Origin of the sequence: Chitinimonas sp. BJB300 (assembly GCF_002735695.1) — a bacterium.
In the GTDB taxonomy this organism is placed as follows: Bacteria; Pseudomonadota; Gammaproteobacteria; order Burkholderiales; family Chitinimonadaceae; genus Chitinimonas.
On sequence record NZ_PDZH01000023.1, the window covers coordinates 1 to 45,409 of the forward strand.

Genomic DNA, 45,409 nt, shown 5'->3' on the forward strand with positions numbered 1-45,409 from the left:
ACGACCTATAAAAAACGGTGGGCCGTGGAGGTCTTTCACAAGTCACTCAAGTCCAATGCCAGTCTGGCCAAGTCGCCTACGCGTACAGTTCGGACCCAAAGCAACCATGTGTTCATGACGATTTGCGCAGCCTTCAAACTTGAATGCCTGAGCATCAAGACGCAGAAGAACCCATTCGCACTTTGCCGCAAGTTACTGATCAACGCCTCCCGCGCGGCTTATGATCAGTTACAGCTGCTTCTCGCAGCTACTGCGTAACATCAGTTAATTTGTGAGATTTACACGATTGCAAGAGACGCGGCAGGTGGCGCGCGGATAGAATTAAGTCATCCATTCTAGCCTGTGCCTTCGCTACGGCTGGGTTGGAACGCATTTAGTTGCATAACGCATCGTCCTTGCCTGGCATTTCCGAATACGCAGTGGCACTTGCCTAGCGCTGCTTGGTCCGCAAGATAGACAAGTCCAACCTTTGCTGCCCAATGCCTACCCCTCACCCTCATTTTCTACGTGCCCGCTTCGTGTTGCTTCGTCGGCTTGTGTTACGCCTGTTGCATCTGCATTTCCGTGGCTTGATCTGGCTGTTTGGCGGCTTACTTTTGTTGTGGCTTGGCGCTGCAGCATGGCTGCAATGGTGGTTTTTCCCGCATCTTGAAAGCTATCGGCCGGCGCTGGTGGAGGAGTTCAGTCGGCGTGTCGGGCGGCCTGTCGGCGTGGACGCCATACAAGGCGGTTGGCACAAGGGCAAGCCGTATCTCGATATGCAAGGCCTGAGTCTGCGTAGCGCCGAGGGTGTGGTGGCGCTGAGCCTGCCGCGTGTCGAGGCGACGCTATCCTGGTGGCCGCTGCTGCTGGGCCAGTTGCGTTTTGAGCGCTTGGCAATCATGGAGCCGGATTTGACGCTGAGCCGTGATGAGGGCGGTACGATCCGTCTTGCGGGGCTGGCATTGAATACGGGTGATGATGACAGCCTGACCAACTGGGTGTTGCGTCAACATGAAATCGCTATCGTGAATGGCCGGTTGCGTTGGCAGGACGCAGTACGTGGTGCGCCTGAGTTGCAATTGAAGCAGCTGAACATTACGTTGGAAAACTTATTGTTTGGCCGTCATCGCGTGCAATTCCTGGCGGCACCACCTGACTATTTGGCAGCCCCCATCAGCCTTGATGTGCAATGGCGTGGTGACGATCTGGCCAATTGGGCCAACTGGCACGGTAGCGCCCAGGCGAGGTTGGATCGTATCAATTTGTCGGATTGGTCGCGTTGGCTGCCTTACCCGGCGGAGGTAGCCAGCGGCAGCGGCGAGTTGCGCGCCAACCTGGACTTTGCCGGCAGCACGCTGAACATGCTGGATGGCCGTTTCCGCCTGCAGGGGGCCCGCACCCGGTTGGCGCCTGATCTGGCTGTATTGGACATCAGGCAGCTTGAAGGGCGTGCAACCTGGCGTAGCACTGCCAAGGCCCGTACCTTGCATTTGCAAGGTTTGAAGTTGGAGTTGGGCCAGAAGCACCAACTCAACGGGGCTGAAGCCACCTTAAGCTTCTTTACCCGCGGCGGCGGCCAGCTTGATATTACCGGTCTGACGCTAACCGGCCTGGGCGCGTTGGCGGAGAGCCTGCCCTTATCGCCAGTATGGCGCACGCGGCTCGCTGGGGTAGAGCCCAGTGGGCGTATTGATCGGCTGAGCGCCAGTTGGCAAGGTGCTTGGCCGATGCCCACGACTTATGCAGGCCAAATGGCATTTACGGGCTTGGGTCTGAACGCCCCGGCACCCTGGCCCAGCGCCAGTGCGCTGGATGGCGACCTGACTTTCAACCAGCAGGGTGGGCATCTGGCATTACGCGGCAATTATGCCCAGCTGAATGCGGGTGAATTGTTTACTGCGCCGCTGCAATTCGACAATCTACGTCTCGCTGTCGATTGGGCTCGTATGGACAGGGGGGTGAGCGTCTACCTGCGTGATTTCGTGGCTAAGAATGCGGATCTGGATGCCAATGCCACGGCTGAGTGGACCTGGCCCGGCGAAGGGTTGGGCGTTTTACGCCTCGATGCCAAGGTGGCGCATGTGCGTGCCAATGCGGTGGCGGATTACCTCCCGACCGTCTTGGGGGAAGATACGCTGGCTTGGCTGAAAAGCAGTCTGGTGGCGGGGGAGGCGCGCAACGCCCAATTTACCCTGCATGGGCCACTGGCGCAGTTTCCGTTTGCTGATGGTCATTCGGGTATTTGGAAAATGGAAACCGAAGCGGATGGGGTAAAGCTGGCCTATGCGTCGGGTTGGCCCAGTGTCGATAATCTGGATGGCAAGGTCAGCATTGTGGGCAACCGGTTGGAGGTTGCGGCCAAAGGAAAGATTCTGGGGACCGAGGCCCGGAGTGTGAAAGCGCTGATTCCCGATCTGGCACAGAGCACGGCTGTTGTAATTGATGGTGCAGTGAACGGGCCGACGGCTGAATTCTTTCGTTTCATTGCCCAAAGCCCGTTGGATCAAATACTGGGCGGGGTGGGCAGCAGCGCGCAAGCTGCTGGGGTAGGGAAGCTTGATTTGAAATTGACGATTCCTTTTCAGGACGCAGCCAATACCCAGGTGACTGGCACTTATCAGTTTGATAATAATGAATTGCGCATAGGCGCCAGTATGCCGCCGCTGCGTGCGCTAAATGGCAAGTTGCAATTCAATGCTGCAGGTATCCAGGCAGAAGGGTTGTTAGCGAATACCTTGGGGGGCGCACTACGCGCGGATATCAGCAATGCTGCCGACGGTACGATGCAAATCACTGCCAACGGCCGCGCCGATCTGCGCGAGGTGGCGGCAATGTATGGCCTGCCTCAGCCCGAACGATTGAGTGGCAGCAGCGCTTATCATGCGGTAGTACGCCTGCCCAAAGACGGTTTGCAGTTGCAAGTAGATGCACCGTTGACCGAGGCAAAACTGGATTTGCCCGCACCGTTGGGAAAACCATCAGGCGAGACGAGAGCACTCAAGTTACAGCTGAATAGCAGCAAGCAGGAAGAACGCTGGCGACTGAACCTGGGAACGTTGGTCAATGCGGAATTATTGCGTACTGGTGTTCTCAATAATTTGCAGCTGACCCGCGGCGATATACGGATCGGAGGCGGTGCACCTACGATGGCCAATCCTGGGCTTTGGTTGACGCTGAATCTACCGGAGTTCGATATTGATCCATGGTTGCAAATGCAGGCGCAAGCTGGTTTGGGCAAGTCCGAGAACAATACTTGGCCCGCTTTGGCTGGTGTTGAGGTACAGCTGGGCAAGTTGCAGATATCCGGCAAGCAGCTTGAGGATTTGACGCTGCGCGCCGTACCGCAAGTCGATACCAGCTGGCAGGTGACTGCGGCTAGCCGACAGGTGGAAGGCAGGCTGAGTTGGTCGTCCCAGGAGCGTGGCCGGGTGTTTGCGCGGCTGAGCCGCCTGCAGATGCCATTGCCCGATGGGCCCAATGTAACGGTCAAGGCAGCAGACAGCAAAGCAAGCGCTACCAAGCTGCCCGCGATAGATTTGATTGCAGAGGATTTTCTGTTCCACAAGAACTCGTTGGGGCGACTGGTGCTGCAAGCGCAGCAACAGCGGGAGAATTGGCAGATCGATAGTCTGAGCCTGATCAACCCCGATGGACGGTTGAATGCCAGCGGCGTGTGGCGGTACCAAGGCGCGGACAGCAATACGCGCGTCAAGTTGGTGATTGAGTCAGACAATCTGGGCAAGCTGCTTGGCCGGTTTGGTTATCCGGAAACCATTCAGCGTGGGCGTGGCAAGTTAAGCGGCGAGGTAAGCTGGAATGGCGCGCCCACATCGCTTGACTACCCAAGCCTGGGGGGGATGTTGAAGTTGCAGGCCAATAGTGGCCAGTTCGCCAAAATCGAACCCGGTGTGGGGCGATTATTGGGAATTTTAAGCTTGCAATCCTTGCCCCGCCGACTGTCCTTGGATTTCCGCGACGTGTTCAGCGAGGGTTTTTCCTTCGATCGGATCGAGGGCGATAGTAAGATTGTGCGCGGCGTGATGACGACGGACAATCTGGTCATTGTCGGTCCGGCGGCGCAGGTGCTATTTCGTGGAGAGGCCGATGTGGCCCATGAGACGCAGAAATTGCGGGTGCGTATTGTGCCTGTCCTGGGTGACAGTATTGCAGTGAGCGTGGGGTTGGTTAATCCCCTCGCCGCTGTGGGGGCCTTCCTTTTGCAGCGTGTGCTGAAAGACCCGCTGGGTAGGCTGATCGCGTACGAATACGACATCACCGGTACGTGGAGCGATCCGCAGATCAAGCGTACGGCATTGCCGCTTAAGAACCTGCCCACAATGGGCAAGGAGCGATCAGGTACCGGGAAATAGTACGGTATCGATTGGCACAATTATTACTGCGGGCGGCCGTTGAGCCTGTGATCCCTATCTGGGTAAATAGAAGCCAAGCAAGGGCGTCTTTACCACGCTAATCTTTCAATAGGACACAGGCGGAATCGTCGGTGTCGGTAGCCATTCCCCCTTGTAAGGGGAACATTATCAGGAGCCCGTCATGTCTACCCGCGCCCGTAGTTTGCAAGCTGCCGCTACCCAGGCTGCCAGCTTTGGAAAGCTACGTATTTCCGCTATTCAGATGGCGTCCGGTCCTTCTGTCGCGGCTAACCTCTCTGAAGCTGAAGTGCTGATTCGTCTGGCCGCAAAGCAAGGCGCCAAGCTGGTTACCCTGCCGGAATACTTTGCCATTCTGGGCGTGAAGGATACGGATAAGGTGGCGGTGCGTGAAAAGCCAGGGCATGGCCCGATTCAGGATTTTTTGGCGCGGATGGCCAAGAAGCACCGTATCTGGATTGTCGGTGGTACGGTGCCGCTGTGGACCGAAGATCCAGCCAAGGTAAGGAACAGCACCCTGGTCTACAACGACCGCGGTGAAACCGTAGCCCGCTATGACAAGATTCACTTGTTTGGTTTTGAGATGGGAAACGAAAAGTACCGTGAAGAAACGACCATCGAAGCCGGCAATGAAGTGGTGGTGTTCGATTCGCCATTTGGCCGGATTGGCCTGGCCATTTGTTATGATCTGCGCTTTCCCGAGCTTTTCCGCCGGATGCAACCGGTTGACCTGATTATCGTGCCGGCTGCGTTTACCGAGACGACGGGACGCGCGCATTGGGAGACCCTGGTACGTGCGCGCGCCATTGAAAACCTCTGTTACGTAGTCGCCAGCGCCCAGGGTGGGTTTCATCGGAATGGTCGCGAAACGCACGGCGACAGCATGATTGTGGACCCATGGGGTATTGTGCTCGATCGTCTGCCGCGTGGCTCTGGCGTGGTCGTGGCGGATATTGACCAGGACTATAAAGCGCGCTTGCGCCAAGGCTTACCGGCGCTGTCGCATCGGGTATTGGTATGATGCTTCGTGTCTGCCTGGCGGCGCTGGCGGCAATCACAGCAGCGGCCTCGCCGGTGGACTATGGCTGTACCGAGCCGCTGAAGGTGGCTTACTTCCGGTTTGGTTATCTTTACAGCAAGGATAAAGCAGGGCGCAATGTTGGGATTGATGTTGATTTGATTCGTGAGCTGTCCCGCCTTATAGGATGCCGGTTTGAGGAGCGGGAGCTGTCTCGGGTGCTGATCTGGCAGGCGTTGGAAAAGGGTCAGCTTGATGTGGCGACCGCTGGCCTGGCGACGCCGGCACGGTTGGTTTATGCAGCATTCGTGCCTTACTTTGTGTCGCACAATGATTTTTTGCTACGTAGCGAATCCGTAAATATTCAGACGCCAGAGGATTTTTTGGCCGCGCCGGACAAGGTACTGGGCGTTGTCAAGAGTTTCCAGCATGGCAAGCCTTACGATGGGTTGGTTGAACAGTTGCGCAAGCAGGATCGCGTTGCGGAGGCCGCCGATTTGGAAATACTGGCCAACTGGATGCGTATTGGCAGGGTGCAGGCGATGATGTCGCACCCGATAATTTATCGTCAGCTTTTTAGCGATCAGGAGATGAAAGGCATCTCGATACGCCATTGGGCTGACAGTTCTGAACTGTTATTGGGCAGTTTGGTCTTGTCGCGCAAGCATTTCAGTGCAGATGCCTTGCAGCGCTGGGACAAGCTATTCCAGGAACTTCGTCGCAACGGCACAATCGAGGGTTTATATGCCCGTTATCTTGGCCCGGATATTGCCAAGACCCTTGTGCCCTCACCCTGATGGGATACCCAATGAATACTGCTACCGCGTCGGCTATCGCGACTGCCGACCAATATCTTCTGTCGCCTTACAACTTGAATGAAGTTGCATTGGAGCAGGTTTTTAACGAGATCATGCGTAATGACGTGGATTACGCTGACCTTTATTTCCAATACAGCCGCGCTGAAGGGTGGAGCCTCGAAGAAGGCATCGTCAAGGCTGGTAGTTTCAGCATTGATCAAGGTGTTGGGGTGCGCGTTGTCAGCGGCGAGAAGACGGCATTTGCCTATTCTGACGATATCAGTCCGCTGGCGCTTCAGTCTGCAGCGCATGCTACACGCGCTATTGGTCGTCAGGGTGGCAGCGGCGTGGCGGGTAGCACCACGCACGTCCGCACTCATGCGCTGTATGCCAATCTCGACCCATTGTCCAGCTTGGACGAGGCTGCCAAGGTGTCGTTGCTGGAAGGTGTGGAGCGTTACGCACGGACCCTTGACCCACGCGTTACACAGGTAATGGCGAGCTTGGCCGGCGAGTATGAAGTGGTTTACATCGCCCGGCATGATGGCCATCGGGCAGCGGATGTGCGTCCTTTGGTACGGGTAAGCCTGCAAGTGATCGTTGAGCAAAATGGCCGGCGTGAGTCAGCCAATGTGGGCGGCGGCGGGCGGTTTGACTATAGCTATTTCGACGAAGCCAAGCTGCAGGGGTATGCCCGTGAGGCGGTGCGCCAAGCGCTGGTCAATTTGGAAGCCCGTCCCGCGCCGGCAGGGGAGATGACAGTGGTGCTGGGTTGTGGCTGGCCCGGCATTCTGCTGCATGAAGCCATTGGTCATGGTCTTGAAGGGGATTTCAATCGCAAGGGGAGCTCTGCATTTGCGGGCAAGATAGGCCAGCGCGTAGCGGCCAAGGGTGTCACCGTGGTGGATGACGGCACGATTCCCGATCGCCGTGGTTCCTTGAACGTGGATGATGAGGGCAATACAACCCAGCGTACTGTATTGATCGAAGATGGTGTGCTTCAAGGTTATCTGCAGGACACCTTGAATGCCCGTCTGATGGGGGTGGCGTCCACAGGTAATGGCCGACGCGAGAGCTATGCCCATATCACCATGCCACGTATGACCAATACGGTCATGATGAATGGTGATACTTCCGCCGACGAAATCATCGGTTCGATCAAGCGTGGCCTTTACGCGGTGAATTTCGCCGGTGGGCAGGTTGATATCACCAGTGGCAAATTTGTTTTCTCAGCCAGCGAGGCTTATTGGGTCGAAGACGGCAAGATCCAATACCCGGTGAAGGGCGCAACCCTGATTGGCAACGGCCCGGATGTACTGACCCGTGTGGGCATGATTGGTAATGATATGAAGCTGGACCCAGGCGTAGGCACCTGCGGCAAGGAGGGCCAGAGCGTCCCTGTTGGCGTAGGGCAACCCACGATTCGTGTCGATGGTGGCTTAACCGTAGGAGGTACTGCTTAGATGGTGCAGTTGCAAGCAATGGATGAAGCAGGTTTTACTGCCTTTATGTCATGGAGTACGGCGGACTATGCCAGGGCCAGCATTTCGTCCCGGCGGTGGTGCGAGGCAGAGGCGATGACGAAAGCGCAGGACCAAGTGAATGCACTGTTGCCGCAAGGATTGGCTACGACCAACCAGTATTTCTTTGACGTATTGGATGAGACGCGGGATAAAGTCGGCGCGCTTTGGTTGGGGCTGAATCCTGGCGCTACAAGTGCGCAGATGTGGATCTACCAGGTTGTGATCGAAGAAGCTTACCGCGGCAAGGGATTGGGCAGAGCCACGATGCAAGCTGCTGAAGTAGAAGCACGCCGACTAGGTGCGACTGGCTTGGGTTTGAACGCATTTGCCGATAATCACATCGCCCAAACTCTGTATCGGAGTCTTGGCTTTCAGCCTACAGCCATTCAGATGATCAAATCTCTCTGATCTTACGTTCGTCGATTTTTAACTCGTGCCCCCATTGTGGGGCACTTTGTTTTCATGCCTCGGGTCGTAGGGGCATAGGCAAATGACGGGTTGGCAGTAGGTTATGAATTGCAATCGGCGTTTCGATTGTTTATACACAGTATTGTGCAGCGCACAAATCATAAGACCTTCACGGAGACAACAAGGTATTTGTCAATCTCAAGGAGTTAGTCATGTCTTGTGCCGACCTGTTGCTCAAACAGCTGTCGCTATCGAATCTGCCTGAGATCCATGACCATCTAATGCGTCTTGATGACGCGAGCAGGTCGCAGCGCTTTGCCCAACGTGCCAGCAATGAGGTCGTGGCAGGTTATACCTATAAGCTCGATTTTGTGCGCGATATGCATTATGGGGTATGGGAGGATGCTTCTGAAGCGCAGCAGTTGCGAGCCTATGCCCATTTGGCGATGAATGTCGGGAGTCGCATTGGCGAGATAGGAATCAGCGTTGAAGAGCCTTATCGACGCCACGGCGTGGCCCGTCAACTGATGGCACGCGCCGTCATGCACGCGCGTAACCGCGGGTTGCTGGAGATAATGATGTATTTCCAGGCCTATAACAGCGATCTTTTGGCGCTGGCTCGATGTTTGAAGATGCAGGTTTCAGTGAGCAACGGAGAAGGAATGGCCCGGCTTCGGCTCAATCCACCCAGTCCTGGCAGCTATGCCGATGAGGTAATCGCGGGTTGGGCCGAGGTCGGCCCTGCTAGCTGGGTCACCCAGACATCGGAGACTGGCGGCGTCACGCGTCTTGTCTGGGATGTTGCGCTGCAACGTTACTTTACGGCCTAGCCTAATGCCCTCACCCTGGATTGGAGAGGGGTGCTAATGGGGCAACCAAGCAATGTGCGAAGATCTTACGCACTGTCATGATTAGGGTCATGTGCTGCTTAAAGAGCCACCGCAAGGGGGGCGCCGAATAGCTACGATGCTTCGCATCCAGCGGTTCGCAGCCCAGGTTCAAGCATGCATGCCGGTTTTAGTGCTGCGCTTTAACCTGTTGGCGGCTGCTCGCGGCAGATACTGAATAGTTTCTAAGCATTGCTCTCGTCATTTACCTGCTTAACAAACGTGTTGTATTCGCTGATTGCCGCGTTACCTGCATCGTTAGCCGCCTTCATCGCAGCGCTTTGGTCATCGATATATTTCTTCATACACTCGCCGTATTCCTTGAAGCGCTTGGTGAAGGATTTCTTCTTCATTTCGCTTGCCAGCTTGCCCGGCAATTCTGGCTGCGCACAGCTGTGCTTGGCCGCTGCTGGTTGAGCCGTTGCGGGTTCGTCAGCCATGGCGGCTGTGCTGATTAGGGCGGCGGCAATCAGGAGGGATTTCATAGCGAAGTTTCCGTGCAAGGGTTGAAGTGCGCGAGTGTGGCGTTAAATTGACGCAGACGTCAATCATCCCCAGCAAGGTTGAACTTGGCGTTATAGTTTGCCCACAGAAAACCGACAGGGGAGCGCCATGACTGATCAATTACAACTGGAATGCATCGGCCACACAGCCGTGATCACTATCCAGAATCCGCCGGCCAATACCTGGACTGAGGAAAGCTTGCCGGCCCTGCGTCAATACATTGCAAAACTCAATGCCGACAGCGAAATCTATGCACTGGTGATGACAGGTGCGGGGCAGAAGTTTTTTAGTGCTGGTGCCGACCTGAAGGTGTTTGGCGACGGTGACAAGGCGCGTGCCCGCGCCATGATCACTTACTTCGGTAAGGCGTTCGAAGCGTTGGCGCAATTTCGTGGCGTCAGCATTGCGGCAATCAATGGTTATGCAATGGGTGGTGGGCTGGAAGCGGCGTTGGCCTGTGATATCCGTATCGCCGAGGAACAAGCCGTGATGGCATTGCCAGAAGCCAGTGTGGGCTTGTTGCCCGGCGGGATGGGCACGCAACATCTGCCCTGGCTGGTCGGTGAGGGGTGGGCCAAGCGGATGATTCTGTGTGGCGAACGTGTAGACGCCCAGACAGCCTTGCGTATTGGTTTGGTGGAGGAGGTTGTGCCAACCGGTGAGGCGCGTCAGACGGCCCTGGCTTTGGCGGAGAAGGTCGCCAAGCAAAGCCCCAGCTCGGTAACTGCCTGCAAGCAGCTTATTCAGGCGGCACGCAAGCAGACCATGTGGTCAGCCCTGCATCTGGAGCGTGAGATGTTCGTCGACTTGTTCGATACGGAAGACCAACAGGAAGGGGTGCGTGCTTTTCTGGAAAAACGTACGCCGGTTTGGAAAAACCGTTAAGAACCTGTTCAACGTTTCCCGAGTTACGGCGAAACGATGGAGAAAGCTCGAACAGATTCTGAGCGCTCATGCTCTGGACGCTGCAGTCAATGCCGCGCTATATCCTGGTAAAACACGATGACCGATGCCGTCTATTTCACGCTGATTCCCACCGATAATGGCCACCACATCGGCCAGATCACCTTGAATGCCGAGAAGTCGCTGAATGCGCTTTCCCTGGTCATGATCCGCCAGATTGCCCCCAAGCTTGAAGAATGGAAAACCAACCCTGGTGTGGTTTGCATTGTGCTGCGAGGGGTAGGGGAAAAAGCATTCTGTGCCGGCGGCGATGTGGTCTCCCTGCATGATGCGATCAAGGCTCGGGATTTTGCCACCACAGATGCCTTCTTCAAGGAGGAGTACGCCCTTGATTACGCCATCCATAACTATCCCAAGCCTATCTTGGTATGGGGCCACGGTATTGTGATGGGTGGGGGCGTAGGTTTGATGGCAGGGGCCAGTCACAGGGTGGTGACCGAACGCTCCCGTATCGCTATGCCCGAGATAACCATCGGCCTGTACCCTGATGTAGGGGCGTCGTGGTTTCTCAATCGTTTACCTGGCCGGCTGGGCTTGTACCTTGGCTTGACTGGCGCCAGCTTCAATGCTGCCGATGCCTTGTTTGTTGATTTGGCCGATTTCGCCCTACCCAGTACGCAACGGGATGCAGTACTCGGCGGACTTATGCGGCTTGATTGGCAGGCTGAAGCTGCCTCCAACCACTATGTGCTTGGCAAGTACCTGCGCGAACACAGCCGCCATGGCATACCTGAGTTGGCACCTTCGCCTATCCGTGAACACCTGGATGTTATCCGCGCCCTCACGAGCTATGAGTATATTGAAGAAATGGTTGATGCTATTTGTCGCTACGACGGGCAGGATGATTGGTTGCGCAAAGGCGCACAGAGGCTCAGTACGGGTTCGCCCACGTCCGTACGTCTGGTGCTCGCCGCCCAGCAACGCGCTCGCCATATGTCTCTGGTTGAAGTGTTCGCAATGGAATTGAACATCTCACGTCAATGTTGTCGCCACCCTGACTTTGCTGAAGGGGTGCGCGCATTGTTGGTTGAGAAAGACAATACACCTCGTTGGTCACCTGCAACATTGGCCGAAGTCAGCCAGCCTTTTATCGATGCGTTTTTTATTGCTCCATGAGTTGCTACTCGGCTTACCCTAGCTAGGGTAACAAGGTTACGCTGATACGAGATGCACGCTGCGGCCGCAGCCACTAGCAGAGCGAAGTTCAGGCCCCATTGCCTGCGACACGCAATGGCGTGCTGCTAAATGAGAACCGCGCGGAAAGTGTGCCTTTGGGTGACTACCGGGTTGATCGCATGTTTATCGGTGCTACAGCAAAAAGATAGCAACCGAAAAATAAAGACATCAGTCATTTTCAGGCGTGCAAGTTGAGCACCTTTCCTGACGGCACTTGCAGAAAGAAGCGCGGGGTGTAATTGCGTGTCCCTGTTTCCCAATGCGCTTGCAAACCTTTCCAAATCAGCAGTAATCCATTAAATTCTAATAAATAATAATCGGGACAACAGACCCATTCTTTAGATAATCAATCTATTCCATAATACGCATGGGTTTTGTTCCACCCATGCTTAAAATATTTAGCTCACCTAAAGGAAAGTAAAGATGAATGAGAAAACCATAACTGTTGAAGAAACCAACTTGATTGAAGAACTGCAAGAAACCGAATTGCTGGAAGTCAATGGTGGTAACCGTAAGTTGCCACAGGAAATCATTCGTTTCATCGACGATGCGACTTGTGGTAGTTACAATCTATAACTCTGTTTTAAACAGGTTTATTTGGTGATTCATCGTAATTTTCGGTAAATCTGGGTCGATAGCACGTGCATTTATTTTCGAATACGTGCTATCGGCCAATATATATGATCCTCAGGTATCAGTTATGAAATCCTATATTATCGGTGCAGGCTGGTGCCCTGCATTTGCCCATTTTCGGTCTGGATTGGCAATGCCCGATAGCGTTCAATTCATGGAGCTTGGTTTTCGCGAGCTTTTTCTTTGGTGTGATGCCCCGTACCAACGTCACGGCCTTGATCTATCACTGCATTTGGCCAGAAGCCCCATTACTGAAGACAAAACAAATCAGCAGCATTTCATCCGGCATGTACGCCGCAAACTTGAGGCAGTGGGCGATAAATCGCGAGCGGTAGCTGCATCAATGCGCTCAATTGGTGTGCACCTGACAGGTAGCCGGAGTGAGGGCATCGGCCCATTTGGATTCTCTTCGCATTATCAGTTTGACAACTTCGCTGAACGGCGTGCTACGTACTTCCTGGAAAACATCTCCAGCGAAACAGGCTTACCTGTTTGGATAGAGAATGCCAATTTCTACAGTCATTCAGCCAAAGAAATCATCCAGACTTGGCAAAGTGTGACTCGGCTTTGCGATCATACCGGGGCTGGCCTAATCGTGGACCTGAGCCACATTTATATCGAAGCATCGAATGCCGGCATCTCGCCCGTATTGGTCCTTGGCATGGTCCCTTGGCACCATGCGCGCGAGATACATATTTCCGGTGTGATTCTTGGTGCAAACGGTGTGCGCCATGATGGCCACTCCCAGCCAGTAAGCCCCGATGTCTGGGCACTGCTGGATATTTGTTTGGAAAGCGACCTGTTGCAAGGGCAGGTGATCATAAACATCGAGCATACCGACCCCGCCTGGATGAATCAGGTAGCTGAGTATTATGCGGATTTTAATCAGCTGCAGCTAAAAGTTGCTGCATCGGCTACGCAGTCCAGAGTATCGCCAGACTTGGACCCAGGTGCTTATGCCAAGGGTTTTCTCAGGAAAATCCTGATGCGCCAAATGACCTATCGACTTAAGCCTGGCCATACGCTTGAACAGGTAGCTTTACATTTTGAACCCTGGCTTGAAGACGCCATGTTAAAGCGGGGATTACGCCTGACATTTACGCAAGAGGAAAGCTTTCCGGAAGAACAAGACAAGATTTGCCTTGCCCTGGAAGATTTTAATCAATATATCGAACAGGTTATTTAGTATATGAAGGTTGGCACAAACTGGACCTCTGCCAGTTCCATGGAAATTGGTCGGACTTTATTTGATCAGGGTCATACTCATTTTTGTGAAATATTGATCGATAATATCGTAAGTATGGAGATAGAGAGTATTGTCGATGCAATCGGTGAGATGCCAGTAGCTTTCCATATTATGCAATCCCGCATTATTGAACGCAGCCCCGCCGAATTGGAAGCACTTGCGGAAATTATTCGGCATTTAGATGCGGCGCTCAATCCGATTTATATATCCGATCATTTGGCTTGTTTTACCCATGCGGGGCGCAATTTGCCATTGCTCGCAGAACTGGATTACGACAGTCAGCATGTGCTAATTCATGAGCGGGTGAAGATGTGGCAAGACTTGCTGGGCAGTAAGGTTTATTTCGAGAATTATCCCTCCAGCCTGCCGCGCTCTGGTATCAGCCAACCTGCTTTCTTTTCTGATCTGATGCATGGCACGGGCTGCGGTATTTTGTTCGACATTTCCAATGCCGTGGTGGCAAATGTGAATGCCTCAGACCCACTGGCCGATTGGCATACTGTATTACAAGCCTCCGCTACGGCGCATTTTCATATTGCAGGTTATCGATATTCCAATACCGAACCCGCGTTGGCCATCGACTCGCATGATGTCGATCTGTCGCAGGAATCACTGGCATTTGCCCAAGAGATTCTGACGTATGCACCACCGGACAGCACGATGGTGCTGGAACGCGATGCCAATATCTCGGATACCACCTGGACTGCCGAGATCAAGCGCCTGACTGCGCTTATACATTAGGCGTCGTCATGGAATATTATCTGTCCGCAACGTATGCAAAGCAGCTCCCTCAGCCCAGTGCCCAACGTTCGCTTGCCATCCTGTCGCTCCGTGGATTGTGGCACACCATCTTTGATCTGACCCCCTTGCTGCAAGAAAAGGTAGGCGAAGATTCAGGCCGCATATTGGATCCTTTCCTTGATTATGCAGAAGCGCAAAGTCTGTCGATGAACTGGGCGCTGCACCTGCATTTTTTGGAATGGCTACTGCAAAACCCGGAAGAAGGGCACTTGGCAGATCAGGATGTGGTTCAGGAAATGTTGACCGCGGCAGGCCGGCGCTGGGCCAAGGAGTGGTCTGCCGATCTTGGAGGTAAAGGTATTGCCATTTATTGTAGCGCCATGCCCACCTTAGCCATTGGGACGTACAGAAAGCACACGCCTGCAGAGACCCACTTTCGTAGCGTGGCCTTAAGCCGTCCTGGGCTGTCCAATTTCGGTTTTGCCACTTATGCCATAACGACGCAAGGCCAGGGATGGCGAAAGCTGTCGTGGCGCCCCATTCCCAACTAGCGCTCACTGACCCGTTCATTGTCTCTGGCTATCATCAAATAGGCCCGCGTCTGAAAACCCTCTAGGCATCCATCATGGAAAATAATGTCATCATCCGGTCTGTCGAGCCCACCGATGCACAGAATCTGCTGGCGTTGTTTCAGCGACTCGATAGTGAAACCAACTTTATGCTGCTGGAGCCCGAGGAGCGCAATCTCAACTTGGAGAGTCAGACACGGTTACTGGAACAGTTTCTCCGTGCTGAGAGAAATATCTATCTGGTCGCCGAATCCGATCAGGTGATCGTCGGTTTCATGGTGGGCACGTGTGGTGGCGTTCAGCGTAACCGGCACGCCATGTCCCTCGTTGTGGGGGTGATGCGTGAGCGATGGGGGCAAGGCATAGGTCGCCGGCTGATGGCGGAATGTGAACGCATTGCCCTGGCGAGGGATATCCACCGGTTCGAACTGACGGTGATGCACGAAAACCTGGCCGCACTTCAGCTGTATCTGAAAGCCGGCTTTATGGTTGAAGGGCTGAAACGGCGGTCCATCAAGGTTGGTGACGCATGGCGAGATGAATACCTGATGTCGAAACTACTAAGCTGACACCGGGCGCTGTTCGAGAGGATACGGCTGTAAACCGCGAACTTGTGCCCTCTCGCAATAGTGTGGACACACCCTACAATCCCGCCATCTGCAGCCCTATGATTAGGGACGATTTGTCTGAACATTGCGCCTGCCATTCGTCCAGGTTACTCCCGGTGACCACAATAGGATGGCCCGTCTCGGTAGCTTGTGGCTGCATGTCTTTGACGGCAATTTGTGGCGTTACGGTAAAGGTGCCTGCCACGAGTTGCTTACTGTTATTTGCCCGGGTCAGCTTGATACGGCCTGTCGTGGCATCTGCCGGTACGATGACACGTAGGCGGGTGGCACTGATCTTTTCCGGGCTGACTGCTGATGAAGTGCTGCCCGTGCTAAACACCACCTCCTTGATCTCATCGAGGTTGGTACCTTCGATTTCAACCGAACTGCCTGTCAGGCCTTCTACCGGCCGGATGCCGGTTACGGTAGAGAGGACGTCCACCGTCAAAGGCACCGTTACGGTTAATACGGCGCCCGTACCGTAGTGCAGGGTTAACATGCCTGACCGGTCGGTGTCGGCCACGTGGAAAACGATTTGTTTCTCGTTGCTTTCGCTGCGTAGCACAGCCACAGGCTTTCCATTGAGCCGTACTTCTTTGACCCGGTCGAGGCTATCCCCATGGATGGTTATCGGTACGCCCGCTTTGGCAGTGCTGGGTTCTAGTCGGGTGAAGGTCGGCACCCCGGTCACCAAGACCTGCTGCAATGACTGGACGATTGTCCCGCTGGCTTGTAGTTGTACTGCACCGGACTGGACATTTTCCGGTACCTCAATGGTGAGTTGGGTATTGGAAACCACAGAAAACTTTACTTCTACCCCGCCAAGCAAAGCGCGACTGACAGCCTGCAAGCCACTACCTTCGATGGTGATGCGATCACCTACTGCAGCCTGTAGTGGTGCAATCGTACTGATAGTTAATGGGGACGAAGGGGGGGGCTAACCGGTTGTGTTGGTTTTGGCGGGGCGACGGGCGGGGGTGGTGCGGTACTGCCCGCCTCACTATCGCTGCCTCCTCCACCGCAGGCGACTAAGCCTAGCCACAGGCATAGCAACAAGGTATTTATATATGGTGTTGAATTGTCGTTTGACGGCGGTGGTTTATTGCCGAGTTGAATGGTTTTTCTAAGAACCTGTTCAAAGTCTCGCGAGCCAGGATGAGGCACGGCGAAAACGGCAGTGGGGGCGGCGTTTTCTGCGATCGGGCCGCCCTGCATGGCGCGGCCCGGTGTTCTGTGCTTATTGCTTGGCCAGGAGAATGCCCAGCTTATCGCGGTTGCTGTCGCGGTAGATGGCGCAGAGCCGGATGGATTCCAGCGTTTGCGTCAGTGCCGCTTCGCCCCCGTCGTAACGTTGTGCAATCGGACCGAAGAAGCGTTCCAGTTCCGTTGCTTTGTCAGGGCTGCAAAAGCCGTTCAAGTCACGGGGGAAGCCACCCGGGGCATCTTTGGCCATGCGTTTGCTCAGTGGTTTGAATTCTCGCTGTACAAATCGCAGCGCGCCTTCACGTAAGTGTTCATCTTCGTTCTGGCTACGTAACAGCCGCTTGGCTTCGCGGATGTCATGGCGGCTATCGAGCATAAGCTTGCGGGCTGCCTCGGCGAGTGTGGGGGCCTGGAAGCTGCCTAATGCGATATAGAGGTCATCCCGTTCCTTGCGGTTGCTGGTCGTCAGAGTAATCGCGGTCATCGCGTCGAAAAGCGCTTTGTCACCATTGAGTGCCGCGGTACGTAATACGGCCCGGCGATTGGTGGGGTCAAGCACCGTCCTGTCTTTCAACCAGGCATGAGTCAACTTGCTTGCCTCTTCTCGCAGCGCAGGGTCATGGCCCAGGTCGGCCACCTTGTCTACGATGCTGGCGCGTAGCATCTGGTCTTCGTCAGAGTCCTCTGGTTTGCTGGCGAAGCCGAGCTGACGTGCACGTACGCCAAAGGCTCGCTGCCACAGCGCGGCATAGCTGGCTTGTTGGGCTGAGCCAACCAAGGGCTTGGCTTTGAGCAGGATATCGCGCGCGACCTCGGCGACTTCGCGGCGTGGATGCTTGGCGTACTGTTCGGCCAGCGATAATGCGTCGGACAGCGGCAGATCGCCCGACTCTGTGAGCGCGGCGGCGTCGTCGAGGTGCGTCATGATCTCGTTGACATTCAGGTCGGCTGTACGCATGAGCTTCAGCAGTTCACCCGGTGCATAGACCAGTCGGTAGTACCCGGCCCCATCCACATTCGCTTCGACCCAGGCAGGGCATTGCTGGTCGGGCAGGGGCAACTCGCCAGTGGTGTCCTTCAGCAATAGTCGGGTGGTGCCAGCGGGGGTACGCACGGTGACGGGTACATGCCAATGCTGTGCCGGGTTGGCTTGTGAGCCTTGCGGCACAAAGCGGGATTGGCTTAGCTTCAACTGCGGCGAGCTGCTGCAATCGAGCTGTACAGCGATGCGGGGAATGCCAGGTTGCTCGGTAAAGCGTTGAAACGAGGCCGCCAGTTCAGCATTGCCGTTGCTGAGTGCATTGATGAAGTCGGTGCCTGTGGCATTACCCCAGGCATGTCGCGTCATATAACGATGTACGCCCGCCTGGAATTGATCAGGTCCGAGCCAGGTTTCGAACATGGCAAGTACGGTCTGGCCCTTATCGTAGGTAATACCGTCAAAAGCACTGCCAAGGTCTTGGGTGACCAATACGGGCTGGTGAATGCGTCGCGTGGAGTGCAGGCGATCAATATGCATGGCATTGGCGCGCGAGGACTGCGTGCTGGTATTCCAATGCCATTCTGGCATGACTTGATCCGTGATTTTGTCGCCCATCCACGAGGCGAAGGACTCATTGAGCCACAAATCATCCCACCAAGCCATGGTCACGTAATTGCCAAACCATTGATGCGACAGCTCGTGGGCGGCAACCGCCACATAGTCGCGCTTGAAGGTGCCGGTCTCTTCGTCTGGTTTGGCGAGAATCAGCCTGGTTGTATAGGTGATCAACCCCGCGTTTTCCATGGCGCTGAAGCCCACGGTGAGCGGCAATACCAAGCTGTCGAGTTTCTCGTACGGGTAGGGCATGCCGAAGTAGGCTTCGAGCTTTCGCACAATGGTCGGGGTGATACTGGCGGCGAAGCGGGCATCGGCAGCTCTGCCCCGTGGTGTGATATAGCGTAACTGTGTCTTACCCACCTTGCCGCCATCGACGATATCGAAAGGCCCAATGCCAAACGCTACCAGATAGCTTGGCAGCGGCTTGGTTGTTTGAAACTGCACACGCTTCCAACCGGGACTGGCAGGGGTTTCATGTTCGACAGGCGTGTTGGCAACGGCAACTAGGGCCTCGGGTATGGTTAGCGCCAGCGTCCAAGGCACCTTCCAGCCCGGCTCGTCAAAGCAGGGAAAGGCCATGCGGGCGCTGGTGGCTTCGAATTGGGTGAATGCATACCAGTCGCCGCCTTCTTTTTGGCGGAACAGGCCGGCGACGTCACGATCCTGGATCTGGCCCGAGAAGTTGATTTTCAACTGACCGCGTCCAGTCGGCACTGGGGTACTGAAATTCAGATCCAGTAATTCATCATCCAGCACTTTGGAGCGGGCTTGATATTGCTGGCCATTGATTTGCAACAGCGCTGACTTAACCAAAAGGCCGGTAGCGTTCAGCCTCAGGCTTGGGGTAGAACGCTTGATATCCAGATCAATCACAACCTCGCCAGTATGACGGGTCTCGTTCGGGTCGACTTTAAGCGACACTTGATAAGCTAGTGGTGTAGCCACATCGGGCAGCCGCATGGGTAAGGGCGCCTTGGCTGCCAGCACCGGTAGCGCCAGCAAAGAAAGCAAGGAGAAAACGTGTAGCCACTTCATGATTCTTCCTCGGGTTTTTCGGCCGTGGCCGAAGAAGCAGAGGACTATACAAGCCCGTGGGCATGGAAAATAAGCCGCAAATGATGCGCTGCGTGAAAAGCAACACCAAAAATGAAATACCGCCCAATTAGAGCGGTACTTCGAAGTGAAAAGTATTGTCTGCGCTATTTGGAATTCACATGGATTTTGCTTAGTGAATTAAAGGATTACCCACGGCACAAGCCTTCTCGCAGCTTATCTTGCCATCAATATCTACCAGAATGGAAACCTGAAAGGAAAGATTGGGTTGTTGCGCTTTGGAGTCCAGCATATTCTTGTAGATATTGAAACTGTCTATAGTATGATTTTGGGACATTTCCCACTCAACACTTAAAGCCCCATCCCCGTTTATGGAGAGTGATATCCCGGAAACATCCGGGTTACCTACAAAAGCCAGGTCGGGGCGGTAGGTAGCAAGGGCGTTTTTCCCTTCAATAATACCGGTTTGAGTTAAAACAACCTCCAAGGTTTTGTTCTGGTTGTCTGTTAGTCCACTTTCTTGGGCAAACTGCAATAATCGTGACATATCATTATTGCGTTGCTCTGTGCTTACACCCTCAAGGCCCGGGGCAGCGGTACTATACTCGACAACGCCACCATTTATTATCTGGTAAGACATTCTATTGATGTCTTTCTTGAATTGCTTGAACGGATCTTTGGGTTCGTTCGTATGAATGCAGTTTGCCTGGTCTTCTTTAATTCTGGCTTCCAGTGCATTACTGATTTGAGATTTAATCTGTTCGTCGCCCAGCAGGAAATCCTGGCCTTCCACGTCCAATGAACGTGAGAATACTTCAGTGCCCTGTACCTGTAGCGAAATCTCGGCGGTGAAGCGACCTTCTTTCGTGATATTGCTATTGCGCTCGATGAACCGGTCTTTATAAGGTTCTGAAACCAATTCCTTTAGCTTATTAAAAGCATTTACGCATTCTTTATCGCTGATAGATGGGTTCAGCAATCGAAAGAGCATTTTCTTTGCTTCTTCTTTATGAGTGCCAAAAAACCAATCAGCAATACGGCCCCATAAACTCTCAACGTCCTTTTCTGTTTTGGCGGCGGCAATTGAATTTATTTCCTCCATGCTGATGGAGCGAGAGGCACGGCTTCCCTCAAGTATCAATTCGGACATGATAAAATCTCCTTCCTGAAATGGGCAAGTTTCTTAGCCCCACATAAACTTGAATGTTTATTAAATAAACGAGCTTTGAATGTTGCCTATTGGAAAATAGGTAGTGTGTACTGCTAGCTGCGTATGCAATTGTGAAATATTTACTATGCTTTTGCAAAACAGATAGACGATTTCCGATAGTTTTAGCTTTTTTTCTAAAACAAAATGAAGTGATTTTGGATATGTCAAATGCTTAGCATCGCAGCCAATGGCGCGTAGCCAACTTGTGGGATCGGGTAGCGATGGATTGGATAAGGCGTCTGCCTTCACGGCAGACACCTTTGGGGCGACGAGCGCTACGGTTAGGCAGGTTTGGATTTAGACAGCATCTGCGCCAGTTTCACCGGTACGAATGCGTACTACCTGTTCTACGCCCGTGACGAAAATCTTTCCGTCGCCAATTTTGCCGGTACGTGCGGTTTTGACGATGGCGTCGATGGCTAGGTCGACCTTGTCAGCCGTGATGACGATCTCGATTTTCACCTTGGGTAGGAAGTCCACTACATATTCAGCACCCCGATATAGTTCGGTATGCCCTTTCTGGCGGCCAAAGCCTTTTACTTCGGTCACCGTCAGGCCGGTTACACCCACTTCTGCCAGCGCCTCGCGTACTTCATCAAGTTTGAACGGCTTGATGATTGCTTCAACTTTCTTCATTTCCATTTCCCGACTCCTCGTGACAAAGGGCCTTACGGCCCTTTGTTTAGTCTAGCAAGAGAGAAAAGCGGTGGCTTACTCTACCTTGGCCTTGGCACGCAGATCAGCAATCATCTTGTCCAGGGCTTGACCTTGCATCTGTTGCTGGATATTACTCTTTACTTCGTCAAAGCTTGGGCCTTGGGCGGCGCGCGTGTCTTCAAGCTTGATGACATGGTAGCCGTATTGGGTCTTCACAGGCTCTTGGGTGACCTGGCCCTTGGCCAAGGCACGCATGGCCTTGTCGAACTCTGGTACGAACTGGCCTTCCTGCACCTTGTCGTACAGGCCGCCATTGTCCTTGCTGCCTGGGTCTTGCGACTTGGCCTTGGCGAGGTCGGCAAACTTCTTGCCCTTCTTCAGGTCGGCGATGATGGCCTTGGCTTCTGCCTCAGTCTTCACCAGGATGTGGCGAACACTGTATTCCTTGCTGGCGGCAGCTTGGGTCTTCAGCTTGTCATACTCGGCCTTTAGGTCGGCTTCCGGAATAACGGCGGTCTTCTGATAGCCTTGTACGAAGGTCTTGAGCAAGACATTCTGGCGCGCCATGGCCATTTCGTTTTGGACATCGGTGTTTTTGTCCAGGCCTTGCTTGACGGCTTCTTGGGCGATGACTTCTTTGGTGATCAGATCGTCGCGGATCTTGGAACGCAGGTCAGGACTATCCTTGGCACCGCGCTCGGCGAGCTGCTTAAGGATGAAGTCCATCTGGGCTTGTGGAATGGCCACGCCGTTGACCGTAGCCACCGGCTTGTCAGCAGCAAATACGGCACCGGCCACGAGGGCAGCGATGAGTGCTGGGGCGAAGCGAATCTTGGTTTGCATCGAATACGTCCTTCTAGGTCTTGATGGCTAGTTTTGCAATTGTTTGCAAGTTAAGAGAGGTTCAGCTGTTTGCTTCGCCTGGAGTTCGGGCTTCGATGGCTAGCGCGTGAATTTCATGACGCATCATCTCACCCAATATTTCGTAAACCAAACGGTGGCGTGCCACCGAGTTTAGGCCAACAAATCGTTCGGACACGATTTGTAGACAATAGTGCCCGCCACCGGTCGCTGCACCAGCATGACCCACATGTTTGGCGCTGTCGTCGCGTAAATCAAGTACCGATGGTTCCAGGACGGCAAGTTTCGCACGGATTTGCTCGGGAATGTTCATGTGGGCAACACCTTCTTGAACGGACGTACATCGACCTGTGCATAGACGCCCGCGAGTTTATACGGGTCCGCATTCGCCCAGGCTTGCGCAGCAGGCAGATCGGTAAACTCCGCCACGATGAGGCTGCCCGAGAAACCGGCAGGTCCCGGGTCACTGGCATCGATAGCGGGAAAAGGCCCCGCCAGTAGCAGCCTGCCTTCGGTTTGCAACGCCTGCAACCGCGCCAGATGAGCCGGGCGGTTTTCCAGGCGGCTTGCCAAGGAGTTGGGGGCATCATGGCCGGTAATGGCGTAGTACATGGCGGTCCTTGCTGGTCGGTCCGGATTCAATTGACTTAGTTCGAGCCGATCATGATGTCTTCCATCTTCAGCTGGGTCAGTTTTTCTACGTTGCTGATCAGATAGAACAACGAGCCGGCCAAGATGACGGTGCTGGGCAGGACGATGACGGGGTAGCTAAGCAGAGTCATGCGGCCCAGTTCGGCGGTGAATTCGGGTGTGCCCGGCTGGCTGACGACAATCCACTTGGCCAGGACATAGTTGAGGATGGCCGACAACACAAACGACGAGGCAATGAGCCAGGAGCTGGTGTTGAGCGTACGCGCAAAGGCAGCTTCGTTGCCCAGGGTTTTCAAGGCAGCGTTGATCTTGTCGATTTGCAAAATGTCATCGTTGAACAGAATTGTCCGCACGAAGGGGTAGGGGGTATACATCGAAATCACAGTGGCAAGCCCCAGGATGCTAGGAATGGCGGCTTCCTTGATAGCGATGTATTGCGGCGGTAATTTTAACAACGCCATGCCACCAGTGAGGGTGATGGAAATAAGGCCCAGGATGGAAATCATGTTGGCTTTACGTGTCTGCCAGTATTGGTGCAGGCCATATCCCAATGGGAAAGCCAATGCAACCAGCATGCTCCACACGGGCCCAAGCCGGTTTTCGGCGTTCAGCTGGGTCATGATGACCGTGGGGATGATGATGTTCATCAACAGATTGCCGACCACCCCAGGTTTCTTCGGAGTGGGTTGAGCCGGCGTAATGGGCCCCGGTTCGATCGGCGTTTGAGCCAAGATAAATCTCCTGCGCTTGCGGTGACGTAGAAAACGAAACCGCAACTATAAGCGCTTTGGTTGCACTTGCCCACTGCCGCGCAACGGTCTTGCATAAGGGCTATGTCGCTGTTGGTTTTGGCGTATTCAGGCGGCCTCGCCCACTGCGACCTGCCAATGTCCCTCCTGGTTCTGCCAGAGTCTCACCGGCCATTGGTACGCTTGGCTAAGTGATGCGGGTTCGAGGCAGCGTGTCGGTTCACCTTGCGCCAATAGTTGGCCATCGCCCAGCAGCAGCACATGATCAGCCCACCGGGCTGCCTGGGTAAGATCGTGCAGTACCGCGATGATGGTGCGGCCCTTGGCGACCTCGCTCCGTAGACGGCGGAATAGCAGGGCCTGGTGTTTCAGGTCGAGGTGATTGATGGGTTCGTCGAGTAGCCATATCGGCGCATCCTGGGTCAGGAGACGCGCCAGACCGGCCCGTTGTCTTTCCCCACCCGACAGGTTACGCCAGGGACTGGTGTGGCGGTCTTGCAATTCGACGCTTTTCAGCGCGTCCATTACCCGGGCGAGATCAACACTGCTTGCACGGCCAAAGCTGCCTAGATTCGGGCGACGGCCCAGCAAGACATAGTCGGCCAGATTCAATGGCAGTTCATTTGGTGGAAATTGTCCCTGCCACCCCAGTTTGCGGGCGCGCTCGTCCAGGGGAAGGGTGCTCAAGGGGATACCATCGAGCAGGATCTGCCCTTGATGGCCGGTAAGCAGACCCCCCAGCAGTTTCAGCAGCGTGCTTTTTCCTGCCCCGTTGGGCCCGACAATCGCCGTAAATTGGCCACGAGGCAGCTCTGTGTTGATCTGCGCCAGCAGGTTGCGCTTACCTGCTTGAAAGCCAAGTTGCCGGAGTTGAAAGGCAGGTAGCAGGAGAGAGTGTGGTGCGTTCATACAGCCCTTCTGCTACGCAGGCGAAACAACCAGAGGAAGAATACGGGGCCGATAAAACCTGCCAGCAAGCCTACCGGTAGATTGACGGGGTAAGCCACGCCCCGCGCCAGGGTGTCCATGCCAAGCAGGAAGAGTGCGCCGACTACTGTTGAAACGACAATGAGTTTGCGTCGCCCACCACCCAGTAAGAGCGCACAGGCATTTGGCACCATCATGCCGACAAAGCCGATGATGCCCCCCACCGATACAGCCGCCCCGACGGCCAGTGCTGCACCGATGGCGCATGCAATGCGCACGCGTTCCACCGGTACGCCCAGGCTGCGTGCATCGTCTTCGCCCAACAGCAGGCAATCGAGGTCGCGGCCCAATGCGATGAGAATGGCGATGCCCAGTAAGGCAATGGGCGTGGCCCACAGTAGCGGTGCGCCGCTGGTAGACCCGAGCTGACCCGACAGCCATACCATGGCGCTGCGCAGGGTCAGTTCATCGGACAAAAACAACAATATGCCCGTACCTGCCCCAGCCAGACTGCCTAGCAGCAGGCCGATCAACAACAGACTGATTTCTCCTCCGCCTACCAGCCGGGCAAGCCCCAGCAGCAACCATGTGGTGAGCAATGCGCCGGCAAAAGCCGCCACCGGCAAGCCGATGCTGCCAATGCCCAGTGCCATGACGGCGACCACGGCGAGCGCAGCACCGCTGGAGGTGCCGATCAGCGTCGGGTCGGCCAAGGGGTTGCGAAACAAGGCTTGCAGTGCCGCACCGGATGCAGCGAGTGCACCGCCCACCAGGAGTGCGGAAAGCACCCGCGGCAGCCGCAAGGCATGAATCAACGGGTCGCGCCAATCCGGCCATTGCCAGCCATCGCCTTGAAAGCCAAGTGCAAACAGCACGAGGCCGCAGGCGCCGCCGATCAATAAAAAGGGCAGTGCAAGTCCTTGGCAAAGCGCCAGACTGATAGAGAAAGGAGCGGGTCGTCGTAACCAAAACGCGCGAACAGTAGACATGGTGGCTTTGGGAGGCTAAAGCAGGCGGTGGCCGATTTGCCAGAGCACGCCTGCGGGGTCGGATCAGTACAAGTTGCCGCAGACCCCATGGTATGTTCTCAGAGGGAATCGCGCTGCAATCAGCATGGCGTTCCAGCAACGCGCTGGTTGTGATGTGCTGCCACCAGGTGTCGGCATCCGCTACCAGCAAGTGCATGACGCAGTGCTTGGCCCATTGCACCTGATAGATGTATTGCAACAAAAATGCGACGTTGCCCAGGCGCATCTCAGCCAAGGTCGCGCTGTGTAAGTGCTCGCTAAAACCCAGATCGCAATAAAAGCGGCGCGAAGCATCAAAGTTGCGTGCGGGTAGAAAGGACTTGAGTTCCAGCACTTGGGTGATAGTCATGAGTGGGGGTAATACAGTCAGCGTGGTGAAGCACTTGTCGGTACCGGGTCAGGCAGTGCGATTTAACTCATGCCCTTGAGTTTCTTGACGGCTGCAGGACTACCCAGGTTGACGCTGAAAAACTCATGCGCGGGGATTTCAAACACCTTGCCGTTTTTCCCGGCGGGTGTGCTGGCGATATCGGCGCGGTTTTTCAGTTGATCGATCCCGCCATAAACAGCCTTGTTGTGTTCTGCTACCAGGATCACATCCGGCGCCAGCTTGGCGATGGCTTCGGCATCAAGCGGCTTGTAGCCCACCACGCCATCTGCGGCATTGATGGCACCGGCAGCCCGGATCAGGGTGTCACCCGGTGTGTCCCGGCCGGCAAACGTCTTGCCTTCATAGCTGATCAGGACCCGCTTACCCATCGGACTGGCGGGTTGCATCGCGTTATTCCAATCAACAGCCAGCTTGTTGGCGGCGGCGGATGCCCCCACCAGATTGCCTACATTGCGGATGGTATCGGCGTAGTCGGCCCCATCTTCACGGTTGCTGACCTGGACGGCGCGCAAGCCGAAGCCATTGAGTTGGCCCCAGATGCCCGTGGGCAGCGCCATGCGACTACCGATCACCAAGCTGGGTTTGAGGCGCAGAATAGGTTCGGCGCTGAGTGAGCGCGATAGGCCGATATCACTGGCCTTGGCCAAAGCGGGCAGCTTGGCGGAGCGATCGCGCCCCACTACTTCATCCGCCTTGCCCAAGGCTACCAGGATTTCGGCGACATCTGCGGTGAGTACTACTATCCGTTCAGCCGTCAGGGCAGGGGTACTGATCAGCAAGCTTAATAGCAATGCACTGCCAACATGTCTATGCAGCATGGGCCATCTCCCGGTCGGGCAGGCTATAGGCCAACGCAGTCCAAGCGGCGAGTTCCGGCTTGCCGGGTTTGCGTTCGCCAAAGAACTGCACAATCAGTTCACCTGCTGCGTCGTAGCATTCCAGCGAGGTGACTTCGCCATCGCGGGTCGGCTTACGCACCACAAAGGCTTTGGCGAACAGGTCGGTACGCAAATGCAGGTTGAAGCCAGGGTCAAGCACATTCAGCCAGGGGCCGATAGACACAATCTTTTGGACCGGGCCGGTGTGGATTTGCAAGCAACCTTGGTTACCGGCAAACACCATGATAGAGAGTTGGGTACGCGCAGCTTGAGTAAGTAACAGTTCGACCGAATCCAGTTCCACTTCACGCACAAAACCGTGCGGTGCAAGGCGCAAGGCTTGGGGGCGGCTTGCGCTGTATTTGCGCAGCAAGGGAAAGAAGTCGTGCGTGTCCTGCAAATTCAGCCAGCCTTGGCGGAATGCGGTCTGGTCGATGGCGGCATCGGGTTGCTCGTCCTGCCGCTCGCGCGGGCTGTCCACTTCGACATGGGCGTGGCTGCTGGCGTAATGGGTAAGCAACTCGTCATAGGCGGCCGTGTCGGACTGCGGTGTCAGGAATATCTTGTGCACCGCGTCGCCGTGACGATCGAAAAACTGGATGGAGAACCGTTCGCCCTTGACGGCGAAACCGTAACGCCAGCTGTGCAGGAAAAAACGCAGGTCGATTTCCGGATTCAGCGCCAAGCCCATTTCGCCCTGGATGCGGACGTTGGCGTAAACACCGGTTTTCTCGTGGACGGCGGCTTCGTTGCGGGTCAGCGTCATGACTGAGCCCAACTTTTCCAGCTCGCCCAGGATGTCAGCCCACTTGGGGAATAAGGTAATGGATTGCGGATCGGCGGCGACCAGTTCTGCTTCGCTAACGCCGAGCCGGGCAGCCGCATCCCGTGCGCGGATCTTCGGTTCGCCAGCCTTCAGGTGTAGATAGCTCTGCCATAGCGTGCTTGCATTCATCGGTTCATCCCTTATCTGTAATGTAGAACCAGAACATGCGCCCCTATGAGAGGCGCGCAAATAATTGGGTTATGGCTCAGGGCAGTACCGGCTTCCCGGGCGGCACTGCCCCTTGCCAAAGGCCGCTCTACGGGCCTCTTCCTGTTGCTCTTTTTTTGGCAAGGCATGCGCCCTGCGCCTTCGTTAGCTGCACTATGTAGTTCAGAAGCGGTACTCGAAATTGGCGGCTACTGTGCGGCCAGACTGGGTATAACGGTCCAGCACATTGCTGCTGGCGACTTGGCCTTTGACGTCGCTCCACAGCCAATATTTCTTGTCGGCCAGGTTGTAAATACCGGCCTGTAAGCTGGCTTGACGGCTCAATTGCATCCTGCCGGACAGGTCGAATACCCCGTAGCCCGGAGCTTTGAACAGGGTACTGGCGCTTGTGCGGGATTTGGACTTGGCTGCGCGTAAGGTCAGGCTGCTGCCCCACTGTTCGGTATCGAAGTCCAAGGCGACCAAACCATTAAGTGGATCAACGCCGTCATAGGCTTGGTTTCTGGTGAGGTCGTCCGCTTTGGCATAGGCCAGTGTGCCGCGTAGCTTCAGATTTGGATGCATGCGCCAGGCAGACTTGATTTCCAGCCCTTGGACGCGAACGCGACCGATGTTCTGCGCCTGGTATTCATTGGCGACACCATTACCATTGGTATCCACCGAAGAAACCAGGGTCGATGCAATGAAATTCTTGTAACGATTCTGGTATGCGGTAATGGCGAATTCAGTATTGGTGGCGCGGTAGCGGGCGCCGAATTCTGCGCTGCGGCTGGTTTCCGCCTTCAGGCCGGGGTTAGGCCGGACTTCATATCCAAACGCTGAATTGACGAATACCAGTACGCCATCATCGAAATTGGGTGTGCGAAAACCAGTGCCAAACTGTGCGAAGCCTGTCCAATGTTCGTTAAACGGTAGGCTGAACATCATCCGCGGCGACACGGCCGAGTCAGATGACTTGCGTACGTTGTCTGGATTCGGATTGGCATTCGCGTACAACGCATCGGCCTTGGGTTTGAGGCTGTAGCGATCGTAGCGTAGCGAAGGGGTGATGCTGAGCCCGGAGGCGAACGCGATTTCATCTTGCACAAACAAGCCCAACCTATCGTTGTCGTTGTCGGGGAAAGTTTTCTGTGGGAACACTTCACCGGCGACGGTGGTGCTGACGCTGCCATTGGCGTTGATCTGGGTGCGCATCCGTGGCCGGCTGGTTTCGGTACGGTTGAAATCACCGCCCCACACCAAGGTGTGGATCATATTGCCTTGATCGTAACGTTGGGTGATCTGGCCATCGAGCCCCCAGGCGGTTTGCTCGAAGCTGGAATTATTGGTACGAAGCACATTGCCAGCGCGTTGTTCCAACGTGTCTTCCAAGCTCTTGCCGGTTTGTCGGTACACACCGAGATGTACGCCAATCAAGCCGTTGCCGGTGTCGCTGAAATCGTAACTGACGCTGCTGCGATCGCGCTTTACGTTATCGGTACTGGTTTGCGCCAGCAATGGGCCGGTACGACTGCTCAGATAGTCGCCATCGCCCTTGCGCCGGAAACTGTCTTGGGCAAAGCCCAGCTTGTGGCCCTTGGCCAATTCCCAACCCAACTTGGCGAGGATAGCGTCGCTATGCCAGTCAAGTGGATTGGCTGCGGTACGTGTGCTGGTGGCGGATTTGTCTTCGCCCATGCTTTTGTTATTTTCGCCCTGGCGGCGGGTATAGCTGAACAAGACGCTGACGGCGCCACTACGCATACCCGCGGCAGCACCTGCCTTCTTACTCTTATCGACGCCGGTGTATCCGAGTCGGACCCGTCCACCCTGTGTGGCATCTTTGGCAAGCAGGTCATCAATATCCAGGCTGCGATATGCGACCACGCCCCCCAAAGCATCCGCCCCGTACAAGCCAGAATAGGGGCCTTTAATGACCTCCACGGCGCTCAAATTGTCCAATTCAACCATGTCGCGGCCCGACAAAGCAGCGCCGCCCCCCATGTAGACCTGGGGCAGGTTAATGCCGTCAATGGTCATCTGAACCCGGTTGCCTTCTATGCCGCGAATACTCACGCCGGCATTGCCACGTCTTGCCGGGTCGCGCCCGACCGATACACCGGGTTCGTCCACGAACAGGCTTTGGATGTCATGCACGCGGCCCGCGTCGTCGCCATCGGGTGACAGTACAGCCACATTGGGGGCTACGAAATCGGCATCCTTAGGGAGGCGTGTGGCGGTAATCGAAACACCAGGCAGTGCTTCGGCTGAAGTACGTGCCAGCGGGGTGTCGGCCAATGCAGGCAAAAGGGCCAATGCTGCGGCGAGCGGGGTAAGGCGAATGAAGCGTGTGTTGCCAGTCATGTATTCTGCATCCAAAAAAAGCCCCGCCGCCTTGATGCGGCGGGGACTCTCAAATTGCTGGCTGGCCAGTGGCGGGCACCGGTTGGCTGGCTACATCGTCATGGAAAAGGTGCTGCAAACTTGTACGCACACCACTCACGGTGTTGTGCTTCAAATTGAAAGCGAGCTCATATGGTTAAAAAGGTAAGGCTTGGCATGGGTTATTTGGTCAGGATCAACTTGCCATTCCGTGTCAGTTGTAATCGATACACCTCCCCACGGTGGGCAATTTCAATTTCCTGATGTCCCTGCAATAGTGCGAGCACTTCCATTCTTGGTTTGGTGCGCGGCTCAGCAGGTCTGCTGATGGAGAGGGTGCGTGAGTTCATACTTGTAATGATAATGCTTATCATTTAGATATTGCAAGCAGCAATACACCTAAAATTGAAGTGTTTCGCGCAGTCATGGTTTATTGGATGTGGGAAGAATGGGATTGCAAATCCGCGCGGTAGTGAGCCAGGGCGGGGCTGGGGTTATGTAGGGGCGTGATGAGGAGCGTGTTGTTTGAAGATATTTGTTCGGGGGCTTGAAAACCAAACGAGTCATTCATATCTAGCCAATGTGGGTGCTCAAGAGAGGCCCACAAAACCACTTTATCGCTTGATTCTTAAAGGATATTCACCATGCGTAGTTACGACTTTTCTCCCTTGTACCGTTCCGCCATTGGCTACGATCACTTGGCGCACCTGTTCGACGAAGCTTTGCGCAATGATGCGCAGCCAAGCTACCCGCCATATAACATTGAGTTGCTGGGTGAGGATGAATACCGGATCTCAATGGCGGTTGCCGGCTTCGAGCGTTCGGAGTTGGAGATTGAAGCGGAAAATGATGTATTGAAGGTTATCGGCCGCAAGCAGCGTAGCGAGGCCAAATCCACTTATTTGCACCGGGGCATTGCCAGCCGTGACTTCGAACACCGGTTCAGGTTAGCCGAACACGTCAAGGTAGCAGGTGCTTCGTTGGATAATGGGCTATTAAATATCCAGTTGGTGCGCGAAGTGCCCGAGGCGTTGAAGCCGCGCAAGATCGCAATCGACGGGGACAACGTGCATATGTTGGAACGTCGTACTGCTTAAGCAAGCCAGCAATATAAAACGGCCGGGAGTTTCCGGCCGTTTTTGTTGTGATGCGCTGCAAATCTTAGAGGGTGTCGTCACAAGATTTCCCTGGCCTTAAAATTCAGCAATGACGCTTGAATCTATTACCTCGCCGGCGCATCGTCGCCACGACATTTCCGATTCACACTGGCTCTTGCTGGAGCCCCACCTGCCGGGGCGGCGAGGTGACTGGGGCAGGGGGGAAAACAATAACCGATTGTTTATCAATGCCGTCTTCTGGATTTTGCGTACCGGCGCGCCATGGCGAGATCTTCCACCCGATCTGGGAGGCTGGAAAAACACGCATCGACGCTTTTGTCGATGGCGTGACAAGGGAGTTTGGGGGAAGTTGCTCGAACAGTTGATAACCGACCCGGACGTTGAATGGCTGATGATTGATGCTTCCCACATCAAGGTTCATCCCGACGCGGCCGGAGCGTGTGGCGGCAATCAGGCGATGGGTGTGACAAAAGGAGGCTCAATAGCAAGCTACATCTGGCAGTAGATGCGCACGGCATGCCAATCCGCATTCTGCTGACGTCAGGCACCACCGCTGATTGTTTTCATCGGTATATCTAGAAAAATCCATGCGAATTTGGTATCGGGGCGGCTATTGGTTGCTGGGAGGGGCGATTGGCGATGCGGGATGGTGGTCTAAAATGCTGCAACCATGATCGCTTACCGACTATTCTCTGGTTGCTATATCTGTCCAATCGCTTGCTGCCGGCCAAGTTGCGGGTATGGATAGATCATCTGGTGGCCGGCTTGGTAGTGGGTAACACTGCGTAACGCCGATCTGCTGCAAAAAATCTTCGTCATGAGAAATCACGAGCAATGCGCCGGGATAGTTGCGCAGAATCTCTATCATGTGACGTCGCATCGTGGTATCCAGATTATTTGTGAGCTCGTCCAGAATCAGCAGTTGCGGGGTCTTGGCGGCAATGCACGCCAGCGACAGACGCGCTTTTTCCCCACCAGAAAGTGTACAAACCTGGTTCTGTACCGCTTCGTCTTGGCGAAACAGGAAGTCACTAAGGTGGCGGCGCAGTGTCTGCATGGGCCAGTCTGGCACCACGTTCATCAGGGCTTGCAGCACTGTGTGATTAGGGGCGAGGTTGGCGTAATGCTGGTCCAGATAACCGATATCGCTGGTGGGCGGGGTTATCCAAGTACCACTGCGAATTAGGCCGGGGTCGCCCTGAATCGCGCGCGCCAATGTGGATTTTCCGCTGCCATTCCTCCCCTGTAGCGCCAAGGGTTCGCCATGTGCCAGACGCATATGGATAGGCTGGAGTATCGGCCGATCGTATCCCACCGCCCCATTTGTGATCTGCAGCACGCCTTGCCGAGACTTCGCGGCGGCAGACAGATGAAAGCGAGGCACAATGATACCGATGGGGCGTAGCTGTTCAAGTTGTCCCATCAGATCGCGCTGCTGCGCCTTGATTTCAACTTGCTTGTTACCTGCTGTAGTGCTGCCCCGCCCGAGCTTGGTGGGGGATTTCACCGTAGGCCATTTGCGTTCACGAATACTTTTGGCGCCACGCTGGCGTGCATGGCTGGCGCGTTCCTGCTCCTGCATCAATGCATCATGGGTATCTTGCTGGGCACGCTTGAGTGCAGCCAGTTGTTTTCCCAATGCATCGCGTTGCAACGCCTGCTCTGCCAGGTAGTCGGTATAGCGGCCGGAAAAAACGTCGATACGTCCTTCGCCGATGTGCCAGATGCTGTCGCATACCTGATCCATTAAGGCTTCATCGTGTGTCACCAGCATAATGCTGCCATAAAAGCCTTGCAGCATGCGGGAGAGGGAACGGCGGTTGTCCGCATCCAGATGATTGGTCGGTTCGTCCAGCAGCAACAGATCCGATGCTTGCGCCAATGCCTGGCTCAGGGCTTGGTTGACGCGTTGGCCACCACTCAGTGTATTGGTGCTATCCAGTACCTGGGCAACATAACCGATGCCAAGGCCGGGGGTTTTGCAGACGGTGCCTTCGCTAGGTGCCAAACTGCCGACCAGAATTTTTAGCAGCGACGACTTGCCATTGCCGTTGGCGCCGACAATGGCAATGCGTTGGCCCCACTCGATAGCGGTGCTGAATCCGGAAAAGCAGGTCTTATGGGGAAAAACAAGGCCAAGGCCCTGTAGCTGAATCATAGGCATGAACATACTCACTTCGAATGAGGGGCAAATACGGCTGGGTTGCCCATTCAGGGCGATTAAGCGAGTGTGTTCATTTCAGGTAAGGCCTTAAGGCGAGGGTGTGAATGGATGCTGCGGCAGCATTGGGACTGCCAACCGATGTCCGAGTAATTCGGGCCAGCTGCGATAAAAATTGCGAGTTAGCATAATCAGCTTTTGTGCTGCTATGCAAGCACAGCCGTATTCCCAGTGCGTATTTTGGCAGTGGCGTATACGTAGCCGACCGGTGCTAGCCTACTTTGATGCGCCAAACCGGTTGGCATGCCAGCATGGCCGAGTGCACGGTGGGATCGAATAGAGGTTAGGCGTTCAGTCTCCCTATGTACTGGTGACAACGTACAGAAGTTTCCAGGTGGCTCTCCAGCAGGTGAAACATTCTATGGCCTTAAAATGACATCTCGGTCATGCCAGAAATTGACAAATTAGCATTTTTCCGAAAGTTCCCTCTTTCCGCTTGGCGTATATTCAGCGCTCTCACCTGGAAAGGGTTCCAATGGGCAGTTTTGTCAATACGGATACTATTTCGCAAGCCTGTTTGGCAGTTCTTAGTGGCCAACAGACCTTAGCATCAATTGCTGGTATAGGCGCTGATGCCCTCGAAGTTATTTACCATCGTGGTTATACCGCATGGTGTGCAGACAATATCGATCAAGCAATATCTGACTTTGGTTTTCTTGTGTTGCACCAACCCATGGATTACCGGTTTCATTTCGCCTTTGCTAGTGCATTACATCAACAGGGTGAAGTTACCAATGCTTTGAATTTCTATGGTTATGCAGCTGCAATGAAGGCTAACGAACCCGGCATAATTTACCGAATTGCAGAGTGTTTGTATGCACTAGATGAAGTTGATGCTACAAGAGATGCACTTGATGCGGTAATTTTACTATGTTACGGGCAAACAGACAGACTTGAGTTGGCGTCATTAAGGCAACATGCTGAAGAGTTTCTAATTCGATTGAATAAATAGCAATAACTGCACAACGACTATAAGGAGTCAGTGATATGACCTATATGGGACCAACTTCTCGCTCTCCAATCCCAAGCAATATTGGAATAGCCCAATCGCAAGAATTAAATAAACCGCAAATAATTGTAGATAAGTTGACTGTAAATTTACCAAAGCCAGAATTAAACAATTCAAGGTGGGGCTTGAATTTCTCAGAAATGAAATCGGCAGCTTCAGATTCCGTAGAAGTGGCAGAGAAGAGCGGAGTAGATATTAAAAATAGGTTGTTTACGGCAAAACTTATTGAGAAAATTGGCGAGAAATTTTGCCATTTTTTCAATTCTATTCAATGTGATAAATTATCGCCGCCGAAAATAGAACGTAATGGACCATTGCGTATTCCTGTTGCCCGTATTCATACAAATCCTGCGGGTATAAAAAAGGCACTGGATAAAGAAGCGGATAAAGTAAAAAAAGAGCTAGATGAAATACGTAACAATGAAAATATCATAAAGCAATATTATAACGCGATCTACGCTTCAATTTATAGCGACGTCAAAGATAGAATTGGCAAGTCATATGTTGGAACAGGGATGAAGACTCCAAACAAAGCTTGGGAAGAGATTGGGTTGGTTGCTAAAGAAATAGGATTGGATGGCGGTGAGGAAACAAAGATTGAAAATAACGTCGAGACCATAATATTTACCCCTAAAGCCGCAGGTGCTAATCCTCTCATTACACAAATCCTCACCCCTGTATCAATGGATAAACGTTATGGGCCACACATGACGAGGCCTGAGCAGCAAAGAGAATACCGTGAATATGCTAAAAACTTGGCTATTGAGCAGATCAGATCCTTCGCCTTACAAGATGGTTGGCCAGACCCAAGTGAATTTGAAGCTAGGCTGACAGAAATAGAGAAGAAGTGGCAATTCAATAACAATAAAGTAGATAACTGATTTTATTGCATTAACCAAAAGTACAAGGCATGTCCCCAGCTGTAAGAACCTATTTACGATCTCCGTAGTAAAGAAGCCAGGAAAACAGTAGATTACGCGCAAAGGCGCTATCTCTGCTTATGAGGGCCAGCGGGGCATCATCCCGGGCTTAATGGGGGCAAAGAGCTTTATCGTGCGTAGTCTGGGTAATCCAGAATCCTTCTGTTCCTGCTCGCATGGGGCAGGGCGGCGTATGAGTTGTAGCGAAACCAAGCGGCATTTGACCAGTTTGACTCTGCGTTACCAGGCAGCAGGGGTAGAGTGCCGTAAAACGGTGGGGTGGTGGATGAAATTCCGGTCGCCTACAAAGATATCGATGCGGTGATGGCGCACTGGACCGATTTGGTTGAGGTGGTGCATACGTTTATGCTGGTGACGTGTATCAAATGCTGACCGTCGCTACCCAAAACCTTCTGGCGTTGTTGTGTAAACTTGCCGTACTTAAGCACTGTCTGGGTTTATACGCCTCGCCAGCACCGCTTCGCTGATTTTTGTTAGCCACTTAACAAGCAATGGAAAGATGAAAATGAAAAAAGTCAAAATCACCATTTCCCTGCCCAAGCCACGCAACCCCGTGGCGCTGGCGGCATGCCAGCGCCAAGGCGGTGTGCATGATAAAACTGAGAAAGTGAAACGCCGAAATGCCAGACAGGCCTTACGGAAGGCGATTAGACAAGGGCGGGATGATTTCCCGCCTTTTTTACGTCTGTACTATTCAGAGAACCTGCAGATTTATTCAGAAGGTGGCGGGTCCGCGTAGTTGGCGGCAATTTCCTGAAAGGCCTCAGTAACCGTGAGGAAGGCTTCGACGATGGCGGGGTCGAAATGGCTGCCGCTGCCGTTCCGTATATAGGTAACGGCTTCGTCGTGGGTAAAGGCAGGTTTGTAGACACGGCGGGAAATCAGGGCATCGTAAACATCGGCTACGGCCATCAACCGTGCAGAGAGCGGAATGGCTTCTCCGACCAGGCCCTGGGGGTAGCCTGATCCATCCCATTTTTCCTGATGCGAGTGGGCGATCTCTTTTGCATAGCGTAAAAAATCGATTTCGAAGCCGAGTTCCTGCTCGGAATGAAGAATCGTGTCGCGCCCCAGTGTGGTATGGGTCTTCATGATTTCAAATTCGTCGGCTTCAAGCTTGCCAGGCTTAAGCAAAATACGATCAGGAATCCCGACCTTGCCGATATCGTGCAAAGGCGCTGATTTGAACAGGGATTCGATAGTGCGTGCATCCAGCATTTGGGTGTAAATGGGGTTTTTGCACAGCGCTTCGGCCAACACCCGCACGTAATGCTGTGTGCGGCGGATATGGTTGCCGGTTTCGTTGTCGCGGGTTTCAGCCAGAGACGCCATCGTGCGGATGGTGACTTCCTGGATCGCCACGACTTCGCGTGTGCGTTTGGCGACTTCGCTCTCAAGAAAGGCATTCTGGTCTTTGAGGAAGTCGCGGGCGGATTTCAATTGTAGATGAGTGCGTACCCGGGCTTGTACGATGGCTGGGTTGACCGGCTTGGTGATGTAATCGACCGCACCGAGATCTAACCCGATTTTTTCATCCTCCGCCGCACTCATGGCGGTCAGGAAGATAACCGGAATATCGCACGTGCGTGCATCCCTTTTCAATTGGCGCAACACTTCGTAGCCATCCATGTCCGGCATCATGATGTCAAGCAGGATCAATTCCGGCTGGCCTTCCCCGATTGCGATTTGTAGCGCACGCTCGCCATTGGGGGCCAGCTTGACCTTGTACTCGTTGCGCAGCATGCCACTCATTAAGGCCAGGTTATCGGGCGTGTCATCGACGACTAGCAAGATGCGCTTTTCCGCTGGATCAAGGACATTACTCATGACTTTTCCTTACCTTGAAGGACTGCAATGTTTTCTTGCACTTCGCGAAGCGTGGTAAGCGCATCATTAAACATGAAGCTGCTGAGCGCGCGGGCCATGATGGGATAACGGTCAGCCAACACCGCCTTTAGTAAGCCGGTGGAGGCTTCAAATAATTCGATGGCCTCGGCGTCATCTTCGGCCAGTAGGGCTTCCAGTTTCTTCAGTAGATCACGGGCAGCAGGCCAGTCGATATCTATGGCGGCAGTGGTGTTCTGTTCGTCCGGCAGGGCTGCCTGTAATGCTTCAATCAGAAGGGTAGTATTTTTCGCCAAGCTGGGCAGCAGCGAGAGTATCTCGAATTCATTGCTTTCTTCACCTTGCAAAACCCGTTCCACGACATCCGCTTGCTCGAACAGGGCATTTGCGCCAATCGTGCCCGCGGTGCCCTTCAGCGTATGAATTGCACGCCGCGCTTCATCGCGCTGGCCCTCGATCAGCAATGTACGGCACTCCATGACTGCGTTCGCTTGTCCTGCAATGAACTTGCGTAGCATGCTTTCGTAGGCTGATCGTTTGTTAAGAACTCGCCGCATGCCCGCAGCTACATCCAGCCCTTCGATTGCCATGAGCGGGTCAACTCCTTCGATTGCCGGTTCTATACCAACCGGTGCTGATGTACTACTGATAGGTATAGTTTCTGACTCGGGTTTTGGCGGTATCCAGCGTAGCAATGTGCTAAAGAGTTCATCCGGGTCGATGGGTTTGGCGATGTAGTCGTTCATGCCCGCTTCTATGCACAGTTCACGGTCACTGCTCATGGCATTGGCAGTCATCGCGATAACAGGCAGATCCGCAAATTCGGGTTGTGCCCGAATCAGGCGCGTAGCAGTCACCCCGTCCATGACCGGCATCTGCATGTCCATCAGCACCAGGTCGAAGCTCGTAATGGCCAGTGATTCCAACGCGGCCTTGCCATGTTCTGCAACTTCGACGATCAGGCCACCTGCTTCTAATAGATCGCGACCTACTTGTTGATTGAGGTCATTGTCGTCTACCAGCAGCACACGCGTGTTGCGAATTCTGCTCAGATCAGCACTGCCGATTCGGCTACTGCGCCGTGATGTTCTTTCCGGTTGGGGATTGTGTCCTAGCGCTCGTGTGGCGGCATCAAATAGCAGGGAATGGTTGATGGGTTTGACCAGCAGCAGCGTAACCCCGGCCTGTTCCGCTTCCTTGGATACTTCATCCCGGCCGTGCGCGGTGACGATGACGGGGATAGGCGGGTCGGGCTGCTGTGCCATGCGCTGGTAGGTTTCTAGTCCGTTCATGCCCGGCATGTTCCAGTCCAGAAAGGCGATCTCGAATGGGTGGCCTGCGGAGAGGGCCTCCGCGGTCAGTCGCAACGCTTGCTCGCCCGACTCCGCTTCGCTGACGATGAAACTCATGTGCCGCAACATATGAGCAATAATCAGGCGGGCTTGAGGGTTGTCATCGACCACCAGCGCCTTGCGCCCCCGCATATCTGGGTCGGGCAGTAGCGCTATGCCTTGGTCTGTGGCAACAAACAGTTGGGCGCTGAACCAGAAACAGCTACCATGCCCAACCACACTATCTACCCCGACTTCTCCCCCCATCAATTCCGCTAGTTTTTTTGAGATGGCCAGCCCAAGGCCGGTGCCGCCGTATTTTCGGCTGGTGGAACTATCGGCTTGTTGAAACGATTGGAAAAGCCGTGCTTGTTGCTCGGCGCTTAGGCCGATGCCAGTGTCTTCTACTTCAAAGCGAACCCGAAGATCACTGCCTTCGCGTGCTTGCAATCGTGCCCGTACGATGATTTCGCCAGTTTCGGTGAACTTGACGGCATTATTGGCGTAGTTGATCAGTATCTGGCCCAGACGCAGTGGATCGCCCAGCAGTTTGTCGGGTAGGTCCACATCCACATCAAAGATCAGTTCCAGCCCTTTGCTGGTGCACTTTTCGCCGATCAGGTTGGCAACATTGTCGAGCATGCCGGCGAGCGAAAACTCGATCTGTTCGACCGTCAGTTTACCGGCTTCAATTTTGGAGAAGTCGAGGATATCGTTGATCAGCCCCAGCAGGTGCTGGCCTGAACGTTGGATTTTCTCGACGTAGTCGCGCTGCTTGGGGTTGAGCTCGCTGGTCAGTACCAAGTGCGACATGCCGATGATGGCGTTCATCGGCGTACGGATTTCATGGCTCATGTTGGCCAGGAAGTCTGATTTCATTCGTGTTGCTTCTTCGGCCAGTTCCTTGGCGTCCGCCATGGCGCGTTCGGCCGCTTTTTGGGCATTGATGTCAATGATGGTGCCAATCAGACCACCCGGCGTGCCATCGGCCTTACGAAAGCCGGAAACCCCATACAAGACATGATGGTTGGTGCCATCACCGAAAGGAAACTCCGCTTCACGCTGGATGGTGCCTGCGTTGGCGATGACCGATTCACTTTCTGTGTGATATAGCTGTCGGTCTTCTTCGGGCAGGTAGTCAAGGTCGGTGACGCGTTTACCGATCAATGCAGACGTATCAACTTGGAAGGTCTCGGCATAAGCATGATTGAATCCTAGAAACCGGTTGTTGGCATCCTTGTAGAAAATCGGGTAGGGAATCGTGTTGAACAGCGCTTTTTGAAAGCTTAATTGATTGTCCAGCGCCCTTTGCGCCATCAGCTGTTCGGTTACATCCTGCGATACGCCATAGACATCGATCGGCAGCCCCAGTGCGTCGCGTACGACGAAACCGGCGCTGTGGATCCAGATTACCCGGCCATCAATCGGGCGGCGGTAGGCATAGGTTGCTTCGTAACTGGGGATTTTTCCGGCAAGCGCAGCCAGCAGCTGGTCGCGGGCTTGAACGGCGGCGGCGGCGTCGGCAGCATGCATGTCTGCAAACCATTGGCCTTCGAGCTTGTAGCGATAGTCAGATTTGGGCGTATGGCCATACAAGGCGGCGGCACGGGCTGAAAGATACAGCCAACCTGGGTCATTCAACGGTACGTGCCAGTAACCTGATCGGGTGAGTTCCAGTGCCTTGTCCCCCATCAGATTGACGTGCTGCAACTCCAGAGTGCGCTGGGATACCCGACTCTCCAGCGCTTCTTCGGTTTGGCGTAATGATTCCAACATCTCCGCTTGCACAATCGCCCGCCGTTTGGCCTGCCGGACGATGGCGATGCCGAACGTCAAGGTCAAAAGGCATTGAAAGAGCGTCAATCCTGCAGTTTGCCACATTTGCTTGCGGACTTCTTCGGTGCGGGCCCGCACAATATTATTTGAAACCCGTAGGGCGGTCAGCACCAATTCGCGGATCACGGTGGCGCGATCAAGCATTTTCTGCCGAACCCCATACAGCGTATCGGAGGTGACTTTGCGATCGGGTTTGACGCCCAGGTAGTGGTCGACCTCTGCCACCAGTTCAATGAGCGATTGTCGGGCATCGGCGTAGATAGGTTCGTCGCGCATGAGGGCCTGTGCTGTGCCCGCTTTGATGGCGTCTACCTGATTGACGAAGACATCGTAGCGAAGTTGCAACTCACTGAGCGGCATGCTTGCGGGGTCAAAGCGCCGTTGGTTGACTGCGGAATCAAACCGGTTGTACTCGACGTTGAGCTGTTGATAGGTCCACAGGGCATTGTCATCGGCCTTTTGCATCACCTGATCCAGGCTCTGGAACTGGCGATATTGAACAGCGCCGATGGCAACATAGACGAGGGTCAGGCTGAGGATGATCAGCGCGAGGAGTTGTTTGGAGCGAACCATACCCAGGCCGGCCTTTGGTTAGCGGGTACTCAGGGTCGAGACCATAGATCGGCCTTGATCCGCGTCGTAGGTACTTCTGTCATCAACCCCAGTAGTGGGACCGATGGGTTGCACTGGCGCATACAGCCTATTGAACAACAGGCAATTGGATAGATGCCACGGTGACATGCTGCGTCCTCTCCGTATCGACTTGGGTACCGGGGGCTTGTCCTTTGATGGGTGATGCAATCCCGAGTGTTCCTCTTGAATGTAGTGCTACTCCGTTCGACTTGCTGAACTGAATATGTTCGAGAGGAGTGCAATAAGCGGGGACAATATGCCTGGTAACAGCATAGTGAAAGGCATAGTGAATGCCTGAATAGGTGGAGAATCGTACTAATAGTTTGTTAGAATCACCGTCTGACAATAACAGCTGTTCTCATTTACCCTCATGTCCACGATTGCTACCGAACGCATTCTGAGTGTCCATCATTGGAATGACACTCTCTTCAGCTTCACGACCACGCGTGATCCGGGGCTGCGCTTTGAGAACGGACACTTCGTCATGATTGGCTTGCAGGTGAATGAGCGCCCGTTGATGCGTGCGTATTCGATTGCCAGCGCCAATTATGAAGAACATCTGGAATTTTTCAGTATCAAGGTGCCCAATGGCCCGCTGACCAGTCGGCTTCAGCACCTGAAGGTGGGGGATGAGTTGTTGGTCAGCCGCAAGCCTACCGGCACGCTGGTGATTCATGATCTCAAGCCGGGCAAGAACCTGTTTCTCTTTGGTACGGGGACAGGCCTTGCGCCGTTCATGTCGATTATCAAAGACCCGGAAACTTACGAAAACTTCGAAAAGGTCATCCTGTTCCATGGTGTGCGTACCATCAGCGAGCTTGCTTATGCTGACTACATCCAGGAAGCGTTACCCAAGAATGAGTTTTTCGGTGAGATTGTCCGCGATAAATTGATTTATTACCCCAGTGTGACCCGTGAGGCATTCCGTAATCAGGGCCGACTGACCGACCTGATCGAGAGCGACAAACTGTGCGAAGACATTGGTCTGCCGCCCTTGAACCCGGAAACCGATCGCGCCATGATGTGTGGTAGTCCCAGTATGCTGAAGGACACCTGTGCTCTGTTGGATGCGCGTGGTTTCAAGGTTTCGCCACGTATCGGTGTGCCGGGTGATTATGTTATCGAACGCGCCTTTGTCGAGAAATAGACCAGCGCGTTGACCCCCGAATTTGTAAGCACAATAGCCCGTTTAGCGGGCTGCTTGTGTTGATGGAAAATATCCGCTATCTCTTTATTTATTAAGGTGATTTTTGGGATAAATCGGTGCGAATGGCTTGATCGTGCCAATGAAATAGGCCACAATCTGTCTTTGTTTTTAGCGCTGCGGCACCTCGCCCAGCGCGGGTATTAGGGCATCGGAAGATGCGCCTGGTGCTTGCCCCAAAGGGCCATGAGGCTAGGGAGGCGGGTCATCGGCCCCTCTCCGGTCGGGCGCAAAGCTTGGCCGACTCGTAATCCATCAAGGCAAGACGTTCTTAGACCTTCGGGTGTTGGGGCGCCGGTCTAAGGGCCTGACAAGCGATAGCGCTGCAGGCTCTGATGGGATTGCGCCTCACCCTGACTACTTGGGGGTGTGGGATATGTCCAACTTGGAATCTCGCAATCTACTGCGCGCTGCCAGCGCGCAACTACCCGTCTCGGTCTATTTTGACGAAGACTTTTATAAGCTCGAACAGGAATTGCTGTTTGCGCGTGGCCCTAAATACGTCGGTCATGAACTGATGGTGCCCAATGTGGGGGACTATCAAGTACTGGAGATGTACGACCGTGGGCGCATGCTTAAACACACCGAAGGCGGTGTGCAGTTGCTGTCGAATATCTGCCGTCATCGTCAAGCCTTGATGCTGGATGGCCGTGGCAACAACCAGCACATCGTTTGCCCGCTACATCGTTGGACCTATGACGGCCAAGGTACGCTGCTCGGTGCGCCTCATTTTCCGGAAAAGCCCTGCTTGAACCTGCCAAAGACCAGCTTGCAGCGCTGGAATGGCATGCTGTTTGAACTGGGCACAGGCGGTCGTGATGTGGAAGCCGACTTGAAAGACCTCGGTGTTGCCCGAGATTTCGATTTCAGTAATTACATGCTGGCGGATGTGCAGGTGGATAATTACGTTGGTAATTGGAAGACCTTTATCGAGGTCTACCTGGAGGATTACCATGTAGATCCTTTCCACCCGGGTCTTGGTCGCTTTGTGGAGTGTGATGACCTGAAGTGGGAGTTTGCCGATTGGTATTCGGTGCAGACGGTCGGTATTCATAACGAACTAGCCCGAGCCGGTTCCAAGTCCTACGCCGAGTGGCACAAGCAAGTGCTGGCCTTCAATCGTGGGGTGGTGCCCAAGTACGGTGCGATCTGGCTGACTTATTACCCAAACGTAATGGTTGAGTGGTACCCCCATACACTGGTGATCTCAACCTTGCTGCCGGATGGTCCGCGTAAATACAAGAATATCGTCGAGTTCTATTACCCAGAGGAGGTCGTGTTATTCGAGCCGGAGTTCATGGTGGCGGAGCAAAAAGCCTATCAGGAGACGGCGGTCGAAGACATGGAAATCATTCGGCGAATGGAAGAAGGCCGCGAGCGTTTGTTCAAGGAGGGGCGCAATGAGTTTGGCCCTTACCAGAGCCCGATGGAAGACGGTATGTTGCACTTCCATGAGTTCATGCGGCGCGAAATGGCCGACAACATCCCCGCGATGTACGTTTGAATATCGTTGAGTCTGGCAAAAACAGGGTAGCGTTGGGCTGCCCTGTTTTTTACTTGGATGTGCCCTGAACATTGAGCATGCAGAAAGTGCAGCATGAATAGGTTGTGCCAGTGATAGCCAAAGTGACCCTAAGCCAAATCCTAAGTACCTGTTTACGATCTTACTGCGCAGCCGTGATCAGGGCTCATGTGCTGTTCAAAATCCTCATATACCAAAGTACATTCCGGTTTTTGCGCTGCGCTTCACCCTGCTGACGGCTGCTCGTGACAGATCGTAAACAGGTTCTAAGCAGACGTAGGCAACCTATCCGGTATCAACCCAGTCCAAGTTTTGAGTCTGTGCATGATGATTGTCATCAGTGACTTTACAGCCTTCCTGGTTGCCTCAACGCTGCTGATTCTGTCACCCGGCCCGGGGACCTTGGCTATTTTGGGCTCGGCGACTGCGTCGCGTCGAGCAGGTTTTGCCACATTGGCCGGCACCAGTACCGGTGATGCTATTTTGATGGGGGCTGCTGCAGTAGGTACGGCGGCTTTGCTGACGGCCAACCCGCTGGCATTTCAGGTGCTCAAGTATGGTGGCGGGGTTTATCTGGTTTGGCTTGGTATCAAGAGTGTGTTGTCCAAGGAACAAGGTTTTGCCATTGTCCGACCTGCCGAGGGGGAGGCTTACCGGCGTAGCTTGTTGGTTACCTTGCTTAACCCCAAGGCCATAGTCTTTTTCATGGCCTTCTTCCCCCAGTTTGTCGCACCAGGCGCAAGCGCTTGGACGTTTGTGGTGCTGGGAGTGGTATTTATCCTGTTTGGGGTGAAGCTGGCGGTCGGTTAGCGGCTGCTTGAATGGGCAAAATAGGAGCATATTCATGCAAAGACACATTGGGGCATTGCTACTTAAGCAGTCCTGTTGCCTGAGTAATGGTGACATATTCATAGTTAAAGCCGAAATTTGGGCTTCAAAGGAAACCGCCTTCCATGCATAAGCTTGTAAAATTTTTGACGGTAATCGTGACGATAAGCCAAGTTGCCGCGTTTGAATTTGAATGCCCGAGTAGTTTGCGGGTTAAGCAGCAAATCGATAAACCCCCGCAAGGTTGGACCAGTTGGTCAAGGGACCCAATGGGACATACTGGTGATCCGGCGGTGCAAGAGGTTGTCGCGCAGATACCGGTAAGCCAATTGGAGCTGTATGCTGGCGTGCCTAGTGAAAGCAATGCGGATGACCTGCCACCGATTGGTGGGTATGGTGATGGCGACCGCGCAAAAAACCGCTATGCATGGGATTTACGCAAAGAAGCCAGCAAGCAATTTTATGCGGCGTGCCGTTATGGTCACAGCGACATTCGACTGGTCCGTGTGTTGCCCGAAGGCGTCAAGAAATGCACCGCTATGTATTCCGGCAATGGTCCGGTACTGAGTCTGCGTTGTGACATCGCCAACAAAAAATAGGGTGCAGGCTGTGTGGGGGCATGGGTTGACCCCAGTTTCATTCTTGGAGCCTGTCTAGAGGGCACCTCGAAAAACCTCTCATCCATGGCATGATTCTGGCATCCCAAAGTCAGCCCTCCCATCATGATCAAATCCAGTCTGTTTGCCAGTGAAGAACGTGAAGCCAAGCTTGATCAGCTGGGCGATGCTCTGAAGGTCCTGGGGACCCATGTCGATTTTACCGCACTGGCGGCAGACATTGACCGAGCAGCGCCTCGACCCAGCCGCGCCCGCGGCGGCCGGCCGCCGTTTCCGACCGAATTAATGGTTCGGGTAC

42 protein-coding genes and 3 pseudogenes are annotated in these 45,409 nt (G+C 54.2%); 27 read left to right on the plus strand and 18 right to left on the minus strand.

The genetic code is table 11. The annotated features are described in order from the left end of the window. The 7 genes and pseudogenes from CSQ89_RS05745 to CSQ89_RS05775 form a co-directional block, all read left to right on the plus strand. A pseudogene (locus CSQ89_RS05745) lies at positions 1 to 258 on the plus strand (IS701 family transposase); the annotation flags it as partial. 221 nt (positions 259 to 479) lie between these two features. Next, positions 480 to 4,352, plus strand: coding sequence for a YhdP family protein (locus CSQ89_RS05750; protein WP_099405230.1), 3,873 nt, complete (start codon positions 480 to 482; stop codon positions 4,350 to 4,352). Between the two features lie 181 nt (positions 4,353 to 4,533). Then, positions 4,534 to 5,391 (plus strand): carbon-nitrogen hydrolase family protein, encoded by an 858-nt coding sequence (locus CSQ89_RS05755; protein ID WP_099405231.1) that lies wholly within the window; start codon positions 4,534 to 4,536, stop codon positions 5,389 to 5,391. After that, complete coding sequence (locus CSQ89_RS05760) at positions 5,388 to 6,185, plus strand: substrate-binding periplasmic protein (RefSeq protein ID WP_099405232.1); 798 nt, start codon at positions 5,388 to 5,390, stop codon at positions 6,183 to 6,185. The genes CSQ89_RS05755 and CSQ89_RS05760 overlap by 4 nt, the downstream gene beginning before the upstream one ends. An 11-nt stretch (positions 6,186 to 6,196) precedes the next feature. Next, entirely contained in the window at positions 6,197 to 7,648 is a 1,452-nt protein-coding gene (tldD, locus tag CSQ89_RS05765) for a metalloprotease TldD (protein ID WP_099405233.1), read from the plus strand. Next, positions 7,649 to 8,116 carry a GNAT family N-acetyltransferase gene (locus tag CSQ89_RS05770; protein ID WP_099405234.1) on the plus strand — a complete coding sequence of 156 codons (468 nt, stop codon included), beginning with the start codon at positions 7,649 to 7,651 and terminating at the stop codon, positions 8,114 to 8,116. A gap of 212 nt (positions 8,117 to 8,328) precedes the next feature. Next, positions 8,329 to 8,946: a GNAT family N-acetyltransferase gene (locus CSQ89_RS05775; protein WP_099405235.1), complete on the plus strand. Its 618-nt coding sequence runs from the start codon at positions 8,329 to 8,331 to the stop codon at positions 8,944 to 8,946. Between the two features lie 242 nt (positions 8,947 to 9,188). Here CSQ89_RS05775 and CSQ89_RS05780 read toward each other — a convergent pair whose 3' ends face one another. Beyond that, positions 9,189 to 9,488, minus strand: coding sequence for a hypothetical protein (locus tag CSQ89_RS05780; RefSeq protein ID WP_099405236.1), 300 nt, complete (start codon positions 9,486 to 9,488; stop codon positions 9,189 to 9,191). A 127-nt stretch (positions 9,489 to 9,615) separates the two neighbouring features. Between CSQ89_RS05780 and CSQ89_RS05785 the strand changes: the two genes are divergently transcribed. From CSQ89_RS05785 to CSQ89_RS05810, 7 genes are all read left to right on the plus strand, one after another. Further along, positions 9,616 to 10,392 carry an enoyl-CoA hydratase gene (locus CSQ89_RS05785; protein WP_099405237.1) on the plus strand — a complete coding sequence of 259 codons (777 nt, stop codon included), beginning with the start codon at positions 9,616 to 9,618 and terminating at the stop codon, positions 10,390 to 10,392. A gap of 117 nt (positions 10,393 to 10,509) precedes the next feature. Then, positions 10,510 to 11,586 (plus strand): enoyl-CoA hydratase/isomerase family protein, encoded by a 1,077-nt coding sequence (locus CSQ89_RS05790; RefSeq protein WP_099405238.1) that lies wholly within the window; start codon positions 10,510 to 10,512, stop codon positions 11,584 to 11,586. A gap of 483 nt (positions 11,587 to 12,069) precedes the next feature. After that, complete coding sequence (locus CSQ89_RS22390) at positions 12,070 to 12,222, plus strand: hypothetical protein (protein ID WP_158228910.1); 153 nt, start codon at positions 12,070 to 12,072, stop codon at positions 12,220 to 12,222. A 124-nt stretch (positions 12,223 to 12,346) separates the two neighbouring features. Continuing rightward, positions 12,347 to 13,465, plus strand: coding sequence for a multinuclear nonheme iron-dependent oxidase (locus CSQ89_RS05795; protein ID WP_099405239.1), 1,119 nt, complete (start codon positions 12,347 to 12,349; stop codon positions 13,463 to 13,465). Between the two features lie 3 nt (positions 13,466 to 13,468). Then, a complete protein-coding gene (locus CSQ89_RS05800; RefSeq protein WP_099405240.1) occupies positions 13,469 to 14,266 on the plus strand; it encodes a multinuclear nonheme iron-dependent oxidase in 798 nt (265 codons plus the stop codon). A gap of 8 nt (positions 14,267 to 14,274) precedes the next feature. Continuing rightward, a complete protein-coding gene (locus tag CSQ89_RS05805) occupies positions 14,275 to 14,817 on the plus strand; it encodes a hypothetical protein (RefSeq protein ID WP_099405241.1) in 543 nt (180 codons plus the stop codon). Positions 14,818 to 14,891: 74 nt separating this feature from the next. After that, positions 14,892 to 15,404: a GNAT family N-acetyltransferase gene (locus CSQ89_RS05810; protein WP_099405242.1), complete on the plus strand. Its 513-nt coding sequence runs from the start codon at positions 14,892 to 14,894 to the stop codon at positions 15,402 to 15,404. 73 nt (positions 15,405 to 15,477) lie between these two features. On the opposite strand, the gene CSQ89_RS05815 is transcribed toward CSQ89_RS05810, so the two are convergent. From CSQ89_RS05815 to CSQ89_RS05860, 10 genes are all read right to left on the minus strand, one after another. Further along, complete coding sequence (locus CSQ89_RS05815; protein WP_099405243.1) at positions 15,478 to 16,356, minus strand: IPT/TIG domain-containing protein; 879 nt, start codon at positions 16,354 to 16,356, stop codon at positions 15,478 to 15,480. A 324-nt stretch (positions 16,357 to 16,680) separates the two neighbouring features. Next, entirely contained in the window at positions 16,681 to 19,281 is a 2,601-nt protein-coding gene (locus CSQ89_RS05820) for a M1 family metallopeptidase (protein ID WP_099405244.1), read from the minus strand. A gap of 190 nt (positions 19,282 to 19,471) precedes the next feature. Then, entirely contained in the window at positions 19,472 to 20,449 is a 978-nt protein-coding gene (locus CSQ89_RS05825) for a hypothetical protein (RefSeq protein WP_099405245.1), read from the minus strand. A gap of 357 nt (positions 20,450 to 20,806) precedes the next feature. Continuing rightward, positions 20,807 to 21,145 (minus strand): P-II family nitrogen regulator, encoded by a 339-nt coding sequence (locus CSQ89_RS05830; protein ID WP_099405266.1) that lies wholly within the window; start codon positions 21,143 to 21,145, stop codon positions 20,807 to 20,809. 75 nt (positions 21,146 to 21,220) lie between these two features. Further along, positions 21,221 to 22,009 carry a peptidylprolyl isomerase gene (locus tag CSQ89_RS05835; RefSeq protein WP_099405246.1) on the minus strand — a complete coding sequence of 263 codons (789 nt, stop codon included), beginning with the start codon at positions 22,007 to 22,009 and terminating at the stop codon, positions 21,221 to 21,223. Between the two features lie 61 nt (positions 22,010 to 22,070). Continuing rightward, on the minus strand, positions 22,071 to 22,340 hold the full coding sequence (locus tag CSQ89_RS05840) for a BolA family protein (protein WP_099405247.1): 270 nt from the start codon (positions 22,338 to 22,340) through the stop codon (positions 22,071 to 22,073). After that, a complete protein-coding gene (locus tag CSQ89_RS05845; RefSeq protein ID WP_099405248.1) occupies positions 22,337 to 22,639 on the minus strand; it encodes a YciI family protein in 303 nt (100 codons plus the stop codon). The genes CSQ89_RS05840 and CSQ89_RS05845 overlap by 4 nt, the downstream gene beginning before the upstream one ends. A 35-nt stretch (positions 22,640 to 22,674) precedes the next feature. Beyond that, the gene (locus CSQ89_RS05850) at positions 22,675 to 23,409 is read right to left on the minus strand and encodes a VC0807 family protein (protein ID WP_199065255.1); all 735 of its coding nucleotides are present in this window, start codon (positions 23,407 to 23,409) and stop codon (positions 22,675 to 22,677) included. 126 nt (positions 23,410 to 23,535) lie between these two features. Continuing rightward, complete coding sequence (locus CSQ89_RS05855; protein WP_099405249.1) at positions 23,536 to 24,336, minus strand: ABC transporter ATP-binding protein; 801 nt, start codon at positions 24,334 to 24,336, stop codon at positions 23,536 to 23,538. After that, positions 24,333 to 25,343: a FecCD family ABC transporter permease gene (locus CSQ89_RS05860; RefSeq protein ID WP_099405250.1), complete on the minus strand. Its 1,011-nt coding sequence runs from the start codon at positions 25,341 to 25,343 to the stop codon at positions 24,333 to 24,335. The genes CSQ89_RS05855 and CSQ89_RS05860 overlap by 4 nt, the downstream gene beginning before the upstream one ends. A 124-nt stretch (positions 25,344 to 25,467) precedes the next feature. Between CSQ89_RS05860 and CSQ89_RS22395 the strand changes: the two genes are divergently transcribed. Further along, positions 25,468 to 25,632: a hypothetical protein gene (locus tag CSQ89_RS22395; protein ID WP_158228911.1), complete on the plus strand. Its 165-nt coding sequence runs from the start codon at positions 25,468 to 25,470 to the stop codon at positions 25,630 to 25,632. A gap of 161 nt (positions 25,633 to 25,793) precedes the next feature. On the opposite strand, the gene CSQ89_RS05865 is transcribed toward CSQ89_RS22395, so the two are convergent. The 4 genes from CSQ89_RS05865 to hemP form a co-directional block, all read right to left on the minus strand. Then, on the minus strand, positions 25,794 to 26,591 hold the full coding sequence (locus CSQ89_RS05865) for a heme/hemin ABC transporter substrate-binding protein (RefSeq protein WP_099405251.1): 798 nt from the start codon (positions 26,589 to 26,591) through the stop codon (positions 25,794 to 25,796). After that, positions 26,581 to 27,606: a hemin-degrading factor gene (locus CSQ89_RS05870; RefSeq protein ID WP_099405252.1), complete on the minus strand. Its 1,026-nt coding sequence runs from the start codon at positions 27,604 to 27,606 to the stop codon at positions 26,581 to 26,583. Before CSQ89_RS05870 ends, CSQ89_RS05865 begins: the two co-directional genes overlap by 11 nt. A gap of 201 nt (positions 27,607 to 27,807) precedes the next feature. Continuing rightward, on the minus strand, positions 27,808 to 29,988 hold the full coding sequence (locus CSQ89_RS05875; RefSeq protein WP_099405253.1) for a TonB-dependent hemoglobin/transferrin/lactoferrin family receptor: 2,181 nt from the start codon (positions 29,986 to 29,988) through the stop codon (positions 27,808 to 27,810). A gap of 200 nt (positions 29,989 to 30,188) precedes the next feature. Further along, positions 30,189 to 30,356, minus strand: a complete 168-nt coding sequence (gene hemP, locus CSQ89_RS05885) for a hemin uptake protein HemP (protein WP_233202970.1) — start codon at positions 30,354 to 30,356, stop codon at positions 30,189 to 30,191. A gap of 294 nt (positions 30,357 to 30,650) precedes the next feature. Here hemP and CSQ89_RS05890 point away from each other — a divergent pair, with 294 nt between their 5' ends. Further along, positions 30,651 to 31,103 carry an Hsp20 family protein gene (locus CSQ89_RS05890; RefSeq protein ID WP_099405256.1) on the plus strand — a complete coding sequence of 151 codons (453 nt, stop codon included), beginning with the start codon at positions 30,651 to 30,653 and terminating at the stop codon, positions 31,101 to 31,103. A 109-nt stretch (positions 31,104 to 31,212) separates the two neighbouring features. After that, positions 31,213 to 31,685, plus strand: a pseudogene (locus CSQ89_RS05895) (IS5 family transposase); the annotation flags it as partial. Between the two features lie 124 nt (positions 31,686 to 31,809). Here the strand turns inward: CSQ89_RS05895 and CSQ89_RS05900 are convergent. Then, positions 31,810 to 33,288, minus strand: a complete 1,479-nt coding sequence (locus CSQ89_RS05900; protein WP_099405268.1) for an ABC-F family ATP-binding cassette domain-containing protein — start codon at positions 33,286 to 33,288, stop codon at positions 31,810 to 31,812. Positions 33,289 to 33,820: 532 nt separating this feature from the next. Here CSQ89_RS05900 and CSQ89_RS05905 point away from each other — a divergent pair. The 5 genes from CSQ89_RS05905 to CSQ89_RS05920 all read left to right on the plus strand — a co-directional run bounded on the left by CSQ89_RS05905 (position 33,821) and on the right by CSQ89_RS05920 (position 36,034). Further along, positions 33,821 to 34,297 (plus strand): tetratricopeptide repeat protein, encoded by a 477-nt coding sequence (locus CSQ89_RS05905; protein ID WP_099405257.1) that lies wholly within the window; start codon positions 33,821 to 33,823, stop codon positions 34,295 to 34,297. A gap of 35 nt (positions 34,298 to 34,332) precedes the next feature. After that, positions 34,333 to 35,235, plus strand: a complete 903-nt coding sequence (locus CSQ89_RS05910) for a hypothetical protein (RefSeq protein WP_099405258.1) — start codon at positions 34,333 to 34,335, stop codon at positions 35,233 to 35,235. A gap of 151 nt (positions 35,236 to 35,386) precedes the next feature. Then, positions 35,387 to 35,599: an RtcB family protein gene (locus CSQ89_RS23665; RefSeq protein ID WP_308418119.1), complete on the plus strand. Its 213-nt coding sequence runs from the start codon at positions 35,387 to 35,389 to the stop codon at positions 35,597 to 35,599. Continuing rightward, positions 35,557 to 35,667, plus strand: a complete 111-nt coding sequence (locus CSQ89_RS23670; RefSeq protein WP_308418120.1) for an RtcB family protein — start codon at positions 35,557 to 35,559, stop codon at positions 35,665 to 35,667. Before CSQ89_RS23665 ends, CSQ89_RS23670 begins: the two co-directional genes overlap by 43 nt. A 133-nt stretch (positions 35,668 to 35,800) precedes the next feature. Next, positions 35,801 to 36,034 (plus strand): hypothetical protein, encoded by a 234-nt coding sequence (locus CSQ89_RS05920; protein WP_099405259.1) that lies wholly within the window; start codon positions 35,801 to 35,803, stop codon positions 36,032 to 36,034. On the opposite strand, the gene CSQ89_RS05925 is transcribed toward CSQ89_RS05920, so the two are convergent. Beyond that, positions 36,007 to 37,122, minus strand: a complete 1,116-nt coding sequence (locus CSQ89_RS05925) for a response regulator (RefSeq protein WP_099405260.1) — start codon at positions 37,120 to 37,122, stop codon at positions 36,007 to 36,009. The genes CSQ89_RS05920 and CSQ89_RS05925 overlap by 28 nt on opposite strands. Continuing rightward, positions 37,119 to 40,880 (minus strand): response regulator, encoded by a 3,762-nt coding sequence (locus CSQ89_RS05930; RefSeq protein ID WP_099405261.1) that lies wholly within the window; start codon positions 40,878 to 40,880, stop codon positions 37,119 to 37,121. Before CSQ89_RS05930 ends, CSQ89_RS05925 begins: the two co-directional genes overlap by 4 nt. A gap of 430 nt (positions 40,881 to 41,310) precedes the next feature. Between CSQ89_RS05930 and CSQ89_RS05935 the strand changes: the two genes are divergently transcribed. From CSQ89_RS05935 to CSQ89_RS05955, 5 genes and pseudogenes are all read left to right on the plus strand, one after another. Then, on the plus strand, positions 41,311 to 42,087 hold the full coding sequence (locus CSQ89_RS05935; protein ID WP_099405262.1) for a ferredoxin--NADP reductase: 777 nt from the start codon (positions 41,311 to 41,313) through the stop codon (positions 42,085 to 42,087). A gap of 433 nt (positions 42,088 to 42,520) precedes the next feature. Beyond that, a complete protein-coding gene (locus CSQ89_RS05940) occupies positions 42,521 to 43,648 on the plus strand; it encodes an aromatic ring-hydroxylating oxygenase subunit alpha (protein WP_099405263.1) in 1,128 nt (375 codons plus the stop codon). 342 nt (positions 43,649 to 43,990) lie between these two features. Further along, on the plus strand, positions 43,991 to 44,476 hold the full coding sequence (locus CSQ89_RS05945; protein WP_099405264.1) for a LysE family transporter: 486 nt from the start codon (positions 43,991 to 43,993) through the stop codon (positions 44,474 to 44,476). 143 nt (positions 44,477 to 44,619) lie between these two features. Continuing rightward, on the plus strand, positions 44,620 to 45,093 hold the full coding sequence (locus CSQ89_RS05950) for an STY0301 family protein (RefSeq protein ID WP_099405265.1): 474 nt from the start codon (positions 44,620 to 44,622) through the stop codon (positions 45,091 to 45,093). Between the two features lie 123 nt (positions 45,094 to 45,216). Further along, positions 45,217 to 45,409 (plus strand): annotated as a pseudogene (locus CSQ89_RS05955) (IS5/IS1182 family transposase); the annotation flags it as partial.

Excerpts from the sequence above, each read along its gene's own strand:
- CSQ89_RS05750 (WP_099405230.1), top strand. The coding sequence starts at position 480 with ATGCCTACCCCTCACCCTCATTTTCTACGTGCCCGCTTCGTGTTGCTT.
- CSQ89_RS05935 (WP_099405262.1), top strand. The coding sequence starts at position 41,311 with ATGTCCACGATTGCTACCGAACGCATTCTGAGTGTCCATCATTGGAAT.
- CSQ89_RS05770 (WP_099405234.1), top strand. The coding sequence starts at position 7,649 with ATGGTGCAGTTGCAAGCAATGGATGAAGCAGGTTTTACTGCCTTTATG.
- CSQ89_RS05830 (WP_099405266.1), bottom strand. The coding sequence starts at position 21,145 with ATGAAGAAAGTTGAAGCAATCATCAAGCCGTTCAAACTTGATGAAGTA.
- CSQ89_RS05855 (WP_099405249.1), bottom strand. The coding sequence starts at position 24,336 with ATGAACGCACCACACTCTCTCCTGCTACCTGCCTTTCAACTCCGGCAA.
- CSQ89_RS05805 (WP_099405241.1), top strand. The coding sequence starts at position 14,275 with ATGGAATATTATCTGTCCGCAACGTATGCAAAGCAGCTCCCTCAGCCC.
- hemP (WP_233202970.1), bottom strand. The coding sequence starts at position 30,356 with ATGAACTCACGCACCCTCTCCATCAGCAGACCTGCTGAGCCGCGCACC.
- CSQ89_RS05810 (WP_099405242.1), top strand. The coding sequence starts at position 14,892 with ATGGAAAATAATGTCATCATCCGGTCTGTCGAGCCCACCGATGCACAG.
- CSQ89_RS05905 (WP_099405257.1), top strand. The coding sequence starts at position 33,821 with ATGGGCAGTTTTGTCAATACGGATACTATTTCGCAAGCCTGTTTGGCA.
- CSQ89_RS05930 (WP_099405261.1), bottom strand. The coding sequence starts at position 40,880 with ATGGTTCGCTCCAAACAACTCCTCGCGCTGATCATCCTCAGCCTGACC.
- CSQ89_RS05910 (WP_099405258.1), top strand. The coding sequence starts at position 34,333 with ATGACCTATATGGGACCAACTTCTCGCTCTCCAATCCCAAGCAATATT.
- CSQ89_RS05875 (WP_099405253.1), bottom strand. The coding sequence starts at position 29,988 with ATGACTGGCAACACACGCTTCATTCGCCTTACCCCGCTCGCCGCAGCA.
- CSQ89_RS05940 (WP_099405263.1), top strand. The coding sequence starts at position 42,521 with ATGTCCAACTTGGAATCTCGCAATCTACTGCGCGCTGCCAGCGCGCAA.
- CSQ89_RS22395 (WP_158228911.1), top strand. The coding sequence starts at position 25,468 with ATGGCGTTCCAGCAACGCGCTGGTTGTGATGTGCTGCCACCAGGTGTC.
- CSQ89_RS05950 (WP_099405265.1), top strand. The coding sequence starts at position 44,620 with ATGCATAAGCTTGTAAAATTTTTGACGGTAATCGTGACGATAAGCCAA.
- CSQ89_RS05800 (WP_099405240.1), top strand. The coding sequence starts at position 13,469 with ATGAAGGTTGGCACAAACTGGACCTCTGCCAGTTCCATGGAAATTGGT.
- CSQ89_RS05900 (WP_099405268.1), bottom strand. The coding sequence starts at position 33,288 with ATGCCTATGATTCAGCTACAGGGCCTTGGCCTTGTTTTTCCCCATAAG.
- CSQ89_RS05755 (WP_099405231.1), top strand. The coding sequence starts at position 4,534 with ATGTCTACCCGCGCCCGTAGTTTGCAAGCTGCCGCTACCCAGGCTGCC.
- CSQ89_RS05845 (WP_099405248.1), bottom strand. The coding sequence starts at position 22,639 with ATGTACTACGCCATTACCGGCCATGATGCCCCCAACTCCTTGGCAAGC.
- CSQ89_RS05825 (WP_099405245.1), bottom strand. The coding sequence starts at position 20,449 with ATGTCCGAATTGATACTTGAGGGAAGCCGTGCCTCTCGCTCCATCAGC.
- CSQ89_RS23665 (WP_308418119.1), top strand. The coding sequence starts at position 35,387 with ATGGGGGCAAAGAGCTTTATCGTGCGTAGTCTGGGTAATCCAGAATCC.
- CSQ89_RS05775 (WP_099405235.1), top strand. The coding sequence starts at position 8,329 with ATGTCTTGTGCCGACCTGTTGCTCAAACAGCTGTCGCTATCGAATCTG.
- CSQ89_RS05835 (WP_099405246.1), bottom strand. The coding sequence starts at position 22,009 with ATGCAAACCAAGATTCGCTTCGCCCCAGCACTCATCGCTGCCCTCGTG.
- CSQ89_RS05780 (WP_099405236.1), bottom strand. The coding sequence starts at position 9,488 with ATGAAATCCCTCCTGATTGCCGCCGCCCTAATCAGCACAGCCGCCATG.
- CSQ89_RS05785 (WP_099405237.1), top strand. The coding sequence starts at position 9,616 with ATGACTGATCAATTACAACTGGAATGCATCGGCCACACAGCCGTGATC.
- CSQ89_RS05920 (WP_099405259.1), top strand. The coding sequence starts at position 35,801 with ATGAAAAAAGTCAAAATCACCATTTCCCTGCCCAAGCCACGCAACCCC.
- CSQ89_RS05870 (WP_099405252.1), bottom strand. The coding sequence starts at position 27,606 with ATGAATGCAAGCACGCTATGGCAGAGCTATCTACACCTGAAGGCTGGC.
- CSQ89_RS05865 (WP_099405251.1), bottom strand. The coding sequence starts at position 26,591 with ATGCTGCATAGACATGTTGGCAGTGCATTGCTATTAAGCTTGCTGATC.
- CSQ89_RS05795 (WP_099405239.1), top strand. The coding sequence starts at position 12,347 with ATGAAATCCTATATTATCGGTGCAGGCTGGTGCCCTGCATTTGCCCAT.
- CSQ89_RS05790 (WP_099405238.1), top strand. The coding sequence starts at position 10,510 with ATGACCGATGCCGTCTATTTCACGCTGATTCCCACCGATAATGGCCAC.
- CSQ89_RS05760 (WP_099405232.1), top strand. The coding sequence starts at position 5,388 with ATGATGCTTCGTGTCTGCCTGGCGGCGCTGGCGGCAATCACAGCAGCG.
- CSQ89_RS22390 (WP_158228910.1), top strand. The coding sequence starts at position 12,070 with ATGAATGAGAAAACCATAACTGTTGAAGAAACCAACTTGATTGAAGAA.
- CSQ89_RS05860 (WP_099405250.1), bottom strand. The coding sequence starts at position 25,343 with ATGTCTACTGTTCGCGCGTTTTGGTTACGACGACCCGCTCCTTTCTCT.
- tldD (WP_099405233.1), top strand. The coding sequence starts at position 6,197 with ATGAATACTGCTACCGCGTCGGCTATCGCGACTGCCGACCAATATCTT.
- CSQ89_RS05890 (WP_099405256.1), top strand. The coding sequence starts at position 30,651 with ATGCGTAGTTACGACTTTTCTCCCTTGTACCGTTCCGCCATTGGCTAC.
- CSQ89_RS05840 (WP_099405247.1), bottom strand. The coding sequence starts at position 22,340 with ATGAACATTCCCGAGCAAATCCGTGCGAAACTTGCCGTCCTGGAACCA.
- CSQ89_RS05820 (WP_099405244.1), bottom strand. The coding sequence starts at position 19,281 with ATGAAGTGGCTACACGTTTTCTCCTTGCTTTCTTTGCTGGCGCTACCG.
- CSQ89_RS05925 (WP_099405260.1), bottom strand. The coding sequence starts at position 37,122 with ATGAGTAATGTCCTTGATCCAGCGGAAAAGCGCATCTTGCTAGTCGTC.
- CSQ89_RS05945 (WP_099405264.1), top strand. The coding sequence starts at position 43,991 with ATGATGATTGTCATCAGTGACTTTACAGCCTTCCTGGTTGCCTCAACG.